This window comes from Streptomyces sp. S.PB5 (assembly GCF_030403745.1).
Lineage (GTDB): Bacteria > Actinomycetota > Actinomycetes > Streptomycetales > Streptomycetaceae > Streptomyces.
Window position 1 is genome coordinate 1 of record NZ_JAQMWP010000033.1, and the last position, 56654, is coordinate 56654.

52 protein-coding genes and 4 pseudogenes are annotated in these 56654 nt (G+C 72.7%); 23 read left to right on the plus strand and 33 right to left on the minus strand.

Going from position 1 to position 56654, the window contains the following annotated elements; genetic code table 11:
• Positions 1-105 precede the first annotated feature (105 nt).
• Positions 106-459, minus strand: coding sequence for a zinc ribbon domain-containing protein YjdM (locus PH203_RS46320; protein WP_289928655.1), 354 nt, complete (start codon positions 457-459; stop codon positions 106-108).
• Between the two features lie 121 nt (positions 460-580).
• Here PH203_RS46320 and PH203_RS46325 point away from each other — a divergent pair.
• Positions 581-754: pseudogene (locus tag PH203_RS46325) on the plus strand (transcriptional regulator); the annotation flags it as partial.
• A gap of 328 nt (positions 755-1082) precedes the next feature.
• On the plus strand, positions 1083-1433 hold the full coding sequence (locus PH203_RS46330; RefSeq protein WP_289928656.1) for a metalloregulator ArsR/SmtB family transcription factor: 351 nt from the start codon (positions 1083-1085) through the stop codon (positions 1431-1433).
• 67 nt (positions 1434-1500) lie between these two features.
• Here the strand turns inward: PH203_RS46330 and PH203_RS46335 are convergent, their stop codons facing one another.
• Entirely contained in the window at positions 1501-2676 is a 1176-nt protein-coding gene (locus PH203_RS46335) for an MFS transporter (protein ID WP_289928754.1), read from the minus strand.
• Positions 2677-2933: 257 nt separating this feature from the next.
• On the opposite strand from PH203_RS46335, the gene PH203_RS46340 reads away from it, so the two are divergent.
• Genes PH203_RS46340 through narI form a run of 4 tightly spaced genes read left to right on the plus strand, consistent with a single transcriptional unit; the run spans position 2934 to position 9613 of the window.
• Positions 2934-6620 carry a nitrate reductase subunit alpha gene (locus PH203_RS46340; RefSeq protein ID WP_289928657.1) on the plus strand — a complete coding sequence of 1229 codons (3687 nt, stop codon included), beginning with the start codon at positions 2934-2936 and terminating at the stop codon, positions 6618-6620.
• Position 6621: 1 nt separating this feature from the next.
• Complete coding sequence (gene narH / locus PH203_RS46345; RefSeq protein WP_289928659.1) at positions 6622-8145, plus strand: nitrate reductase subunit beta; 1524 nt, start codon at positions 6622-6624, stop codon at positions 8143-8145.
• Positions 8142-8921, plus strand: coding sequence for a nitrate reductase molybdenum cofactor assembly chaperone (gene narJ, locus PH203_RS46350; protein ID WP_289928661.1), 780 nt, complete (start codon positions 8142-8144; stop codon positions 8919-8921). Before narH ends, narJ begins: the two co-directional genes overlap by 4 nt.
• Positions 8918-9613, plus strand: coding sequence for a respiratory nitrate reductase subunit gamma (gene narI, locus PH203_RS46355; RefSeq protein WP_289928663.1), 696 nt, complete (start codon positions 8918-8920; stop codon positions 9611-9613). Before narJ ends, narI begins: the two co-directional genes overlap by 4 nt.
• Here narI and PH203_RS46360 read toward each other — a convergent pair.
• Positions 9603-11558 (minus strand): PAS domain S-box protein, encoded by a 1956-nt coding sequence (locus PH203_RS46360; RefSeq protein ID WP_289928664.1) that lies wholly within the window; start codon positions 11556-11558, stop codon positions 9603-9605. The genes narI and PH203_RS46360 overlap by 11 nt on opposite strands.
• Before the next feature lie 221 nt (positions 11559-11779).
• On the opposite strand from PH203_RS46360, the gene PH203_RS46365 reads away from it, so the two are divergent.
• The 7 genes and pseudogenes from PH203_RS46365 to PH203_RS49875 form a co-directional block, all read left to right on the plus strand.
• Positions 11780-12472 carry a CBS domain-containing protein gene (locus PH203_RS46365; protein ID WP_289928666.1) on the plus strand — a complete coding sequence of 231 codons (693 nt, stop codon included), beginning with the start codon at positions 11780-11782 and terminating at the stop codon, positions 12470-12472.
• A gap of 131 nt (positions 12473-12603) precedes the next feature.
• Positions 12604-14025, plus strand: coding sequence for an MBL fold metallo-hydrolase (locus tag PH203_RS46370; protein ID WP_289928667.1), 1422 nt, complete (start codon positions 12604-12606; stop codon positions 14023-14025).
• Positions 14026-14147: 122 nt separating this feature from the next.
• Positions 14148-14387 carry a hypothetical protein gene (locus PH203_RS46375; RefSeq protein ID WP_289928668.1) on the plus strand — a complete coding sequence of 80 codons (240 nt, stop codon included), beginning with the start codon at positions 14148-14150 and terminating at the stop codon, positions 14385-14387.
• A gap of 54 nt (positions 14388-14441) precedes the next feature.
• Positions 14442-15317 (plus strand): universal stress protein, encoded by an 876-nt coding sequence (locus tag PH203_RS46380; protein ID WP_289928671.1) that lies wholly within the window; start codon positions 14442-14444, stop codon positions 15315-15317.
• A gap of 125 nt (positions 15318-15442) precedes the next feature.
• Positions 15443-16330: a universal stress protein gene (locus tag PH203_RS46385; RefSeq protein ID WP_289928673.1), complete on the plus strand. Its 888-nt coding sequence runs from the start codon at positions 15443-15445 to the stop codon at positions 16328-16330.
• A gap of 65 nt (positions 16331-16395) precedes the next feature.
• A complete protein-coding gene (locus tag PH203_RS46390) occupies positions 16396-18189 on the plus strand; it encodes a GAF domain-containing sensor histidine kinase (RefSeq protein ID WP_289928675.1) in 1794 nt (597 codons plus the stop codon).
• Between the two features lie 644 nt (positions 18190-18833).
• Positions 18834-19100: pseudogene (locus PH203_RS49875) on the plus strand (acetate--CoA ligase); the annotation flags it as partial.
• 202 nt (positions 19101-19302) lie between these two features.
• Here PH203_RS49875 and PH203_RS46400 read toward each other — a convergent pair.
• The 18 genes and pseudogenes from PH203_RS46400 to PH203_RS46485 all read right to left on the minus strand — a co-directional run bounded on the left by PH203_RS46400 (position 19303) and on the right by PH203_RS46485 (position 35112).
• Positions 19303-19569 (minus strand): DUF1876 domain-containing protein, encoded by a 267-nt coding sequence (locus PH203_RS46400; RefSeq protein WP_289928679.1) that lies wholly within the window; start codon positions 19567-19569, stop codon positions 19303-19305.
• Between the two features lie 245 nt (positions 19570-19814).
• Positions 19815-20000: pseudogene (locus tag PH203_RS46405) on the minus strand (DUF1918 domain-containing protein); the annotation flags it as partial.
• 1094 nt (positions 20001-21094) lie between these two features.
• The gene (locus PH203_RS46410; RefSeq protein WP_289928684.1) at positions 21095-22174 is read right to left on the minus strand and encodes a hypothetical protein; all 1080 of its coding nucleotides are present in this window, start codon (positions 22172-22174) and stop codon (positions 21095-21097) included.
• Between the two features lie 55 nt (positions 22175-22229).
• Positions 22230-22721: an OsmC family protein gene (locus PH203_RS46415; RefSeq protein ID WP_289928685.1), complete on the minus strand. Its 492-nt coding sequence runs from the start codon at positions 22719-22721 to the stop codon at positions 22230-22232.
• Between the two features lie 242 nt (positions 22722-22963).
• Positions 22964-23710 carry a phosphoribosyltransferase family protein gene (locus PH203_RS46420; RefSeq protein WP_289928687.1) on the minus strand — a complete coding sequence of 249 codons (747 nt, stop codon included), beginning with the start codon at positions 23708-23710 and terminating at the stop codon, positions 22964-22966.
• An 11-nt stretch (positions 23711-23721) separates the two neighbouring features.
• Positions 23722-24231: a flavodoxin domain-containing protein gene (locus PH203_RS46425; RefSeq protein WP_289928689.1), complete on the minus strand. Its 510-nt coding sequence runs from the start codon at positions 24229-24231 to the stop codon at positions 23722-23724.
• Between the two features lie 34 nt (positions 24232-24265).
• Positions 24266-24775 (minus strand): universal stress protein, encoded by a 510-nt coding sequence (locus PH203_RS46430; RefSeq protein ID WP_289928695.1) that lies wholly within the window; start codon positions 24773-24775, stop codon positions 24266-24268.
• A 190-nt stretch (positions 24776-24965) separates the two neighbouring features.
• Positions 24966-26558 carry an ABC transporter permease gene (locus PH203_RS46435; protein WP_289928696.1) on the minus strand — a complete coding sequence of 531 codons (1593 nt, stop codon included), beginning with the start codon at positions 26556-26558 and terminating at the stop codon, positions 24966-24968.
• On the minus strand, positions 26555-27517 hold the full coding sequence (locus tag PH203_RS46440; protein WP_289928697.1) for an ABC transporter ATP-binding protein: 963 nt from the start codon (positions 27515-27517) through the stop codon (positions 26555-26557). Before PH203_RS46440 ends, PH203_RS46435 begins: the two co-directional genes overlap by 4 nt.
• 137 nt (positions 27518-27654) lie before the next feature.
• Positions 27655-28140, minus strand: coding sequence for a CoA-binding protein (locus PH203_RS46445; RefSeq protein ID WP_289928698.1), 486 nt, complete (start codon positions 28138-28140; stop codon positions 27655-27657).
• An 828-nt stretch (positions 28141-28968) separates the two neighbouring features.
• Complete coding sequence (locus PH203_RS46450) at positions 28969-29433, minus strand: pyridoxamine 5'-phosphate oxidase family protein (RefSeq protein ID WP_289928700.1); 465 nt, start codon at positions 29431-29433, stop codon at positions 28969-28971.
• Positions 29434-29593: 160 nt separating this feature from the next.
• The gene (locus tag PH203_RS46455) at positions 29594-29995 is read right to left on the minus strand and encodes an avidin/streptavidin family protein (RefSeq protein WP_289928701.1); all 402 of its coding nucleotides are present in this window, start codon (positions 29993-29995) and stop codon (positions 29594-29596) included.
• A 35-nt stretch (positions 29996-30030) separates the two neighbouring features.
• Positions 30031-30672: a DsrE family protein gene (locus tag PH203_RS46460; protein WP_289928703.1), complete on the minus strand. Its 642-nt coding sequence runs from the start codon at positions 30670-30672 to the stop codon at positions 30031-30033.
• A gap of 71 nt (positions 30673-30743) precedes the next feature.
• Positions 30744-31412, minus strand: coding sequence for a DUF4389 domain-containing protein (locus PH203_RS46465; protein WP_289928705.1), 669 nt, complete (start codon positions 31410-31412; stop codon positions 30744-30746).
• Positions 31413-31680: 268 nt separating this feature from the next.
• Positions 31681-32781 (minus strand): annotated as a pseudogene (gene ugpC, locus PH203_RS46470) (sn-glycerol-3-phosphate ABC transporter ATP-binding protein UgpC); the annotation flags it as partial.
• 492 nt (positions 32782-33273) lie between these two features.
• Complete coding sequence (locus PH203_RS46475; protein ID WP_289928709.1) at positions 33274-33564, minus strand: hypothetical protein; 291 nt, start codon at positions 33562-33564, stop codon at positions 33274-33276.
• A gap of 139 nt (positions 33565-33703) precedes the next feature.
• Positions 33704-34201: a hypothetical protein gene (locus PH203_RS46480; protein ID WP_289928711.1), complete on the minus strand. Its 498-nt coding sequence runs from the start codon at positions 34199-34201 to the stop codon at positions 33704-33706.
• Positions 34202-34227: 26 nt separating this feature from the next.
• On the minus strand, positions 34228-35112 hold the full coding sequence (locus tag PH203_RS46485) for a universal stress protein (protein ID WP_289928713.1): 885 nt from the start codon (positions 35110-35112) through the stop codon (positions 34228-34230).
• Positions 35113-35386: 274 nt separating this feature from the next.
• Between PH203_RS46485 and PH203_RS46490 the strand changes: the two genes are divergently transcribed.
• Positions 35387-36184: a universal stress protein gene (locus tag PH203_RS46490; protein ID WP_289928715.1), complete on the plus strand. Its 798-nt coding sequence runs from the start codon at positions 35387-35389 to the stop codon at positions 36182-36184.
• Positions 36181-38892: a cation-translocating P-type ATPase gene (locus PH203_RS46495; protein WP_289928716.1), complete on the plus strand. Its 2712-nt coding sequence runs from the start codon at positions 36181-36183 to the stop codon at positions 38890-38892. Before PH203_RS46490 ends, PH203_RS46495 begins: the two co-directional genes overlap by 4 nt.
• 28 nt (positions 38893-38920) lie before the next feature.
• On the opposite strand, the gene PH203_RS46500 is transcribed toward PH203_RS46495, so the two are convergent.
• Positions 38921-39622, minus strand: a complete 702-nt coding sequence (locus PH203_RS46500; protein ID WP_289928718.1) for a response regulator transcription factor — start codon at positions 39620-39622, stop codon at positions 38921-38923.
• A gap of 383 nt (positions 39623-40005) precedes the next feature.
• Positions 40006-40974, minus strand: coding sequence for a GerMN domain-containing protein (locus tag PH203_RS46505; protein ID WP_289928720.1), 969 nt, complete (start codon positions 40972-40974; stop codon positions 40006-40008).
• A gap of 317 nt (positions 40975-41291) precedes the next feature.
• Between PH203_RS46505 and PH203_RS46510 the strand changes: the two genes are divergently transcribed.
• The 3 genes from PH203_RS46510 (at position 41292) to PH203_RS46520 (ending at position 42706) form a co-directional block, all read left to right on the plus strand.
• Positions 41292-41525 (plus strand): hypothetical protein, encoded by a 234-nt coding sequence (locus PH203_RS46510; protein WP_289928723.1) that lies wholly within the window; start codon positions 41292-41294, stop codon positions 41523-41525.
• 237 nt (positions 41526-41762) lie between these two features.
• Positions 41763-42137, plus strand: a complete 375-nt coding sequence (locus tag PH203_RS46515; protein ID WP_289928725.1) for a hypothetical protein — start codon at positions 41763-41765, stop codon at positions 42135-42137.
• 209 nt (positions 42138-42346) lie between these two features.
• Positions 42347-42706 (plus strand): metalloregulator ArsR/SmtB family transcription factor, encoded by a 360-nt coding sequence (locus tag PH203_RS46520; protein WP_289928726.1) that lies wholly within the window; start codon positions 42347-42349, stop codon positions 42704-42706.
• A 47-nt stretch (positions 42707-42753) separates the two neighbouring features.
• On the opposite strand, the gene PH203_RS46525 is transcribed toward PH203_RS46520, so the two are convergent.
• Complete coding sequence (locus PH203_RS46525) at positions 42754-42981, minus strand: hypothetical protein (protein ID WP_289928727.1); 228 nt, start codon at positions 42979-42981, stop codon at positions 42754-42756.
• A gap of 272 nt (positions 42982-43253) precedes the next feature.
• Here PH203_RS46525 and PH203_RS46530 point away from each other — a divergent pair, with 272 nt between their 5' ends.
• The 5 genes from PH203_RS46530 (at position 43254) to PH203_RS46550 (ending at position 48987) form a co-directional block, all read left to right on the plus strand.
• Positions 43254-44120, plus strand: a complete 867-nt coding sequence (locus PH203_RS46530; protein ID WP_289928755.1) for a universal stress protein — start codon at positions 43254-43256, stop codon at positions 44118-44120.
• Positions 44121-44123: 3 nt separating this feature from the next.
• A complete protein-coding gene (locus PH203_RS46535; RefSeq protein WP_289928728.1) occupies positions 44124-44897 on the plus strand; it encodes an HAD-IA family hydrolase in 774 nt (257 codons plus the stop codon).
• A complete protein-coding gene (locus tag PH203_RS46540; RefSeq protein WP_289928730.1) occupies positions 44894-47263 on the plus strand; it encodes a glycosyl hydrolase family 65 protein in 2370 nt (789 codons plus the stop codon). The genes PH203_RS46535 and PH203_RS46540 overlap by 4 nt, the downstream gene beginning before the upstream one ends.
• 125 nt (positions 47264-47388) lie before the next feature.
• Positions 47389-47661, plus strand: a complete 273-nt coding sequence (locus tag PH203_RS46545; RefSeq protein ID WP_289928732.1) for an SHOCT domain-containing protein — start codon at positions 47389-47391, stop codon at positions 47659-47661.
• Positions 47662-47970: 309 nt separating this feature from the next.
• Complete coding sequence (locus PH203_RS46550; protein WP_289928734.1) at positions 47971-48987, plus strand: nitroreductase family protein; 1017 nt, start codon at positions 47971-47973, stop codon at positions 48985-48987.
• A 34-nt stretch (positions 48988-49021) separates the two neighbouring features.
• Here the strand turns inward: PH203_RS46550 and PH203_RS46555 are convergent, their stop codons facing one another.
• The 9 genes from PH203_RS46555 to PH203_RS46595 form a co-directional block, all read right to left on the minus strand.
• On the minus strand, positions 49022-49279 hold the full coding sequence (locus PH203_RS46555) for a hypothetical protein (RefSeq protein WP_289928735.1): 258 nt from the start codon (positions 49277-49279) through the stop codon (positions 49022-49024).
• A 28-nt stretch (positions 49280-49307) separates the two neighbouring features.
• Entirely contained in the window at positions 49308-50879 is a 1572-nt protein-coding gene (locus tag PH203_RS46560) for an oleate hydratase (protein WP_289928736.1), read from the minus strand.
• A gap of 130 nt (positions 50880-51009) precedes the next feature.
• Entirely contained in the window at positions 51010-51384 is a 375-nt protein-coding gene (locus tag PH203_RS46565) for a hypothetical protein (protein ID WP_289928739.1), read from the minus strand.
• 330 nt (positions 51385-51714) lie between these two features.
• Positions 51715-52911 carry a PAS domain-containing sensor histidine kinase gene (locus tag PH203_RS46570; protein WP_289928740.1) on the minus strand — a complete coding sequence of 399 codons (1197 nt, stop codon included), beginning with the start codon at positions 52909-52911 and terminating at the stop codon, positions 51715-51717.
• A 38-nt stretch (positions 52912-52949) separates the two neighbouring features.
• Positions 52950-53975 (minus strand): SpoIIE family protein phosphatase, encoded by a 1026-nt coding sequence (locus PH203_RS46575; protein ID WP_289928741.1) that lies wholly within the window; start codon positions 53973-53975, stop codon positions 52950-52952.
• Position 53976: 1 nt separating this feature from the next.
• Complete coding sequence (locus tag PH203_RS46580) at positions 53977-54405, minus strand: ATP-binding protein (protein WP_289928742.1); 429 nt, start codon at positions 54403-54405, stop codon at positions 53977-53979.
• Positions 54402-54788 carry an STAS domain-containing protein gene (locus PH203_RS46585; RefSeq protein WP_289928744.1) on the minus strand — a complete coding sequence of 129 codons (387 nt, stop codon included), beginning with the start codon at positions 54786-54788 and terminating at the stop codon, positions 54402-54404. The genes PH203_RS46580 and PH203_RS46585 overlap by 4 nt, the downstream gene beginning before the upstream one ends.
• Positions 54781-56004, minus strand: coding sequence for a PAS domain S-box protein (locus PH203_RS46590; RefSeq protein WP_289928745.1), 1224 nt, complete (start codon positions 56002-56004; stop codon positions 54781-54783). The genes PH203_RS46585 and PH203_RS46590 overlap by 8 nt, the downstream gene beginning before the upstream one ends.
• A 147-nt stretch (positions 56005-56151) precedes the next feature.
• Positions 56152-56532, minus strand: a complete 381-nt coding sequence (locus PH203_RS46595) for a hypothetical protein (protein WP_289928746.1) — start codon at positions 56530-56532, stop codon at positions 56152-56154.
• Positions 56533-56654: the final 122 nt, after the last annotated feature.

A 56654-nucleotide genomic window follows, 5' to 3' on the forward strand; every position in this document is an offset into this window, starting at 1 on the left:
ATCGCGGAGACCCGGCGTCTGGAGCAGGTCAACGACTCCTTCGACGAGGTCCTCGGCGGCCGGGCCGAAGCCCGGCTCGTCTTCGAGTTCTGAACGTCGTGCCGGTCAGGCCTTCTTGACCACGCTGGACTTGAGCTGCATGGCGCCGAACCCGTCGACCTTGCAGTCGATGTCGTGGCCGTCGACACCGTCCACGAGCCGGATGCCCCGCACCTTGGTGCCGGCCTTGATCCCGGTCGGGCTGCCTTTGACCTTCAGGGTCTTGACCACCGTGACGGTGTCGCCGTCGGAGAGGACGTTTCCGACGGCGTCCCTGATCACCTTCTGCGCTGCGGGGCCTTCGGGCGCGAGGGTGGCGGGGGACCACTCATGCCCGCACTCCGGGCAGACCAGGAGCGCGCCCATCTCGTAGGTGTAGGCGCTGGAACAGGTGGGGCACGGCGGCAGGATCTCGGTCACGGGGCGAGTGTAAGCAGTGGGATGCCGAGTTGCGTAATTTCGCAAATGGTCAGGTGCTGTGCCGGCTGTGCTCGCGGGTAGCCGCGGGCGCAGCCTTTCGCGTCTGCCCCCCCGGGGCGGGGCGGCCATCGAGGCTGAACCGTCGGGCCTGTCGCAGCAGCCGACGGTCCTGTGTCGCTCGGGGATCGTGACGGTGACGCGGGCGAGGGCGACGGTGGTCCACGAACTGGCCGGCGGGGCCACTGCCGACCTGGTGAAGGCGGCGCGCCGGATCCTGACGGAGCCGCCGGCCGGTCTGACCGCCGCCGTCCCTCGCTTCTGTGGCGCGGTCGGCTGGGCGCCGGCTCGCGGCACCGGCCCGGAGCCTCGAGCTCGCCGCGATCCCCGCCGACGGGCCCCTCGTACCGGAGTCCCTGGAAGGGCGGCACGAGGGGCGGACCACCGGCCGGCCTGCGGGAGACACACAGGGCGCGTGACCCGATGACTCTCGTTACCCGTGCGGTTTCTGCCCGGCCGCTGTCGCAGGCGAGGATGGGCGGCATGGTGTTGACGAGTGGGTGGATGCGACGGGGCGAGGCTCGGCGGACGGGGCTGCGCCGGTGTGCGGGGTCGGGGGTGGCACGGTGAGTATGCCGCTGTACCAGCTGAAGGCCGAGTTCTTCAAAACCCTCGGTCATCCCGCGCGTATCCGGGTGTTGGAGCTGTTGAGCGAGCGTGAGCATGCGGTCGCGGAGATGCTGCCCGAGGTGGGTATCGAAGCCGCGCACCTGTCCCAGCAGCTGGCCGTGCTGCGACGCGCGAACCTGGTCGTGACCCGCAAGGAGGGCTCGAACGTGTACTACTCGCTGACCAGCCCGCATGTGGCCGAGCTGTTGCGGGTGGCCCGCACGATCCTGTCCGGAGTCCTGGCCGGACAGGCCGAACTCCTCGCCGGCCTCCAGGCCGCGCAGAGGGAGGGGGACCGGCCCTCGTAGGTCCGCCGGGCGCCTCACCTGCGCGGGACGACGGTCGGCAGACCGGCGTGCCGCCCCTGTGCACCGCTCAGTGCGGCTTCGCCACGGGCACGGGACCGAGCGCCGCCCGCCTCACGCCCGTACCGGTGTAGACGAGGGCGGCGGTCGCCACCGCGGCGAGCAGCAGCAGGCCCACCGCGTAGGAGCCGTACGTGCCGTAGAGCGAGCCCATCACCAGGGGCGGTACGAAGCCGCCCAGTCCGCCCGCGGCGCCGACGACACCCGTGACCGAGCCGGTGCGCTCCGGCGGCGCCAACAGCGCCACGAAGGCGAACGTCGCCCCGCTCGCCGCGCCGAGTGCCGCAGCCATGCCCAGGAACGCGAGCGTGCCCAGCGGCGCGAGAGACGGGGTGGCGGACTGCACCAGGGCGCCCGAGGCAACCGCGGCCAGCGCCCCGGACAGCACCCGCACCGGTCCGACCCGGTCCGACAACCAGCCGCCGACGGGCCGCATCGCCACCGCGAGAAGGACGAACCCCGCCATGCGGTTCGCCGCGTCGGCCTGGGTGAGGCCGTATCCGGTCTTGAGGTAGGTGGGGAGGTAGACCGAGAAGGCGACATAGCCGCCGAAGGCGACCGCGTACAGGGCGGAGGCCTGCCAGGTGATGCCCAGCCGCAAGGTCTGGGCCAGACGTCGCGCCAGCGGCTCCGTGGGGGCCGCGCGTCCAGGGGCGTCCCGCAGCAAGGCCGCCGCCACCAGGGCGTAGACGATCAGGACTCCGGCCGTGACCAGGAACGGGTTGGCGGTGCCGTACGCGTCCACCAGCTTCACCGTGGTCAGCGCGCTGATCGCCGTACCGCCCATGCCCATGCCGAAGACTCCGATGGCCAGCCCGCGCCGCTCGGGCGGGAACCAGGCACTGACGAACGGCACCCCCACGGCGAACGCGGTCCCACCGACCCCGAGGAAGAACCCGCCCACCAGCAGCGCCGGCAGCGAGTCGTGTCCGGCGAGGCCGAGGTAGAGCACGGGGATGACGGTAGCGGCCGTCACCAGCGGGAACATCACACGCCCGCCGTACCGGTCGGTGAGTGCCCCGACCGGGATCCGGCCCAGCGACCCGACCACGACCGGCACGGCCACCAGCAGCGACTGCTGGAACGACGACAGCTCCAGGGTGTCCTTGAAGCGCGGGCCGAGAGGGCTGAGCAGCGCCCACGCCCAGAAGTTGAGGGCGAACCCAAGGGTGGCGAGGACCAGCATCAGCAAGGCGCGCGCCGGCACCTGGGGACTCGGGGGAGTGCTCGGAGGGCTCGACGGCTGCAGCATCACAAGGCCCCTTCCATGGGCGTTCGCGGCCGGTTGTGCGATCAGACTCGTCGCTCACGGCGCATCCGGGACGGGGCCGAAGGGCCTCGCCGAGCCTGCGAGGGGCGGCCGCGCTCCGGGGCCGGACGGGGTGGGACCAGGGCCGTTCGGCCCAAGGAGGCTCGGTGCACAGCCGCTTAGCGTTCTCGCCCATGGGGAACGACAACAACGCGAGTCCGGCGCACGGGACCTGGCCGCTCGCCGCCCGCCGGCTGCTGACCCGCCGTGAGGTGTCGGCCGACGGACGCGCCGTCTTCGGTGTCGACGACGGCAAGTGGGAGGGCTTCTACCGGGACCGGTGGGCGCACGACAAGGTGGTGCGCTCCACGCACGGGGTGAACTGCACCGGTTCCTGCTCGTGGATGGTGTACGTCAAGGACGGCATCATCACCTGGGAGCACCAGGCCACCGACTACCCGTCGATCGGGGCGGACTGCCCCGAGTACGAGCCGCGCGGCTGTCCGCGCGGGGCGTCGTTCTCCTGGTACACCTACTCGCCCAGTCGAGTGCGCTACCCGTATGTGCGTGGCGCGCTGCTGAAGCTGTGGCGCGAGGCGCGCAAGCGGCTCGGTGACCCGGTGGCGGCCTGGGCGGAGATCACCTCCGATCCGGCGAAGGCCCGCGCGTACAAGCGGGCGCGTGGCAAGGGCGGCCTGGTGCGCGCCGACTGGGACGAGGTGGCCGAGTTGGTCGCCGCCGCTCAGGTGCACACCGTCAAGGAGTACGGTCCCGACCGCGTCGCGGGCTTCTCGCCGATCCCGGCGATGTCGATGGCGTCCTTCGCGGCCGGCGCGCGGTTCCACTCCCTCATCGGCGGCACGCTGCTGTCGTTCTACGACTGGTACGCGGACCTGCCGATCGCCTCACCGCAGGTCTTCGGCGACCAGACCGACGTCCCCGAGGCGGCGGACTGGTGGAACGCGGGATACCTGATCATGTGGGGCTCCAACATCCCCGTCACCCGCACCCCGGACGCGCACTTCCTGACCGAGACCCGCTACAACGGCACCAAGGTCGTCGCCGTCAGCCCCGACTACGCGGACAACGTCAAGCACGCCGACGAATGGCTCGCCCCGCACCCCGGCACGGACGGGGCGCTGGCGATGGCCATGGGGCACGTGATCCTGCGTGAGTTCCTCGTCGACCGTGAGGTGCCGTACTTCCAGGACTACCTGCGGAAGTTCACCGACGCGCCGTTCCTGGTGACGCTGCGCGAGCACGACCACGGTCTTGTCCCGGACGGGTTCCTCACCGCGGCCGACCTCGGCCGTGACGAGGAGAACGCCGAGTTCAAGACCGTTCTCCTGGACCGGGCCACCGGCGATCCGGTGGTCCCCGGCGGCTCGCTCGGCTTCCGGTGGGGGGAAGCCGGGCGAGGCCGTTGGAATCTCGATCTGGGCGACGTCGTCCCTGAGCTGAGCCTCATCGACCGCGCCGAGGACTCCGTCGAGATCGCTCTGCCCCGCTTCGACGAGGGCGGCACGGAGGGCGGTTCGGTCATGGTGCGCGGGGTGCCCGCGCGCCGGATCGGTGGACGGCTCGTCACCACGGTGTTCGATCTGATGCTGGCGCAGTACGGGGTGCGGCGCCCCGGTCTGCCGGGCAACTGGCCGGCGTCGTACGAGGACGCGTCGCAGCCGTACACGCCGGCCTGGCAGGAGACCGTCACCTCGGTGCCGGCGGAGCAGGCGGCCCGGATCGCCCGGGAGTTCGCCCGCAACGCGGAACGCACCAACGGCCGGTCCATGATCGCGCTCGGTGCCGGCACCAACCACTGGTTCCACTCCGACACCATCTACCGCGCCTTCCTGGCGCTGGTGACGATGACCGGCTGCCAGGGCGTCAACGGGGGCGGTTGGGCGCACTATGTGGGCCAGGAGAAGATCCGCCCGATCACCGGGCTGCAGCATCTCGCGTTCGCCTTCGACTGGCAGCGGCCCACCCGGCACATGGCGGGCACCTCGTACTGGTACCTCAACACCGACCAGTGGCGCTACGAGGCCTTCGGGCCGGACGAGTTGGCGTCACCGCTGGGACAGGGCCGGTTCGCGGGACGGTCCACCGCCGACTGTCTGGCACAGGCGGTCCGCCTCGGCTGGACGCCCGGGCATCCCGGCTTCAACCGCAACCCGCTCGACCTGACGGACGAGGCGGCCGCCGCGGGCAAGCCGGTGGCCCAGCACATCGTGGACGAACTCAAGGCACGACGGCTGAAGTTCGCCGCCGAGGACCCCGACGACCCGGCCAACTTCCCGCGGGTGCTGACGGTATGGCGGGCCAACCTGCTCGGGTCCTCCGGCAAGGGCAACGAGTACTTCCTGCGCCACCTGCTGGGCACGGACGGGGCGGTCCGCTCCGAACAGACCCCGCCCGAGGGACGGCCGAAGGACGTGGTGTGGCGGGAGGAGGCCCCCGAGGGCAAGCTCGACCTGCTCGTCACGATGGACTTCCGGATGACCTCCACCGGCCTGCTCGCCGACGTGGTCCTGCCGGCCGCGACCTGGTACGAGAAGGACGACCTGTCCAGCACGGACATGCACCCCTTCGTGCACGCCTTCACCCCGGCCATCGCCCCGCCCTGGCAGGCCCGCACCGACTACGACACCTTCCTCGCCATCGCCGACCGGTTCAGCGAGCTCGCCGCCGACCACCTCGGCACCCGCACCGACGTCCTGGCCGTGCCCCTGCTGCACGACACCCCCGACGAACTCGCCCAGCCCGGCGGAGTGGTGCGGGACTGGAGGACGGGGGAGTGCGAGCCGGTGCCCGGGCGGACCATGCCGAAGCTGGTCGTCATCGAACGGGACTACCCGGCCGTGGCGCAGAAGATCCGCGCGGTCGGTCCGCTCCTCGACACCCTCGGCACCACCACCAAGGGCGTCACCGTCCACCCGGACCGCGAGATCGACGAACTGCGCCGACGCAACGGCACCGTACGCGACGGCATCGCCGCCGGCCGCCCCTCGCTGGCCACCGCCACCGACATGTGCGAGGCGATCCTCGCCCTGTCCGGCACCACCAACGGACGTCTGGCCACCGAGGGGTTCCGGGAGCTGGAGCGGCGGACCGGCAGCGAGGGACTCGTCGAACTCGCCGCCGAACGCGCGGCGGAGCGGATCACCTTCGCCGACACCCGCACCCAGCCGCGCGCCGTGCTGACCTCGTACGAGTGGTCGGGCAGCGAGACCGGCGGCCGTCGCTACGCGCCGTTCGTCATCAACACCGAGCACAAGAAGCCCTGGCACACCCTCACCGGCCGCCAGCACTTCTTCGTCCAGCACGACTGGATCGCCGAACTCGGCGAGCAACTGCCCGTCTACCGGCCCCCGTTGAACACCCGGCGTCACTACGGTGACGAGCAGCTGCACGACGAGGGCCGGGCCGAGGTCACCGTGCGCTATCTGACTCCGCACTCCAAGTGGTCCATCCACTCCGAGTACCAGGACAACGCCCACATGCTCGCCCTGTCCCGCGGCGGCCCGGTGATCTGGATGTCCACCGCCGACGCCGAGAGGATCGGCGTGAAGGACAACGAGTGGATCGAGGCGTACAACCGCAACGGCATCGTCGCCGCCCGGGCCGTGGTCACCCACCGCATGCCCGAGGGGACGGTGTACATGTACCACGCCAAGGACCGCACGGTGAACGTCCCGAAGACCGAGGTCGGCGGCCGTCGCGGCGGCATCCACAACTCCCTGACGCGGCTCCTGGTCAAACCCACCCATCTCGCGGGCGGCTACGCGCAGTTCACGTACGCCTTCAACTACTACGGGCCGACCGGCAACCAGCGCGACGAGGTCACCGTGATCCGCCGCCGCAGCCAGGAGGTCGAGTACTGACATGCGAGTGATGGCTCAGATCGCCATGGTGATGAACCTCGACAAGTGCATCGGCTGCCACACCTGCTCCGTCACCTGCAAGCAGACGTGGACCAACCGCACCGGAGTCGAGTACGCCTGGTTCAACAACGTCGAGACCAAGCCCGGCGTCGGCTACCCGCGCCGCTACGAGGACCAGGAACAGTGGAAGGGCGGCTGGATGCTCGACAAGCGCGGCCGGCTGGTGCTGCGCTCCGGCGGCCGGGTCAAACGGCTGCTGTCGCTGTTCTCCAACCCCGACCTGCCCTCCATCGAGGACTACTACGAGCCGGTGACGTACGACTACGACACGCTCGTCAGCGCCCCCGCCGGGCAGGACATCCCCGTCGCCCGCCCCCGCTCGGTCCTGACCGGCCGGCCCACTGCCGTCACCTGGGGCGCCAACTGGGAGGACGGCCTCGGCGGCGCCCCCGAACACGCCGCCGGCGACCCCAACTTGAGCGGGGAATGGGCGCAGAAAGTGAAGTTCGAGTTCGAGCAGACCTTCCTCTTCCATCTGCCGCGGCTGTGCGAGCACTGCCTCAACCCGGCCTGCGTCGCCGCCTGTCCGTCCGGCGCGCTGTACAAACGGGTCGAGGACGGCATCGTCCTCGTCGACCAGGACCGCTGCCGGGGCTGGCGGATGTGCGTGACGGCGTGCCCGTACAAGAAGGTGTACGTCAACCACGCCACCGGCAAGGCGGAGAAGTGCACGTTCTGCTTCCCCCGCATCGAGGCGGGGCAGCCCACGATCTGCTCCGAGACCTGTGTCGGACGGCTGCGCTACCTCGGCCTGCTGCTGTACGACGCCGACCGCGTCGGCGAGGCCGCGGCCACCCCGGACGAGCAGGACCTCCTGGACGCCCAGCGCGGCGTGTTCCTGGACCCGCGCGATCCCGAAGTGCTCGACGCGGCAAGGAAGTCGGGGATCCCGCAGGACTGGCTGGATGCGGCCCGTCGCTCCCCGGTGTACGACCTGGTCGGCCGCTACAAGGTGGCGCTGCCGCTGCACCCGGAGTACCGCACCCTGCCCATGGTCTGGTACGTGCCCCCGCTCTCACCCGTCCTGGACGCCGTCGACACGGCCGGCGGGAACCAGGACGACCCCGATCATGTGTTCGCCGCCGTCACCCGCCTGCGGATCCCGCTGGACTACCTGGCCGAACTGTTCACCGCGGGGGACACGGACGTGGTGGCGGGCGTGCTGATGAAGCTCACCGCACTGCGCTCGTACATGCGCGGGCGCAGCCTCGGTGAGACCGGTGACGAGGCCGTGCTCGCCGCCGTGGGCCTGACCTCGCGCGAGGCGGAGGACCTGCACCGGCTGCTGGCCGTCGCCAAGTACCAGGACCGGTACGTCGTCCCCGCCGCGCACAAGGAGGACGCGGCCGCGCTCAGTGCCGTGGAGGACCGCTGCCCGGTCGGGACCACCGGCCCCGCCGAACCCCGCCGGGTCATGCTCGGCATCCCCACCCTGCGCCGTACGTCCACGGGAGACCGCCCATGAGCCCGCTGCCCGGCACCGTCCCGGCGATCGTCCGCACCCGCATCCGCGCGGCCGCGGCCCGCCGGCGCCCGTCCACGACGCCCGAGGAAGCCGAGCGCCGGGCCCTGCTGCTGCGGCTGCTGTCCCTGCTGCTGCAGTACCCGGACGCGGAACTGACCGACAGCCGACCGCAGTTGGCGGCCGCCGTGGACGTCCTCCCGCCGTCGCCGGCCGCCGCCGAACTGACCGCGTTCATCGACTGGTTCACCGCCCGGGAACCCCAGGCGCTGGAACGGCACTACGTCGAGATGTTCGACCTGCGCCGCAAGAGCAGCCTCTACCTCACCTACTACCTGCACGGCGACACCCGCCGCCGGGGTATGGCCCTCCTCGCGCTCGCCCAGCGCTACCGGGCCGCCGGCTGGGACACCGACGGCGGTGAACTGCCCGACCACCTCCCGGTCGTCCTGGAGTTCGCCGCCCTCGCCGGGCCGGGCCGGGGCGAGGCACCGCTGCGACAGCACCGGCGGGGCCTGGAACTCATCCACCGGGCCCTCACCGACGCCGACTCGCCCTACCGACACGTCCTCGCCGCGCTGCTCACGCTGCTGCCGCCGCCCACCGGGGCCGACCTGCGGGCCGTGGCCGAACTGGCCGCGCAGGGGCCGCCCACCGAGGACGTCGGCCTCGACCCCTACGGCGCGGGGGAGTTCGCGCCGCCGGACGCCTTCGTTCCGCCCGAGCCGGCCCCGCCCACCGTGATGCCGCCCCTGTCGACCCCGGAAGGTCTGCGATGAGCGCCGTCGAACTGGCTCTCTGGGTCGCCCTGCCGTACGTCTGCCTCGCCGTGTTCGCCGTGGGGCACGTCTGGCGCTATCGCCAGGACCAGTTCGGCTGGACCTCGCACACCAGCCAGCTCCTGGAACACCGCCGGCTGCGGTGGGGCAGCCCGCTGTTCCACGCAGGCGCGTTCATGGTGATCGCCGGACACGTGGTGGGCCTGGCCGTCCCGGCGTCCTGGACCGAGGCCGTGGGCATCAGTGAGCACGCCTACCACACGACGGCCGTCTGGGCGGGCTCGGTGGCCGGCGTCGCCATGGCGGCCGGGCTGGGCATGCTGTGCGCCCGACGGCTGCTGACCCGTCGGATCCGGCTGGGCACCGACCGCAGCGACAAACTCCTGTTCCCCCTGCTGTCCGCCACCGTCGTCCTGGGCATCGCCGCCACCGCCGCCCACAACGTCTTCGGCGCGGGGTACGACTACCGCTCCACCGTCTCCGTGTGGTTCCGCGGCCTGCTCACGCTCCAGCCGCAGCCGGAGGCGATCGCCGACGCCCCGCTGCTGTTCCAGCTGCACGCCCTGACGGCCTGTCTCCTCTTCGCCGCCTGGCCGTTCACCCGGCTCGTCCATGTGTGGAGCGCACCGGTGGGATACCTCGCCCGCCCGTACCTCGTCTACCGCCGCCGGGGGAGCCGGATCACAGTTTGAGCGTGAACCAGGTCGTCTTGCCGTCGTCGGTCGGGCGCACACCCCAGCTGTCGGCCAGCGCGCGGACGAGCAGCAGGCCCCGGCCGGACTCCTCGTCCTCGGCCGCGAGGCGGGGTTCGGGAAGGTGCGGGCTGCGGTCGGTGACCTCCACGGTCAGGTCGGTGGCACTGCACCGCAGATGCACGGTGACCGGGCCCTCGGCGTGCTGGACGGCATTGGTCAGGGTCTCCGACAGCAGCAGCAGAGCCTCGTCGGCGGGCGCGGTGCAGTCCCAGTCGATGAGCGCCTTGTGGAGGAAGGCGCGCCCCTCGGGCACGGAGGACGGCACGGCGGGCAGGTCGGCGGCCACGGTCGCGAGGGGAGCCGCCGGGAGCTGGGCGAGGAGCAGGGTGACGTCGTCGTCGTGGCTCTCGGCATCCGGCAGCATGCCGGCCAGTACGTGCTCGGCGGCCGCCTCCAGACTGGGGCTGTCCGTGAAGAACCTGTCGAGCACGGCGGTCAGTTCACCCACCCGCTCCTCGATGTCGCTGCCCGGCGTCTCGATCAGACCGTCGGTGTACAGGACGAGCGTGGCGCCGGGAGGGAGCTCGGTGCTGGACTGCTCGTGCAGGATGCCGCCCACACCCAGCGGTGCGTTCACGGGGGCGGGCAGTCTGTGCATGCCCTCACCGGGAGTGGCGACGAGGACCGGCAGATGCCCCGCGGAGCAGACGGTGACGGTACCGGTGTCCGGGGCGATGACCAGATAGCAGCAGGTGACGAGCTGGTCGGGCACGTCCAGATCCGTGACGCAGGTGTCGAGGGCCTGCATCAGCTGGCGGGGCTGCATACCGGTCTTGGCCAGGGCGTGCGCGGCCGAACGCAACTGGCCCATGACGGCGGCGGCGTCCAGACCCCGGCCCATGACATCACCGATCAGCACACCGACCCGGCCGGCGCCCAGCGGAATGAGGTCGAACCAGTCGCCGCCCACACCGGCGCCCTGGGTGGCGGGCCGGTAGCGGCTGGCGGTGGTGAGCCCGGGGACGGGAGGCGGGGTGCCCATGAGGGAGCGCTGCAGTGTCAGGGCGACGTGGCGCTGCTGCTCGTAGAGCCTCTTGAGCTCCGCCTCCGCGCGCTTGCGGTCGCTGATGTCCCGGACGATGGCGCACGCGCCCACGACGGTGCCGTCGGTGCCCCGGGTGGGCCACAGGGTGACGTCGACGTCGAGCATCTGGCCCGCCTTGGTCAGGCGCAGCGTCTCGAAGTGCTCGACCTTCTCTCCGTCGCGCAGCCGCTCGAGCAGCGCGTCGATCTCCCCACGCCGTTCCGGCGGGGCGAGGTACGACATGTGCCGGCCGATGATCTCGTCCGCCGTGTAGCCGTACAGCGACTGTGCGGCCGCGTTCCAGTAGGTCACATACCCGTCGAGGGTCTTGGCGAGGATCGCGTCCTGGGAGGACTCCACCAGGGCCGCGAGTTCGTTGATGCGGGCCTCGGCGGCCTTGCGGTCGCTGACGTCGCGTACCGCGGCGGACACCAGCAGGCCGTCCGAGGTCTCCATGGGGCTGAGGCTGATCTCCACGGGGAACTCGGTGCCGTCCTTGCGCAGCCCGTGCAGTTCCAGCCCCGCTCCCATCGGCCGCACCTGACGGTTGGCGGCGTAACCGCTGCGGTGCTCGGTGTGGTGGCCGCGGAACCGGTGCGGGATCAGCACCTCCACGGGGCGGCCGAGCAGTTCCCTGCGCGGATAGCCGAAGAGGGCCTCGGTCTGGGCGTTGACGAGCTTGATGGTTCCGGTGTCGTCGACGATGACCATGGCGTCCGGTGCCGCCTCCAGCAGCCCCCGGAACCGCTCCTCGGCGGCCCCCGGCCCGCCCCGGCGCGTTTCCGCACCGCACGTGCAGGGCTCCGGACCCAGCGACGGCACCGACTGCATCGGCTGCGGCGCTGTGAAATCGCGCATGAGCACCTCCTGCTGGACCGGTCACGGCGACACAGGCCATCCCAACGCACCCGAACCGGCCGTGTTTGCATATGTCGCTAACTGGTCGTGCAGTGCCCGAACCTGTCGGTCACCGATGTCCGGCCCGACCGGAACCCCGGTGAGGGCCGGTCGGCCCATGTCCCGGAGCGGTCATCGGCCGACGCTGAAGGTGTCGGGGTTCCGGGCCGAGGGAGGACGCCATGCACGACACCGCGCACCTCGTGAGCGATGTGATGACCCGTACCGTCGTCGCCCTCGGCCGCGGGACGACGTACAAGGACATCGTCAGGGCGATGCACCGGTGGAAGGTCAGCGCCCTGCCGGTCCTGGAGAGCGGCGACCGCGTCGTCGGGGTCGTCTCCGAGGCCGATCTGCTGGCCAAGGAGGAGTACGGCATCACGGACGTGGCCGGTCCCGCCAAGGCCGGCGCGGTGACCGCCGAGCAACTGATGACGGCGCCCGCGATCACCGTCCCCGAGCACGCCTCGATCCGGCAGGCGGCGCGGATCATGGCGCTGCATCAGGTCAAGCGGCTGCCCGTGGTCGACGACCGCGGTGCGCTCAAGGGCATCGTCAGCCGGTCCGACCTGCTCAGGGTCTTCCTGCGGGTCGACGAGGACATCGCCGAGGAGGTCCGCCGCGAGGTCGTCGACGTGCTGTTCCCCGCACCCGCCGAACCGGTCCGGGTGGAGGTGCGCGACGGAGTCGTGCAGCTCACCGGGCGGATCAGGGACACCACGCTCGTGCCCGTCACCGCCCGGCTGGTGCGTGCCGTCGAAGGCGTCGTGGACGTGCGGTGCCTGCTGGCGGGTCCGCCACGCCGCCCCGACCTGGATCCGGACCTGCCGGACGCGGAGAGGGGAAGGGCCCTACCCGCTTCTCGCGGATCCTGATCGCGCGGTGCACGGCTGCCGGCCGCTTCTCCGCGTCCTTCCGGGACCCTTCCCGACACCTCCAGCACAGCACGGCGACAGCCGGTCCACCAGGGCCGAACGGCCCCCGTCCGGATGAGGAGCGAACGGTCATGACCGTCAACGAAACGCAACGCGCACCGTCCCGGCCCGCGCTGCTCACCTTCCTCGGCGGAGTGGGCACGGTCACCGGCAGCAAGTTCCTGGTCGAGAGCGACCACGCCCGTGTGCTCGTCGACTGCGGGCTCTTCCAGGGCCTGGCCGACCTGCGCCGGCGCAACTGGCGCAAACTGCCCTGCGACGGAGGTGACATCGAGGCGGTCGTGGTCACCCACGCCCACCTGGACCACTGCGGCTATCTGCCCCGGCTGGTGCGGCACGGCTTCCGGGGGCGCATCGTGACCACCGAGTTCAGCGCCCGGCTCATGGAGATCGTGCTCAGGGACAGCGCCAAACTGCAGATGGAGGCCGCCCGTCACGCCAACGCGCACGGCTGGTCCAAACACCACCCCGCCCAGCCCCTCTACGACGACTCGGACGTCGACCGCACCCTCAAACTCCTCGACCCCGTACCGACCGGCGCGACGGCCGACATCGCCACCGGAACCACCGTCACGCTGCACTCCGCGGGGCACATCCTCGGCTCGGCCTGGGCCCGGCTCACCCTGGAGGACGGCCACACCCTCGCCGTCAGCGGCGACCTCGGCCGCCCCGGCCACCCCCTGCTGCGTCCGCCGGAGCCGTTCTCCGGGGCGGACGTGCTGCTGATGGAGTCGACCTACGGCAACCGGCGCCACGAGGAGGACGCGGGACGCGCCCACTTCGCGAGCGTGCTGACCCGCACCCTGGCCCGCGGCGGCACCGTCGTCATCCCCGCGTTCGCCCTCGACCGTACCGAGGTCGTCCTGCACGAACTGGCCGAGCTGCGCCGCACGGGACGCCTCCCGGCGGGGGTTCCGGTGTACGTCGACAGCCCGATGGCGCTGGCCGCCCTCGACGTGTACCGGGACGCCGTCCTGACCCGGGCACCCGAACTGCGCGACGAGGTCACGGCAGCCGGCACCGCGGCGCTGAGCCCCGAGCCGTTCCTCGCGGCCCGCTCCGTCCAGGAGTCCATCGACATCGGCGAGGCCGGCGGACCGGCCGTCATCGTCTCGGCGTCCGGCATGGCCACCGGCGGCCGCGTCCTGCACCATCTGCGGCGCCTGCTGCCCGACCCGCGCAACGCCGTGGTCGTGGTGGGCTTCGCGGCCCAGGGCACCCGGGCCCGCGACCTCGTCGACGGTGCCCGGGCGCTGAAGATGTTCGGCGAGTACGTCCCGGTGCGCGCCCAGGTGGCCGACGTACCGCACTTCTCCGCCCACGCGGACGCCGGACAGATCATCGACTGGCTGCGCGGCGCAGCGCCCCCGCACCTGACGTACCTGGTGCACGGCGAACCCGACGCCGCCGCCGCGCTGCGCGACCGCATCGACCACTCCCTGGGCTGGACCGCGATCGTCCCGCGCTCCGGGGAGCATGTCCTGGTGCGCTGACCGGGTCCCGCGCAAGGGCCGTATGCGGCCCCTGTCCGGGCCGGTCGGCTCATGCGCCGCCCCCTGCACCGGAGTTGACTGGTCGTGAGGGGAAATACCCCGGCCCGAAGGGGGCGAGGACAGTGGGCACGAGCCTGACACCGGAGTTCTGGGAGCGATTCACGATCCTGCTCGTCGTGGCCGTGGCGGTGACCGTCGTCCTCACCGCGGCGCTCGACGCGCTCGCCGAACGGCTGCCGCACCACCCTGGTCCCGGCCGCCGGCCGCGGACCGGTGGACGTCCGTCGACAGCCGAGGGCCGGGTGTCCCGCACCAGGGCCGAACCGCCCCTGCTGCTGCACGGCCCGGACGTGCGACGGTGACCTGAGCCCCCTGCCGTGCGCGGCGCGGCAACCCGACGGAAGGCGGTGGGGACGATGGAACTGCCCCTGGTCGTGGGCGTCGACGGATCGGAGCCGAGCCTCGTGGCGGTCGACTGGGCGGTGGACGAGGCCGCCCGGCGCGGCCTGCCGCTGCGGCTGGTCTTCGCCACCCTGTGGGAACGGTACGAGGGCCCCGCGCTGCCGGGCGTCCTGGAGCGCCCCTCCGGGCGGGTGCTCGCGGAGAACATCCTCGGAGCCGCGGTGGAACGCGCCCGGCGCCGCAACCCGGAGGTGAAGGCGTCCGGTGAGGCGGTGGGCGAGGAAGCGGTGGAGGCGCTGCTGGGCGAGGGCCGCAACGCCTCGGCGCTGGTGACCGGATCCCGGGGCCGCGGCGAGGTGGCCGGTCTGCTGCTCGGCTCGGTGAGCCTGGCCGTGGCGGCCCGGGCGCACTGTCCGGTGATCGTGGTCCGGGGGGACAAGGCCGGCCTTGCCGGCTCGCACGAACGGATCGTGCTGGGCGCGGGCGACCACGCCGCCGGCGGCGAGGCGATGCGGTTCGCCTTCCGTGCGGCCGAGGACCGCGGGTGCGCCCTGGACGTCGTACGCACCTGGCGCTGCCCGGCACACGAGAGCGCCGATCATCCCCTGCTCGCGGGAGACCCGGCGCATCAGCACGAGGCGGAGGCGTCCGCCGCGCTGGACGCCCTGCTCGGCGACGCTGTGGACCAGCACCCGGACGTCCGGGTCCACCGTGTCACGGCCGAAGGACCGGCCCGCAAGGTGCTCCTGAAGCGCTCCGCCGCGGCCGACCTCGTGATCATCGGAGCCCGACGCCGGCACGGCCACTACGGACTCCAACTGGGGCCCGTGGGACACACCTTGCTGCATCACGCGCAGTGCCCGGTGGCGGTCGTCCCCGAACGAGGCTGACGAGCGCCGGTGAGTCCGGCGAGGCGCTTCGCCGGGCCCATCGGCGGCCCCAGGAGGACCTGAGGGCCCTCCTGCCCCGGGCGTCCGGAGACGAGAGTGGGAGCACTTCACCAAGGAGGCCCCCCATGTCCCGTCCCGTCACCGTCGGTCTCGACGGTTCGCCCGAGAGCATCGCCGCCGCACACTGGGCCGCCCGGGAGGCGTCGCTGCTGGCGGCTCCGCTGCATCTGGTGCACGCCGGGGACCAACCCCCGCACGCCTATGTGCCGTTCGCCGGGGAGGCCGTGCCGCCGCCCGGCGCGGACCGGTCCGCCCATCTGCTGCGCGAAGTGGAGACCGCCCTCGGCCGGGACCACCCCCGGCTGCGCATCACCTCGCAACGGCTCGCCGGACGGCCCGCCACGGCGCTGGTCGCGGCCGCCCGGGAGTCGGAGCTGCTGGTGCTCGGCTCGCGCGGGCTGGGCCGCGCCGCCGGATACCTGCTCGGCTCCGTGGCCTCCGCGGTGGTGGCGCGCACCCCCCGCCCGGTGGTCCTCGTCCGCGCCGGAACCGAAACCGCCGACGGCCACCGGCCCGACAGTCCCGGCACCCCCTTCGGAGCCGCGGCCCTCAGGGACGTCGTCCTCGGCCTCGAACTGCACGACCTGCCCGCCCACACCCTGCTGGCGTTCGCCTTCGAGGCCGCCGCACGCCACTCGGTCCCCCTGCGGGTGGTGCACGGCTGGAAGCCCGAGCCGCGTGCCGGGGCCGGCGGCGAACCGGAGGTGCGGACCGAGGAGACGGTGGCCGCGATGCTGCGCCCGTGGCGGGACAAGTTCCCCGGCGTCGAAGTGACGGACGAAGCGGCGATCGGCTCGGCGGGCGCACACCTGGTGGACTCCTCCCGCGACGCCTCACTGGTCGTCGTCGGCCGCAGGAACCGGCCGGGCCCGCTCGGACCCCACATCGGCCCCGTGACACAGCAGGTGCTCCAGGGTTCCGAAGCACCGGTGGTGGTCGTGCCCCTCTCCTGAGGCCGGGTCGCCGTCGCCAGGCCACCGTGCGGGTCTCCTGCCGCACACGGTGCAACCTTCTCCGCATGACCGGTACCGTGGCACTGGGTGTGACGGTACGGCGGGTACGGGTCTGGTGGACCTGGAGGAAGACGGTGGCAAGCTCGCAGGAGTCCCACGGGACCCGGGTGCAGTTGCCGCAGCTGCGGCTCGACGAGCTGCTGGCGGAGCTGCAGGCCCGTCTGGACGCGGCGCGCGGCACCCGCGACCGGGTGCACAGCCTCCTGGAAGCGGTGCTCTCGGTAGGCCGGGAGCTGGATCTGGAACAGGCGCTGCGCAGCATCGTGGAGGCGGCCGCCGCTCTCGTCGACGCCGAGTACGCCGCCTTGGGCGTCATCGGACCCGACGGCAGGCGGCTGTCGGAGTTCCTCACCGTCGGCATCAGCGAGGAGCAGATCGCGCGGATCGGCCACTATCCCGAGGGCCACGGCATCCTGGGCGAGCTGATCCGCCGCCCCGAACCGCTGCGGCTGAGGAAGATCTCCCAGCACTCCGCCTCGTACGGCTTCCCGGCCCACCACCCGCCGATGCACACCTTCCTCGGTGTCCCCATCCGGGTGCGCGACCAGGTCTTCGGGAATCTGTACCTCACCGAGAAACGCGGGGGGCTCCAGTTCGACGAGGAGGACGAGGCGGTCCTGTCGACGCTGGCCGTGGCGGCCGGCGTCGCGATCGACAACGCGCGCCTGTACGAGGAGTCCCGGCTGCGGGAACGCTGGTTGCAGGCGAACGCGGAGATCACCCACCGCCTGATGTCCGGCAGCGGTCAGCCCGACGTGCTCCGGCTGATCGCGGACCGGGCCGCGGAGATCACCGGCGCGGTCCTGGCCATGGTGGCGCTGCCGATGGAGGACACCGACTCGCTGACCGTGGAACTCGCCGTGGGTCCGGACGCGGAGGCGTACCAGGGCCTGGTCCTGCCGGTGACCGGCAGTCTGGTCGGCGAGGCGTTCTCCTCCGCCTCACCGGTCACCAGCCTGGACGCCTCCCACGACGAACGGGTCGCGGCGAGCCCCCGGCGACCGGCGGGTCTGGGGGCCGCGGTCGCCGTCCCGATCGGGACGGGGGAAGGTATCCGCGGCGTCGTCCTGTTGGTGCGCCGGGAGGGCTCCACCGTCTTCTCGGACAAGGACATCGCACCTCTGCGGGGCTTTGCGGCCCAGGCCGCGGTCGCGATGGAACTCGCCGAGCGCCGTCTGGACGCCGAGCAGATCGCCATGCTTCAGGACCGCGACCGGATCGCCCGGGACCTGCATGATCTGGCCATCCAGAGGCTGTTCGCCACCGGCATGACATTGCAGAGCGTGGGCCGTCTGATCGAGCATCGAGAGGCGGCCGAGCGCGTGGTGCGGGCGGTGGACGACCTGGACGAGACGATCAAGATCATCAGGTCGACCATCTTCGGCCTGCGCTCACGTGAGGACGGGCGCGGCTCCGGGCTGCGGTCCCGCGTCGTGCGGGTGGCAGGCGAGTCGGCCCCGGTGCTGGGCTTCGCCCCCAGCGTCCGGATGGAGGGCCTGGTCGACACCGACGTCCCGCGGGAGATCGCCGACGACGTGGTGGCCGTCCTGTCCGAGGCACTGTCCAACGTCGCTCGGCACGCCCGGGCCACCCGTGCCGACGTCGCGCTGGAGGCCGACGGTCGCGAGGTCCGGCTGACCGTGTCCGACGACGGCGTCGGCATCACGTCCGACGGGCGCCGCAGCGGTCTGCTGAACATGGCAGAACGGGCCGAAGAGCTGGGCGGGGCAGTGGAGGTGACGTCGCCTCCCGGTGGCGGTACCACGCTGGCGTGGCGGGTGCCGACGGGGGAACGGTGAGAGCGCGCCTGGGCTGACGCTCGTACTTTCGCTTTCCGTCGCCGCGCGCGAGGCGAGGAGCAGTTCGTCGCCGTTGCGCAGCCGGAGATCCGGTACCTGGGCGTTGCCTGGCGGGGCTGTGCGCTGATCGAAGGGGGACTCCCGCCCCGCGCGGCCGCCGCCTTCTCGGCGGCCGCGTCCAGACCGGTGGTGTCGCCGCGCATCCGCCGGCCCTCCGTCCCGGATGCGGTGACCTCGGCCCGTACACGGCTCAGTAGGGCATCGGGCGTCCCGACGGAGTCCGCAGGTCGGGAGGCGCGGGCCGGCGGGAGTCCTGGGGACGCCTGGGCATCTGGATCCTCTTCATGATCACCACACCTCCTGGGCCTCCGGGCCGCGCTTTCCGCGAGCCGCGGGGCGCTGTGTGCACAACAGCCTCGTCCGTCCGTCCACGCCCTGCCATGGGGCGACCGGCTCTGACGGCAGGGCCTGATCGGCCCTCCCGCAGGGCGCGCCGTGCCCTGCGGACCCGGGCCATCCGCCGTGGCCCCGGGAACGCCGCGGATCCGCCCGGCCCGGTCCGGGGGCCGTTCGGCCCAGCGCCCCCATCCCCCATCACGGCCTGGGCGCATGGTCGAGACAGACAACGCAGGGCAGGAGCCGCCATGCCCCGGGAGACGATCCACAAGGACGCCCCACCGGTCCCGCCCGACTTGGACGACTACGCCAAGGCCTGCGAGGAGTTCTCCTGGTCCGGCGCGCGCACCAGGCTCCACGGTCTGCCCGGCGGCCGGGGGCTGAACATCGCCCATGAGCCCGTCGACCGGCACGCGGCATCCGACCACGGCTCGGCGGTCGCCCTGCGTTGCGTGGGCCGCGACGACCGGGTGACCACCGTGACGTACGCCGAACTGGCCCACTCCACAGCCCGGTTCGCGAACGTGCTGCGCACGCTCGGCATCGGCCGGGGCGACCGGGTCGTGACCCTGGGTCACGGACGGTCGGGACGGGTTCCCGGAGCTGGGGGCATCACCGAGATCGTTCCGGACGCCGACTTCACCCGGGTCCGGCCCGACGACAAGTTCCGCGACATGCTGGAACTTCCTCGTGGCACGGACCGGGTGACGGCCACGGTCACCGCTCGGCGGGGCCCGTCAACTGGACGATGTCGTCCGAAGCTACGTCGTGGAGCCGGATGGCGAGGTCCTCCAACGCGCGGCTGGCGGCGAGTTCGTCGCCGATCTCCGGGACGGAGCGGTCGATCGGGTTGCGGCGGGCCAGGCCCCGGCCGGTGACCGTCGACGTCTCCCGGGTGGTCAGGACGGCACGCGCGCGGGTGTCGTCACCTTCCTCGGTGATGTAGATCTGTACGGTCCACTGCTTGGCTTCCATCGTGATCACTCCCGGACGGAGGGTACGAGGGCTGTTCGTCCGCACTCCTCAGCCTGCGCCTGAGCCGGTGCACGGCCGGCATCGATCCCGACCGTTCGTCCTCGGCGTCCTCGACGAGCCCGCGGCGCAGACTTCCGGCCCCGTCGTGGGCGCGCCCGGGCACGCTGCTGTCGCCGGCATGCTGCCCGGTGGCGCGCCTCGCCGTCTCATCCGTGACCGGCTGGGGAGGGCCCGTGGGGGTTTTCGGTCCCGTGCTCGATGTGGCGGACATGCGCGTCGGGGCCGGGGAACACGAGGGTGACACCGTCCGTGTCCGACCAGCGCACGTCGTAGGGCGGCGTTCCGTCTTCGTGGTGCAGTCCGACGATCTCGCCGTCGCGCCTGGTGGTGCCGGTGGTCGGGCTTTCCACGATGAGCCGGTCGCCTAGTCGAGCTCGCATGATCGTCACTCTCCCTTCCGAGGAGTGCTGCTGCACCCAGCGTGACACGCGCGGTCTGAAGCGGCGCAGGTTCGAGCAGCCCCGGCACGGGGGCCGAACAGCCCGGTTCTCCGGGCCCAGTGGCCCCGAACAGGTCCGGACGGCTCACCCGTGGGCGACCGGCTCCTGACACGCTGGACATGTGACCGCCATCGGATGTCCCCGGTGGCCAGGCCGCCATGAGCCACCGGACGGCCGCGGACCCGATGCGGCAGGGGAAGCGCGACGTGCACTGCTCCGACTGCGCGACGGAGAGCACGGTGACGCCCGCGGTCGCGGTGTGCGACCGCTGCGGGTGCGGGGTGTGCGGGCGGCACGCCCACGTCCTGGGACGTCCGGTCGACGGACCGGTCGGTGCGGGGTGCCCCGAGTGCAGGCTCACGCAGCGTGTGACGTGCGGGGTGTGCCATGCGGCGGAGGCGTTCGAGCATGTGCGGTGCGCCGGCTGAGGGGCAGAGGCGCCCGTCCGCTGCGGTGCCGGGCACGCGCGGTGCGTTCGTGTGGTCCGCGTCGTCCGCCTCGTCCGCCTCGTCCGCGTCGTCGTGCGGAGGAGGGCCCTCTGGCCTGGCATCCGGGCCGTCCGGCCTCCGGGCGCGGCACGGGACGAGCACGAGGATGGGCTTGGGACCACGTCCTGCTGTTCACCGAGGCGGCGGGGTGCCCACGGCGGCGATTCCCTGTGCGGACGCCGTGGTGGAACCCTGCCGGGGAGGTCGCGACGGAGTCGGTGCCGTCGCGGCCGAGGCCGAGCCGTGAGCGGGAGCACAGTCGGCCGGGTGTCCGTGTGATCCGAGACTCGCACGGACACTTCCCGCTCCGTCGAGTACGCAGGACACGCGTCACCATGGCCGTGGTCTTCGGCGGCCGCCGCCGCATCGCCGGTGCCGACGGCGGCCGCCTGCGCGACGAGCCGCGGCTCCCCTCCGCCGGCCCTCGCGCGGGTCGTCCCCGGGCCGGGGTGTGCGGGAGAGCACCCCATTCAGTGTGCCGCGGGGACGAAGGCGTCCGGACGGCCGGAGCGGGGCGTGGACCCTGCGGTTGCGGCCGTCCGTTCTTCAGTAATTCTCTTGCCGAACCCGCGAACCGGCATGGGCCATCGGTCCTCGACCGGTGGCCCCATGGACCCGGACGCCCGGCACCGCCGAGCGGGACAGGACGTCGTCGACGGCCCGCCTGGGCGTGGCACGGGCCCCGCCGCCTGCGTGCCCCAGCCGGAGGATCACCTGCGGCCAGCCTGCGGTGACGGTGCTCCGGCGGACCTCCTGCCGCAGTTCGGGCAGTTCGAGGGGCTGGGTGTGGAAGGCCACGCGGACCCGGTGGGCGGCGGCGTACAGCAGGACGAACTGGAGACCCTGCCCGGCCCGCAGCCAGTCGGCGGGCCGGTCGTGACAGGTGTCCAACAGCGTGACCAGTCCCAGGGTCGGGCGTACGCAGCGGGCCGGGATCCCGTCGGCGTAGCCCATACGTGCGTGGCCCGCGTAGTCGCGTCCGGCGAAAGCCGTGGTGTCGGGGATACGCGGGTAGGCGTGGCCCGGGATGCCGTCGAACCGGCCGCTGCGGCTCGGCGGCGTCCAGTTCGCGAGCTCCGAGGAGAAGGCAGGGTGAGCGCGCCGGGCGGTCTCCGCCGCGCGGATGAGCACCGAGAGCTCCCGCAGGGTCCTGGAGTCGCTCACCGTGTGCAGCTCGGCGCCCTCTTGCGGGGCCAGGTGGCGCAGTTCGCGGACGAAGCCCAGCGAGAGCGGGTCCGGCTGGAACGGGCCGCGGTGGGTGTGCCGGTGCGCGCGGCAGGCGAAGAGGCTCTCCTCGGCGGCGCTGGGCGGGACGTAGGGCCCCCAGCGGACGGTTGCCAGATGCCAGGGGCGGGCGGCGTCGGGGAAGACCTGTACCCGGGGCAGGAAGCCCAGGTGCCGCACCGCCAGACGCAGGTTGAACAGGGCGGCGCCGCAGCTGATGACCATCTCGCGGCCGTCCGGATCCGCGACGGCGAGGCGCCGTGCCGGATCGGCGTGCAACTGCAGCTCGTCGCCGCTGCCGACGAAACGCCAGGGCTGGGTGTTGTAGGGGGAGGGAGCGGTGATGGCCGCGCGGACGAGGTAGCGGACCGCGTGATCGGCGGACACAGGGAAGGGAGACATGGCCGGCACCCCCGCTTCTGTTCTCGAGCCGTCTTCGTCTCTTCATGAGAGAACGTCATGAGGCGTCGGCGGTAGGGCCGTTGGGGACAGCCCCGCAGGGCGAAAGGCGGATGTCGATCTCGGGCGGTGTGCGCAGCGAGTTGTGGATCGTGCAGTGCGAGGCGACGGCGAGCAGCGCGGCATGGCGCTGTGCGGACAGCGCGGGCGGCGGGATGATCACCAGGCGTACGGTGGCCACCCGGGCGGGGCGTTCCGAGGCCATGGTGAACTCCGTACGGACCCGCAGGCCACGGCGCGGCAGTCCGTGGCGGCGGAGATGGCGGCCCGCGTAGAAGGCGACGCAGGTGGCCAGCGAGGCGGCGAACAACTCGACCGGCGTCGGCGCGGTGTCCGTCCCGCCCGCGTCCAGGGGCTGGTCGACCAGGATCCGGTGTCCCCTGATGTCCACCTCGTACGCGTCACCGTTGATGTGGGCGACGTCCAACCGGTGCGGTTCGGGCTCCGTCGGCCTTCCCGCAGTGACCGTCTGTGCCGTTGTATCCGTCATGGCCGGCTCCCTCCGAGACCTGCTGCTCTCTCCAGTGGAGCGCGGGCGGCGCGGCGGATGAAGGGCCCACGGGGCCGTGCGCAGGTCCGAACGGCCTCCGTTCGGACCATGGCAGACGGGTCGGGCGTATACCCCTATGGGTAACTCGTGCCGGCACCGCCACGATCGAGACGGTATCGATCACCGTCTCCGCGGGGTGCCTGGAAGGGATCCACTCGGCCCTGCGGCCACGCTCGCGCCGGTCAACTGCTCCCGCTCGCCGTCGGGTGGGGTCCGCGATCGCGTGAACACCACCCCGGCACGCGCCGGGCCCGGTGCCGGCCACGGCCCCGTCGGCCCCGGCGCGCGGGCGGACCGCCGGTGGCCCGAGCCAGCAGCGCGATCACCTCCGCGTCGGCGACCTGCGCGAAGTCGTCGTACCAGGAGCCGACCGAACCGAGCCGGTGCACGGGCTGCGGACAGACCACCTGATCGGCCACCGCGCGGAGACGATCGATGGTCTGCGTCGGCCCGACCGGGACGGCGAGGACGATCCTGGCCGCCCCCAGCCCGCGCACCACCCGGCACGCGGCCTCGGCGGTGGCACCGGTCGCGAGCCCGTCGTCCACGACCACCACCGTGCGTCCGACGACCGGCAGTCGATCACGGCCCTGGCGGTAGCGGCGTACGCGCCGGTCCAGCTCGGCCCGTTCGTTCTCCACCACGCGCTCTCGGCGGTCAGGGTCCAGCGGAAGCTCCTCGAGCACGGCGTCGTTGAGGACGAGCATGCCGTTCTCGCCCACCGCACCGAAGGCAAGCTCCGGCTGCCAGGGCACCCCGAGCTTGCGCACCACCAGCACGTCCAGGGGCACGCCGAGCGCGACGGCGACCTCGTGGGCCACGGGCACCCCGCCCCGCGGCAGTCCCAGCACCACCACGTCCTGGCCGCGCAGCTGCTCCAGGCTCCGGGCGAGCCGGCGCCCCGCCTCCGGACGGTCCGTGTAGCGCATCGGGCACCGCCTCAGCCGTCGGCCAGCCGCAGGACGATCTCGTCGGTCCAGGCGTCGATGGCCGCCCAGTCGCGGTGGTCGCCGGACCGGCCGCCCATCAGACGGAACAACAGGCGTCCGGCGAAGGGCAGGTGGGCAGGGGCCACGACGCCGGAGAACAAGCGGTGATCGCGGTAGGACAGGGTGCCGGGCAGGCTCCTGACGATCACCGGGATCTCCTTGGCCCCGAGACGTTTCCACGGCCCGCGCAGCGCGCCGGGCATTCCGACGCTGAAGATCCACACCGGGCGGTCGCCCAGCACGTCGGGGTTGTCGCGGAGGAAGGCCTTCGCCGGCTCGAGCCAGGTCTGCTCGTGCACGGCACTGCCGAGGACGAACGCCCGGTACGCGTCCGCGTCGTCCACGGTCTCCACCGCCCGTGCCTCGGCCTTGAGGCCCGCTTCGTTCAGCCGGGCCGCCATGTGCACGGCGATCTCGCGGGTGGAGCCGTGCGCGCTCGCGTATCCGACCAGGATGTCCATGACGTCACCTCGCTGTTCCTCGGTCGCACCCGGTCTATGCGGCACCACTGCCGACGCGCTCGTGCGCGGCGACGGCCCGGAGCGGCGGCGCGGACCGTCCGGCGGCGGGCACGGTCACCACGGGAACCGTCGCGTGCCGCAGGCACTCGCGGCCCACCGTGCCGATGGCGGGCGCCTCCCACTGCCCGTGGGCCTTGCGCCCCAGAGCGAGCAGCAGCGCGTCACGGGCGTGCCGCAGGAGTACTCCGGCGGGCGGGCCCTCCGCCACCACGGCACGCACGGCGGAGCCGCTGCGCGCCCCGAAGGCCTTCCGGACCGTGGCGGCCAGGAGTTCGGCGGCCTGCTCGCGCTGCTCCTCGGCGGTCGGCCGGCCGACCGCCGGCGCGTAGGGCGCGAACCGGGCCGCGGCCGGTTCCCAGGCGTGTACGGCGACGACCTGCGCCTCCAGGGCGCGTGCCTGCCGCTCCGCCCAGCGCAGCGCGGCCAGGGACGCCTCGGATCCGTCGACACCCACCACGATGGTGTCGTCGGCGTGTTGGGTCATGGCTGCCTCCCCGCAGGACTGCTTGTGCTTTCCACGGTGGCCCGCACCGCCAGGACGGGGCGTGGGCCGAGAGGCACCGACAACGTGCCGAACGGCCCTTTCGGGCCTGGTGGATTCCGCTGCCCTGCCGCGCCCCGTCAAGGGCACGGGGCTGATGCCGGCACAGCGTCACCGTTCTTTGGGCGGGCGCTCAGCCCACGTCCCGCCGGCGGAAAGCCGCCACGCCGGTCGCCGTGAGGGCTGCCGCGATCGCGAGGATCAGGACCGGTGCCGCGGCGGACGCTTCGGTGGCGGGCAGGTGCGGGATGTGCTCGAACGGGGAGACGTCCCTGGCCCAGCCCGGCAGATCGAGGGCCTGACCGAGCAGGCCGATGACGAAGCAGGCGCTGAGCGCGGCCCAGGCGGCGGCCGTGCCGTGCGGGACGATTCCGAACAGCGCGATCGCGATGCCCGCGAGCAGCCAGAGCGCCGGTGCGTAGAGGAGGGCGGCGCCGATCAGGCGGGGCACCTGGCCCGGGTCGCCGCTGGCGAGACCGTACGCCAGGCCCGTACCGAGCCCGGCGGCGGCGAGCACGACGAGGCTGCCGGCCAGTGCGACCGTGAGATGACCGGCCACCCAACGGTTGCGGGAGACGGGGGTGGCGAGCACCGGTTCGGCGCGCAGCCCGCTCTCCTCGGCGCGCAGCCGCAGGACGGACTGCACGGTGTACCCGGCGCCGAGCAGGGCCACGACGAGCAGCGACTGGGACAGGTAGGAGTCGGTCAGGCCGGCTCCGCCGTATCCGGTGAGCAGCTCCTCCATGGCCTCGTTGTCGGCGACGAAGTCCTCGACGTCCTCGGCGACCCAGCCGTAGGCGAGGCCCGTCAGGAACACACCGCAGGTCCAGCCGATCAGGCTGCCGCGTTGCAGGCGCAGGGCCAGCCCCAGCGGCCGCCCGAGCCCCCGTGCGGCCCGCGGCGGACCCGGCCGGGGCGGCACGAGGCCGGCACCGAGGTCCCGCCGGTCGGACAGCGCGTGGGCCACGACGACGCAGCCGACGGCGAACAGGGCCGGGACGATCAGGGGCCACCAGCGCTCACCGGCGAAGGGCCGGGTCTTCTGGACCCAGCCGATGGGGGAGAGCCACGAGACCGTGCCGTCCCCGATGTCCCCGACGGCCCGCAGCACGAACGCCACGCCCAGCAGGGCACCCGTGCTGCCGTGCACGACCCGGGTGTTCTCCGAGATCTGGGCCGCGACGAGGGTGAGGCCGGCGAAGACGAGTCCGAGCGCGAAGAAGCAGACGCCGAGGACGAGCGACCCGGTGACGGGTAGGTCCATGCCGATGAGGCCGAGCGCCACCAGGGTCCCGACGGCCGCGTTCATGCCGGTCACGACCAGCAGGGTGGCGCCGGCGTTCGCGTGCCCGCCGACCGGGAGGGAACCGATGAGCTCGGCGCGGCCCGCCTCCTCCTCGGCGCGGGTCTGACGTCCGGTCATGAACGTGCTCATCAGGGCCACCAGGACCAGGCCGAAGGTGCCCACCTGGAAGGCGACCTCGCCGCCCAGGGTGTCGAGCCCCTGGGCGGGGCCGTTGAACGCGATGGCCGCGGCGTTGTCCTCACTCGCCTCGGCCGCCACGTCGAGGTCGTGCTGCGTGGGGTAGAGCCCCTTGACGCTGGCCGCCGTGAGCAGCACCAGCAGTGGAACGGCGAGGGTCCAGATCAGGATGCGGACGCGTTCGCGGCGCAGGATCAGCCGGGAGAGGACGGCGGTTCCGGTCTGTCCGGACGACACGGTCATCGCCGGTCCCCGTCCTCGGAGCCGCTCGTCTCGTCGCCGTAGTGGCGCAGGAACAGCTCCTCCAGCGTGGGCGGTTGACTGGTGAGGGTGCGGATGCCGAAGCCGCTGAGATGGCGTACGGCCTCGTCGAGCCGGTCGGTGTCCACGTCGAAGCGGACCCGGTGGTCCTCGGCGCGCGGGTCGTGCACGCCGGGCAGGGCGCCGAGACCGGTAGGGGTCCGCACCGTCACGACGTCGATCGACGTGCGGGTCAGGTGCCGCAGCTCGGCCAGTGTGCCGCTCTCCACGGTGCGGCCGGCCCGGATGATGCTCACCCGGTCGCACAGGGCCTCCACCTCGGCCAGGATGTGGCTGGACAGCAGCACCGTGCGGCCCTCGGCCGTCATCTCGCGGATGCACTCCTGGAAGACGCTCTCCATCAGCGGGTCCAGGCCCGAGGTCGGCTCGTCCAGGAGCAGCAGCTCGGCGCGGGACGCCAAGGCGGCCACCAGGCCCACCTTCTGCCGGTTGCCCTTGGAGTAGGTGCGCGCCTTCTTCGTCGGATCCAGCTCGAACCGCTCCAGCAGCGTGTCGCGCCGAGTGGGATCGAGGTCGCCGCGCAACCGCCCGAAGACGTCGATGATCTCGCCGCCCGTCAGCTTCGGCCACAGGCTCACGTCGCCCGGCACGTACGCCAGCCGCCGGTGCAGCCGGACCGCGTCGTGCCACGGGTCGCCGCCCAGCAGCCGCACCTCGCCCGCGTCGGCCCGCAGAAGGCCGAGCAGGACCCGGATGGTGGTCGTCTTGCCCGCGCCGTTCGGCCCGAGGAAGCCGTGCACCTCCCCGGTGGCCACGGTCAGGTCGAGCCCCTCCAGCGCACGGGTCGGCCCGAACGTCTTGACCAGGCCCGACACGGAGACGGCCGCGGTGCCGTCACGGTCGGGCGTCGAGTGGCCTTGTGCGGCAGAGACGGCGGACATGAATGCCTCCCGGGCCGGTTCTCCTTACGTCTTCGTCCTCTCCTGTGACGCTCGCGCACCAAGGCGCGTGCCCGGCAGGGGCCGAAGGTCCCGGGCGCCCGTACGGTCGGGCCCGTGCCCGGCGGAAGCTCCGGCCGTCAGGGCGCTTCCACCTGCTTGGGCAGCCGGCGCGCCGGGGTGAGCGCCAGGCGCATGACCCGGTGTCCGACGTCGGCGGTCGGGCCGAACATCAGCGGGCAGCCGCCTTCGATGACGGTGATCCCGTGCTCGCGGCCGTACGCCGCGGCCTTCTCGCAGACGCTGCCGTCGCCGTACAGACGGTGCATCCACACGTGCCGGATGCCGAGGGCGGCGCACTCGCGCACGGTGTCCTCGGCGGCCTCCGGGCGGGTGCCGATCACCACGGCCTCGACCCCGCCGGGAATCGACTTCAGGTCCGGGTGGCAGCGGTCGCCCTCGGCCTCCGCGGCGTTGGGGTTGACGGCGAACACCTCGTAGCCGCGGTCCCGGAGCCGCCGGTAGACCGCGTTGGCGGCGTGCGTCTGGGGCGCGCGGGACACTCCGGTCACCGCGATGCGCCTCTTGGCCAGGAACTCGGCCGCGGCCTGCTTGATCGTGATCACGGTTGCCTCCCCACGGGAAAGAGTTCTCCACCGTTCCCGAGCCAACTCCCCGCGCCCGTCCGCTGCCAGGGGCCGAAGGACCCTCCCGGGTACGGGCGGGCCCCTTGCTGCCGCCGGGCTCGGTGCCGACCTGATGGGCCGTTCGCCGGCGGGGCCGTTCGGCCCTGCCGACGGGGCCGTTCGGTCCCTGCTCCGGCGTCGCCCGTGGTGTGAGGGTGTCAGGCGAACCCGCGTGACCGGCGGCGACGAGGTTCCTCTTGGGGGAGGGCCCAGTCGCCGCATTCTCTGCCTCGGACCGTTCAGGGGGACGGTCCGGTGCGGCGGACGGGTCGTGCGGGCGGCGTCGGCGTGGGGGCCGGCGCGGGCCGCCACGGCGGCTCCTCGGGAAAGGAGGGCGGGCCGGGTCGTCCCGCCCCCGGTGCCGGGCCCGCGTGAGGCCGACGGGCGGCGACACGATCGTCGCAGGTGATCCGCCGTGCGGCCCGCGTGCCCGGCACTTCGCCCCCTCGCCCCGCAGCACCGCCGCTCCAACCGCACCGAGACCCTGGCTCGGGACCGTCGCTCCGGCCGCGGCCCGGGGAACCGCGTCTCGGCCGCCTGCCGCACGGCGCCCTCCGCCCCGACGGCAGGGCGGTACCGGGCGACCTGCGGCGTACCACCGTTCGGGCGCCGGCGATATCGGCGCGCAGCGACCGGCTCGCGTACCGACGGAGCGACACCGGCCGGCCTCCGGCCGTGTGGGCGATCTCCTGAGACCTGGGTGCTTCCCCTGCGCCGCGATGCGCGGCGGTCCGGCACCCCTGCCGCCGACCGACACGTCGACGTCGGTCACTCGCTCGACGGAAGCCGCGGGCAGGCCTCGGCGACCAGCCGGATGCCGGTGATCAGGTCGGGGCGGATCCGGACGACATGGTCCATCTCCTGGTCCGACCACGGATGCAGCGTCTCCTGATAGCGCGTCACCTGCTCGGAATCAGTGACGAGATGGCAGTAGCCGATGACGACCACGCTCCAGCCCAGGCGGGTCGCGGGGTCGATGTCATCGGCCTCGTAGGCGACCACGACGCCGTCGCCGGCGTCCTGTCGCGCGTGCGAGACCAGTGCGGCACCGTCGTGGGTGCGGATGATGATGTCGCCGCCGTCCAGGAGGTGGTTGACGGGGCGTACGGCGGGCAGCGCCTTGCGCGAGAACACGACGCGGCCCAGCGGGACACTGCCGAGCAGCCGCAGGGCTTCGGCGGGATCCAGCGCCACGGTGCGGCGCGGTCCGCCTCGACCTGACTGGTCAGTCATCTACCGGGGGCCTTTCGCGCACGGCGGTGCCTGTCCGCCGCACGGGGCCAGGGGCCGGGGCCGCTCGCAGGTCTGACGCCCCCCATCAAAGACGTGCCGGACGTGTCGCACCAGGGCTGTTCGGCCCTACTTCCCACCGGAGTCTCACCGAGGGCACGCCTCACCGGCCGGCCCCACCCGGATGCCGTCGCGGTGCGGGCGGCACATGGGTGAAGACGTCCTGTCCGACGGCCGTCGCCTCCCAGACCTCGGCCGTGGTGGCCGACGCGGTCAGCAGCCAGGTGGCACGGATCCGCTCCGGGCCGGTGTCCCCGTTCTGGTACTGGCCGTTCCAACTGGTCACCGACCCCGCATCGGAACGGGCGTTGCGCCATGCCACCGTCCACCCGAGGGGCGTCCCGTGGTCGGGGTGTGCTGCCGTGTCGTAACGTCCGACCAGCGGGTACGGACCCGTCGCGTGGCCCTGGGCCGAGATGTAGGTGCCCTTGATGCCACCGGTGGGGTCGGCCGTGATCCGCATGTGCGAGCCGTTCTCGCTGTACCAGTCTCCGTCGAGGCTCATGACGCCCTCCCGTCTTCGGCGGTTGATCCGCCCGGCTACGCGTACAGATGGATGTCGGATCGCCGCAGCACGTCCATGAACGTCAGATACTCGGCGATCACGATGTCGTCGTGGAGCAGGTCCTCCTTGCCCACTCCGAAATGCCGCATCGACGGGCCGCACGCGTACAGCCGGGCACCGCGCCGACGCAGCTCGGCGATCTTCTCCTGGGGCGGGACGTGCCCGGCCCTGGCCAGGCCGCGTCGCGCGAAGGGGGAGAAGGGCCGGCGCGGGCCGTGGAGCCGCGGCCGGAAGCGCCGGGTCAGGGCCCGGACGGCCGGCCCCTGGAAGTACAGCGACACCTGGGCTCCCTCCAGGGCGGCGGCGAGGGCGAACGCCAGCGGCGAGAGCAGCTCCTCCAGGCCGTCGTGGGATACGACGAGGGCGAGGCCGGAACCGGCAGGGGGTGTTCCGTGCCGCCTGAGCCGGTAGCGGACGGCGCCCTCGGTGCAGGTGGAGGAGAGGATCTCGGTGCCGTTCGAGCGGCACCACACGCGCAGGTCGTGGTCGATGAACTCGGCGTCGTCCGTGAACAGTTCGAGGACATCGCCGTCGGCCATGTGGTCCAGGACGTCCGCGGCACGACCCGCGACGTAGGTGGTGATGGTCTTGCCCCTCAGATCCAGGATCTCGGACATCGGGCACCTCCACGGATCGGTGAGGACTCCGCTCCTGCCTGACTGCGGCGTCGGCTTCGCCCCCGGGACCGCTACGGCCGGTCCTCCGGTGCGTCGCTCGGTTCCGTGCCGCCCATGTCGAGGCGGAACGGAGGGTAGGTGTCGGTCATGAGGGCGGCGTAGGCCGCGACCCGGAGCACCCACCGGTTGAGGCCGAGGATCAGGTCGAACAGGCTCTTGGGGTACTTCTCGGTGAAGGCCAGGATCACGGCGGCGATCAGAGCCAGGACGGCGACGAGTCCGCCGTCCCACCAGCCGAGGTGCCAGCCGCCGAGGAAGAAGCCGACGACGATGTAGTGCGGGATGGCCAGCAGCCACCACTTCACCAGTACCAGGCCCCGGGAGAGATGTTCGGGGTAGGCGATGTCCAGCCGGGCCGGATAGTCGGGCTCCGCGCCCAGGCTGAACGGCGGATAGCGGTCGGTGCCCAGCGCGCCGTACGAGTAGTAGGCGACCCGCCAGCTCCAGCGCAGCACACCCAGGTTGAAATCGAACAGGGCGCGGGGATAGCGCTCGGTGAAAAGGATCGCGAAGAACGCGATCACACTCACCACGATGAAGGCGGTCCAGAGGAAGAACAGCACCACGTAGTGCGGGATCACCAGGATCCACTTCACCAGCCACAGCCACCGCGACAGCGGCGCGTCCAGCACCGCGTTGACCCGGACCGGACGGTCCGGCAGGCCCGCCAGGGTCGTCATGGCGATCAACTCCTTCGGGGCGGAAGGCTCCCCGCGGGACAGGACGCCGCACGCGGGGGCATGACCCGTGACCAGCCTGACGGCCGGCCCGCGGCCGGCACGAGGGCCGACCGGGGCCGCATCACCGGCCAACGGTCCCCGAGCGGTGAGCCCTTCAGGGTCGCTCCGCCGGCGCCGCGTCCCGCAGATCGGTGCCCGACAGCCCCGGTACCGCGTCCTCGGGCCCGGCCCCCGGCGGCTGCGCCGACGCGTCGAGGGGATCCGTGGTGTCGGGCAGCCTCAGCCCTGTCACGGCAGAGAAGCAGTGCACGGCGTCCGCGCGGACCCCGACGCGCAGCCGGGCCCCCTTGCCGTGTTCGGGTCGGCCGGGAAGGCGGACCACCACCGGAACGCGCTCCCGGCCCAGGTCCGCGGTCGCGTGGAGATAGGCGACGGAGCCCGTGTCCTCGACCGCGTCGACCACGAGGTCCAGGCCGGGGCCGTCCAGGTGCTCGGGCGAGAGGAGTTCGAACTGTTCGGGCCGCACGCCGAGCGTGACCTCCGTGGCGCCCTCGGTGCCGGCGGCCAGCAGCGTGTCACGGGGCAGCGGAACGGTCAGCGCGCCGAGCCGGACCCCGCCGTCGTCGAGCGGCAGCCGCAACAGGTTCATCGCCGGCGAGCCGATGAAGCCGGCGACGAAGGTGTTGGCCGGGTGCGCGAACACCTCCTTCGGCGTGCCCACCTGTTGCAGCAGGCCGTCCTTCATGACGGCCAGCCGGTCGCCCATCGTCATGGCCTCGACCTGGTCGTGGGTGACGTAGACGGTGGTGGTGCCGAGGCGGCGCTGGAGCACGGCGATCTGGGTGCGGGTCTGGACGCGCAGCTTGGCGTCCAGGTTGGACAGCGGCTCGTCCATGAGGAAAACCTGCGGCTCGCGCACGATCGCCCGTCCCATCGCGACGCGTTGGCGCTGACCGCCGGAGAGGGACTTGGGCTTGCGGTCCAGGTAGTCCGCGAGGTCGAGGACGGTCGCGGCCTCCTGGACCCGCTCCCGCACCTGATGCTTGGGCATACGCGCGATCTTCAGGGCGAAGCCCATGTTCGCGGCCGTCGTCATGTGCGGATAGAGCGCGTAGTTCTGGAACACCATCGCGATGTCCCGGTCCTTGGGCGGCAGATGGGTGACATCCCGGTCGCCGATGTGGACGCTCCCGGAGTCGACCTCCTCGAGCCCGGCGAGCATGCGCAGGCTGGTCGACTTGCCGCAGCCGGAGGGCCCCACCAGCACCATGAACTCGCCGTCCGCGATCTGCAGATCGAGGTCGCACACGGCCGGGTGTTCCATACCCGGGAAGCACCGGGTGGCCTTGTCGAAACTGACGGACGCCATGATGTTCCCCTCCCTGACACGTTTCCCGCCCCCAGGCTGGAACCGTCGGCCACTCCCGCGGCAGGGCCCGGAAGGCCTGCCCCGCATGCCGGTCGGCCCCTGGGCGCCGCTGTCCTCCCTCGCGAGGCTGGATGCAGCGGGGAAGGGGGCATGCTGCGGCATCGAGCGAGGCTTCCCGGACCCAGGGCCCCCGAACACCGGCACGCTGCGGCCGGTTTGGGCCGGTGCCGCGCATCCGGCGGCACAGGAGGACGGTTCGGATTCCGTCTCCGTCGACTCCACCGACGCCGGGCCCGCCGCGGGCGCGCTGCGCGGCGGGTACACCGCGGTGCTCGCGCCGAGGCGGGCGGCTGGTTCGCCCTGACCCACCGCATCGAAGGCAGGTCGGAGGACCGGGCGGCCGAACGCCCGGTCCGGCTGTGGCCGCGACCGGTTCGCCGGCGGACCTGCCCTCCGCTTCCGGACAGGTCCCCGCTGCTCCACCGGCGCAGGTCAGTCGGGTGCGTCCAGGCACTGCTCTGCCAGCTCCAGCATCCGCTGCTCCTTGGCCCGCAGGCGGCGGCCCTCCGCGTGCCAGCGGTGCCGTGCCCGCGGCCTGCGGCGCGGCGGCTCGCGGTCCTGCCAGTCCCGCAGGGCGATGAGGGTGCAGGTGTCCTCGACCACCAGCACCATCACCGTGGGCAGCCGGAGTGCGGCCTCCACACCCACCGTGCGCCGCGCACACGGCAGATGCAGGACCGTGGAGGGACGCCTGGAGGACCGACGTGAGGGAACCGTGCTCATCGTGACCATCTCCGAAGTGCTCCCGGGCCCCGCGGCCTCACGGCAGGGCATGAGGCCAGCGTGCACGCCGGAGCCCGGCGCGGACATGGGCCGACCGGACCTCCGTACGGCCGACAGGGCCCGGGCCGGGTCCGACCGGTCAGTCGGCGGACCGGATGCCGGAGATGAGCAGGGTCGCCAGGTCGGACTGGATCATCAGACGCGTGCGGTGGGTCCGGTCGGCCGAGTCCTGCCAGGTGAGCGTGGCACGGGTCCAGCAGTGGCCCATGCCGCTGTCGTTGTGGACGACCTTCCAGGCGACGGGTACGCCCTTGGCGCGCAGGACGCCGTCCCTGTGGTGCTCGGCCTCCCAGCGGGCCAGGTCCTGGCGCAGCCCGGCGGTGAGGTAGTGGGTGCGCAGGGCGTCCGCGAGCCGGCTGCGGCCGCAGTCGTACAGCACGTCGATGCAGGCGCCGTAGAAGTCGGCGACCCGGTCGACGGCGGACGTCGGACGGCCGGCGCGGCCGGGTGCCGTGGGCGCGGTCGCCGTGGACACCGCGTCCGCCCGGACGGCGGCTGTGGTCGTCGCCGGCACCGCTCCGAGCGCCACCAGCGCGCCGCCCGGCGCGATACGGCGAAGTGTGCGTGACGTTGCCATGGCGGCACTCCTGTCATGCCGTCCGCTCAGTCGTGCGGGACGACCGCGACGGGGCACGGCACATGGTGCAGGACCCCGTGGGCGACGGGGCCGAGCTTCCAGGCCAGAGGAGAGGGGTGGTGCCGACGGCCCACGACGGTGAGGCGGCTGTGGGCGGAGGCGGCCAGCAGCACGTGTGCGGCAGGCCCCATGGCGACGTGGGCCACGACGGGGACGTCGGGGAACTTCTCCCGCCACGGCGCCAGCGCGGCGGCGAGCCGCGCACGCTCGTCCGTCTCGTATCCGCCGTCGGCCTCGTCGCCGAACCGCGGATGCGTCAGCAGGGACGACAGCGGCAGGGCACGTACGGCCCGGATGCGGGACCCGTGGGCGTGCGCGGTGGTGAAGGCGAACTCCAGCAGTCGGTCGGTGGCCGCTCCCGCCTCCCGGACACCCACCACGACCTCGTCCCGGTCGGCCGCCGCGGGGTGCTCCGAGCCGGCCTCGACAGCCGGGTCGCCCGCCCGGACCGTGACGGCGGGACACCGTGCGAGGCCCAGGACGTGCAGGCTGATCGAACCCAGCAGGAAGCTCGCGACCGTGCCGTGGCCGCGCGAGCCCAGCACCAGCAGCTCCGCACCCGCGCCGAGTTCCAGCAGTGCCTCGGCGGCGGGGGCCGAGACCAGTTCCGTGGCCACGCTCAGCTCGCCGTGGCGGTGCAGCAACTCGGCCTCGGCCCGCTGCAGCACGCTTCCGCCGTACCGCTGCTTGCTCAACGCCTCCTGCGCGACGGGCACGTCCAGCGGCTGGGACGTCCAGGAGTGGAGCAGCAGCAGGGGCAGCCGCCGCCGCACCGCCTCCTGGGCCCCCCACCACGCGGCCGTCATGCTCGCCGGTGAGCCGTCGATTCCGACGACGACAGGTCCGGTCATGGCACACCTCCCGTTCCGGCACGGGGCCCGGCCCCGTGCCGCGCACAGCGAACCCCACCTTCAGGGTCCCCGCGGCACAGGCCCCGGGGGAGGGCCGGACGGTGTGCCCTTGAGGTCCGGACGGCCCAGTGCGGGCCTGGGTGCCCTCGCCGGAGGCTGGACACGTGGAGGCGCGGCGGGGCCCGTCGGCCGGTGACGGCGGACGGGCCGGTCCCGCGGTGCCCGCTGTCGTCCCGTCCTCGCGGACGGGGCCGCCCGGAGAGGGGAGAGGACCATGACCGGTCCGGTCGTCGTGGGAGTGGACGGATCGCCGTCGAGCCTGGCCGCCGTGGAGATCGCGGCCCGGGAGGCCGCCCGGCGTGGTGTGGGACTGAGGCTGGCGCACGCCTTCGGCCCGCGGCCAGGGCAGGTGGCGCCGGGGGTACCGCCCTGGGATCCCGACGGCGGCGACCAGCGCGATCTCGTCAACGGGGCCCTCAGCGACGCCGAATGGCGGGCCCGCCGGGTCGCCCCGCGGCTGGAGATCACCCGTGACGTGCTCGTCGGTGCCCCTTCGAGGGTCCTGGAGCTCGAGGTGGGCTCCGCGTCCCTCGCCGTGCTGGGCAGTCACCCCCGTAGTGGGCTGCGCGGTCTGCTGCACGGGTCCGTCGCCGGGTCGCTGAGCGCCCAGGGCGGCTGTCCCGTGCTCGTGGTGTGCGGCAGGCCGGCCCGGAGCGGCTCGGTCGTGCTGGCCGACGACGCCTCCCCGGCGTTCCGGGAAGCGGCCGAGTTCGCCTTCGCCGAGGCCTCCGAACGCGGCACGGACCTGGTGGTCCTCAACACGCGCGGCACCCGCACCGCCCGGGCGCTGTCCGCCCTGCGCGAGAAGTACCCGGACGTCGTCGTGCACACCCGCCGGACACACCGCCGGGTCGGCCGCGGTCTCGCCGAGGCGAGCGTCGGAGCGCAGCTCGTCGTGGTCGGCGTACGACGGCGCGGGCACGGCGCGCGCGTGCGGCCGCGCTCGGCAGGCCGGACGGCACTGCGCTACGCGCACTGCCCCGTCGCCGTGGTGCCCGGAGGGAAGGCATGACCATGGACGGACCGACGACGGCCGCGACTGCGCCGCCGCCCCGCCCCGCCGGGGACCCCGAGACGGACGCGTACCGGCTCACCGCCGCGCAGGTGGCGGCCGGCCTGGGCGTGGACCCGGCGACCGGCCTGAGTGAACGTGCGGCGGCGGAACGCGCCGCGGTCCACGGCCCCAACCGACTGGCCGAGCCGGCCCGGCGGCCGGAGTGGCTGAAGTTCCTCGACCAGTTCCGGAACTGGCTCATCGGCATCCTGCTGATCGCGGCCGTCGTCGCCGGAGCCATCGGCGACATCAAGGACGCCGTGGTCATCACCGTCGTCCTGCAGATCAACGCCGTGCTCGGCTATCTCCAGGAGCGACGGGCCGAACGCAGCCTGGAGGCGCTGCGCCGGATGCTGGTGCCGACCACCCGGGTCCGCCGCGACGGCGAGGAACGGGTGGTCGAGGCCCACACCCTGGTCCCCGGGGACGTGGTCCTGCTGGAGGCGGGCGACCGGGTGCCCGCCGACGGACGGCTCGTCGTCGCGGAGTCGGTGGAGGTCGCCGAGGCGGCCCTGACCGGCGAGTCCCAGCCTGTCGCCAAGACCACCGAGGCCCCGGACGGCACTGCCCCTCTGCCGCTCGCCGAGCGCACCGGCATGCTGTTCATGAACACGGCCGTGACCCGGGGCCGCGCCGAGATCGTCGTCACGGCCACCGGCATGCGCACCGAACTGGGCGCGATCGCCGAGGAACTGCGTACCGGGACCGAGCCGCCCAGTCCGCTCCAGGTGCAGCTGGACAGCCTCGGCCGGCGGCTCGCCCTGCTGAGCGGTGTCGCGGTCGCCGCCTACGCGCTCGTCGCGCTCGTCCGCGGCGAAGGCCTGACGGACCTCGCCCTGCGGGCCGTGGCGCTCGCCGTCGCGGCGATCCCCGAAGGGCTGCCCGCCGTCCTGGCCCTGACCCTCGCGCTCGGTGTGTACCGCATGGCCCGCCGCGGGGCCATCGTCAAGCGCCTGGCCTCCGTGGAGTCCCTCGGCTCGGCGACCGTCGTGTGCAGCGACAAGACCGGCACCCTGACCCTCAACGAGATGACCGTACGGGCCCTGTGGACCGGCGGACGGCTCCACGACGTCACGGGCGAGGGCTACGGAACCCAGGGCACCGTGTCCGGTGCCGAAGGGCGCTCCGGTCAACTCCTCGACGCGGTACTGCCGTTCGCCGCCTGCAACGACGCGCACCTCACCGGCGACGGCTTCGTCGGCGACCCGACGGAGGCCGCGCTGGTGGTGCTCGCCGCGAAGGTCGGCATCGACGCCGACCTGCTGCGCAGCGAGACACCCCGGACGGCCGAGGTGCCCTTCGATGCCGCAGCCAAGTACATGGCCACCTTCCACGCCGAGCCCGACGGCGGCACCCGGGTCCACGTCAAGGGCGCGGTGGACGTGCTCCTGGACCTGTGCACCGAGGTCACGGCCGAGGACGGTGTGCGCGCCCTCGACGACCGGCGCCGGGCCGAGATCCTCGACATCACCTCGCGCCTGGGCAGCTCGGGACTGCGGGTCCTGGGCGCGGCCACCGCACGGCTGGACGGCCCGCCCGACCCGGCCGCGCTGCCCGGACTGACCCTGGTGTCCGTCGCCGGGATCGCCGACCCGCCCCGCCCGCAGGCCCGCGACGCGATGGCGCTGTGCCGCTCCGCCGGGGTCGCCGTCAAGATGATCACCGGCGACCACGCCGCCACCGCGGCGGCCATCGCCCGCGAACTGGACATCGACGGCGAGGTGGTGACCGGCGCCGAACTGGACCGCATGACGGAGGACGAACTCTCCGCCCGCATCGACGGCATCGGAGTGTTCGCCCGGGTCGCCCCGGAGCACAAGGTCGTCATCGTGCGGGCGCTGTCCGGCCGGGGCCACATCGTCGCCATGACCGGTGACGGCGTCAACGACGCGCCGGCACTGCGGGCCGCACACATCGGGGTGGCGATGGGCCGCACGGGGACGGATGTCGCCAAGGAAGCCGCCGACATGGTGCTCACCGACGACGACTTCTCCACCATCGTGCGGGCGGTGCGCGAGGGCCGGGCCATCTACGACAACATCGTCAAGTTCGTCCGCTTCCAGCTGGCCACCAACATCGGCGCCATCCTCACCCTGCTGGGCGCCTCCCTGGCCGGTCTGCCCGCCCCGCTGACGGCGGCCCAGCTCCTGTGGATCAACATCATCATGGACGGCCCGCCCGCCATGGCCCTGGCCGTCGACCCCGCCCGCGACGACGTGATGCGCCATCCGCCGCGCGACCCGGGCGAACGCATCCTGGACACCCGCCGCCTGCTGGCCATCGGCCGGGCCGGCGCGGTCATGGCCCTGGGCACGCTGACGGTGCTGGCCCTGGCCCGGGATCGGGTGGGCACGGACACCGCGCTGACCATGGCGTTCACCACGTTCGTCCTGTTCCAGCTGTTCAACTCGCTCAACGCCCGTGCGGACGACGGCCCGCTGCTGGGCCGCCACCAGCTCCGCAACCGGACGCTGTGGCTGTGCCTGGCGGCCGTCCTCGCGGTGCAGGCCCTGGCCGTGCACCTGCCGTGGGCGCGCACCGTCTTCGGGACGCAGCCCCTGGACGCCGTCCAGTGGGCGCTGTGCCTGGGGACGGCATCCACGGTGCTGCTGGTCGAACTGGTGGCGCGTGCAGTGCGGCGGCACACGACCCGGAGCCGCCGGTGACCTGCGGTCCTGCGGCCTGCGTGGTGCCTCACCGCACGGGACGGCCCTCGGCCACGGGCTGCTGGAGATGCGTGGCGAGCACCGCGGCCTGTACCCGGCGCTGTACGCCGAGCTTGGCCAGCAGCCGCGAGATGTGGTTCTTGACGGTCTTCTCCGACAGATACAGCCGGCCGCCGATCTCGCGGTTGGTCAGGCCGTCGCCGACCAGCGCGAGGATCTCCCGCTCCCGCGGGGACAGGTTCGCCGGCTCGGGCGGGACCTGGGCGGGCTGAGCGGGCTCGGCGCGCAGGGAGTGCATCAGCCGGGCCGTGGCGGCCGGGTCGAGCAGGGACTTTCCGGAGGCGACCGTGCGGACCGCCGAGACCAGGTCGGATCCCCTGATCTGCTTGAGCACATAGCCCGAGGCCCCGGCCATGATGGCGTCCAGCAGCGCGTCCTCGTCGTCGAACGAGGTCAGCATCAGCACGGCGAGTCCCGGCATCCGGCTGCGCAGTTCGCGGCAGACGGTGATGCCGTCGCCGTCCGGCAGCCGAACGTCCAGGACGGCCACGTGCGGGCGCACCGTCGGTGCCCGCAGGAGCGCGTGCTCGGCGTTCTCGGCGTCGCCCACCACGCTGATGTCCGCCTCGGCGTCCAGCAGGTCGGCCACCCCGCGGCGTACGACCTCGTGGTCGTCGAGCAGGAAGACGCGGATCGGATCCTGCGCCGTGAATGCGGGTTCCTCGGTCATCTCGACCCCTCGATCCCCGGTCGGTGGCGGACTGCGGGCCGCCCCTGACGCCGATCGTCACGCGCCCGGGCCGGACGCACCAGGGCCGGCCGGCCCCACCTGATCCACCGGGACCGCCGTGCCGACCCCGTTCTCATTGTGCCTCGCCGCTTCTCGACGGTGGGGCCCGAGACAGTGCCGGCGCCGGACGGGAACGTAGGGCTGCCCCTGGTGCCGCCGGTGGTCCCGGCCATCGTCGTCCTGGTCCTTCCGCCCTGCGGCCGGGCCGTGACCGGCGCCGCCCCGGCAAGGGCTGATGGCGGGACCCGAGGTCCGAAGGGCCGGGGCGTGGGCGATCCCCGGCGCGGTGTGCGCGCCGGGGTTCTTCGTGCCGCCGGCCGGTGTCAGCGGTTCACGGTCAGCGGCACGGTGTCGACGGTCACGGGCCGGCCGTCCTCGGGCGAGATGAAGTACGCCGTGAGGAGGCCCGCCCCGCCACGGGCGGCCTTGTAGGGGAAGGTCACGTCGAAGGTGCCGCGTGTGCCGGTGCCGGACGTCGCCCTCACCTGGACGTCCGCGGCGGTGCGTCCGGTGACGTCGGTGACCTTCAGACGGAACTCGGCCTCGAAGGTGTCGGCGCTGCCCCACACCCGCAGCGGGGTGCGGACGGTGTCCCCGGTCATCGGGGACTCGACCAGGACGGCGGGGGAGAGATCCTCGAAGTCCGCCCGGCCGACGGGAGCGTTCAGCACGACGCCTTCTCCGCCGAAGTGCTTCACCGGCTCGCCCTCGATCTCGAAGGCGACCTTGTCCACCGTCGGGAAGCGGGTCACGGTGAACACGACCTGGGCCAGCCGTGCCCGCATCGACAGACTGCCGCCCCCGTCGTCGTAGCGGCCGGACAGGTCGACGGTGGCCACACGGTCCCGGATCACGACGGAGCGCAGCTCGGTGCCGGCCGGGACGGCCGTGGTGCGGGCGTGGCGGCTTTCGGCGCGGCTGGGACCGGCCAGCAGGGCGCGCACCGCCGCGGTCGCGGTCGCGGGCGCCGTGACCGTGCGAGGGGCGGCAGAGATCTTCTCGCCGTGCAGGAAGTACACGGCCGTACGGACTTTCGGCGCCGCCGAGCCGTCGGAGCCGCCGGTCGGGGCAGGCGGTGCGGTCGTCGCCGGGGGCGTGGACGCGGGCGGCGCGGGAGTGCCCGAAGTGCCGCCCGACGTGGCTGAGTCGCGCGGCGGGGACGAGGGTTGCGTCGTGCCGTCCGAGGCTCCCGGCCCGGTGCCGCACGCGGCGATCGCGAGCAGCGGGAGCGCCAGCGCAGTGGTGAGCACGGCGGGGTGAGGTCGGCGGGCGGGCGGTGTTTCGCTGGACATGGCTACCTCCTCCGGCACTTCCAGCGAACCGCTCCTCGCAGCCGTCCTGCAGTGTCTGGACGGCTCCGGACCGTGGGCCGAACGGCCGTTCCGTCAAGGGCCGTTCGGACGCCGGGTGACCGGGGCCTCGGGCGGGCCCGGCTCATGATCGCCGGCTCCGATGTCCTGGGTGGCGTGGGCCGACCGGCCCTGTGGGGGCGGGCCGTTGAGGGACCGTCGCGGTGCCGTGTCCGGTCCTGTCGGCTCATGCCTGGCGTCTTGGCGCGGGGTTGGATGGAAGGGAGGGGGAGGATTCAGGTCTGAGGAGAGTGAGGACCGTGGTCACGCGTCCGGCACGGGAGCTCTGGGAGCGGTTCGCGGCGCTGCTGGTGGCGGCGATGGGCGTGGCGTTCGCCCGTTCGGCCGTCCGGGACGTCCTGGAGCTGCGAGCGGCGCGCCGGTGTGTCCGAAGGCCCGCGGCGCAGATGCCGTCCGTGCCACCGGCCGGTCCTTCGCCCTCGGACCTGCCCGCGCGGCGTCCGTCCAGGCCCGCCGGGACGGCGGCCGCCTGACCGCGGAGGCGGAACCGCGTTCGCGGGCGCGACGGACGCGGGTTGCGGTCGCTGTGTCAACTCCTTGGCCACGCATGGCACTTCCGCCCATCGAACGGTCCACTCGTGCCGTTGTTCGGTCGTCAGAGGTCAGTCCCAAAGACTCTCTCCTGAGCCGCCGGAGGCGTGCGTAGGGTCCGGGCACCGAGACGGGCCGGCAGCACCGGCCCGCAACAACGGCACGCAAAGGGAGGCGCTGTGGCGAATGTGGAAGTGTCGCTGAAGGAGATGATGGCCGGAGTCGAGGGGGCGATGGGGGCCGCCGTCGTCGACTACACCAGCGGAATGGCGCTGGGCACGCTCGGCGGCAACAAGGACCTGGACCTGACCGTCGCCGCGGCCGGCAACACCGATGTCATCCGGGCCAAGGTGCGCACCATGGAGCAACTCGGCCTCAAGGGCCGGATCGAGGACATCCTGATCACGCTGGACAAGCAGTACCACCTGATCCGCCTGGTCACCGGCCGTACCGGCAACGGACTGTTCCTCTACCTCGTCCTGGACAAAGCCCGCTCGAACCTGGCCATGGCCCGTCACCAGCTCAAGCGCGTCGAGGAGGCGATCGAGATCTAGCCCGGGCGGGATCCGCGGAGCCACGCACGCCCATGATGTGAAGACTTCTTCAAGTCACCACATCAGCATGGTTCCAATGTGCGGTCGCGGCGGGGCCGCGGCGTGAAGGATCGGCATCCGAGGGCGGCCGCTGTGGTGCGGCGGCCTCCCCGGACGCCGCCGCACCACAGCGGCCGCATTCCCACCCACCCGACCAGGAGCGAGCAGACATGCAGGCCCCCCTCTACCAGGTCAAGGCGGAGTTCTTCCGCATGCTCGGACACCCTGTGCGCATCCGGGTGCTGGAACTCCTCCAGCACGGTCCGGTGTCCGTACGGGACCTGCTGGCCGACATCGAGATCGAGCCGTCGAACCTGTCGCAACAGCTGGCCGTGCTGCGGCGCTCCGGCATCGTCGTCTCCATGAGGGAGGGCTCCACCGTCCGCTACGCGCTCGCCGGGGGCGATGTCGCCGAACTCCTGCGCGCCGCCCGCCGCATCCTCACCGAACTCCTCACCGGCCAGAACGAACTCCTCGCCGAACTCCAGCAGGCCGACGCACCTCCCCAGCCCCTGCACACCAACACGTGAGGGGACATGACCCACACGGCCTTGAGCATCGGCCCGCGCTGCGGATCTCAGGTCCGGTGGCGGTGATCTTCGCGGGGAGTGTCACCGATGTAGTGCCGTTCCTCGATGACCGTCCCCCGTTCACCGGGGCGCTGGACCATGCCGGTCGTGGACATGAACGCGATGAGACCGATCACGCCGGCGACCATGAGCACGAAGCCGACGACCAACGAGCTGTAACCGAACACCATGCACGCACCCACCACGACCGCGCCGATGAGTATGAGCGGAACCATGACCGACCTCCCCCGAAAGCTGCCTGCCACGCCGGAGCCGCCAGTCGCCGTGGCCCGGCCGGACACAGGGTGCCGAGTGGCCGGATGAGATGAGCACCGTCCGCTGCGGGCCCCGGTTCAAGCGTCCGTCGCCGCGGCCGTGCGGCCCAGGGGCCGAACGGGCCCGGACGGGGGACCAACCGTCTCTGCACTCGGAGGGGCGGTGATGAGACCGTGGAGAGGGAGCCCCCGTGCCGTACAGCCGTGCGGTCCGACGAAAGGCGGTGGGGACGATGGAGCTGCCCCTGGTCGTGGGTGTCGACGGATCCGACGAGAGCCTCGTGGCCGTCGACTGGGCGGCGGACGAAGCGGCCCGCCGCGGACTGCCCCTGCGGCTCGTGCACGCATCGCTGTGGGAGCGCTACGAGGGAGCCGTGCCGCCCGAGGACGGCGACCCGCCGTACGAACAGGTCAGGGCCGAGAACCTCCTCGACATCGCGGCAGCACGTGCCCGGCGGCGCGCACCCGACCTCAAGGTCGCCACGGAGGTCGCTGCCGAGGAGGCGGTCGACGCACTGCTGCACGAGGGGCACCATGCCTTCTCCCTGGTGACCGGAGCGCGGGACCGTGGAGGACTGACCGAACTGCTGCTCGGCTCGGTCTCGCCGGCCGTGGCCGGACGGGCGCGCTGCCCCGTGATCGTGGTCCGGGGTGACACCACGGGCGACCACGGGCGGATTCTGTTGGGCGTGGGGGAGTCCGCGCGCGGTGGCGAGGCGGTGCGGTTCGCGTTCCAGGAGGCCGAGACCCGCGGGTGCATGCTGGACGCCGTACGTGCCTGGCGCCGCTCCGCCCGTGAGCCGATGCAGCATCCCCTCCTCGCCGGGAACCCGGCGCATCAGCACGAGCGCCAGGCGTCGGAGCAGCTGGACAGCGCGCTGTACGAGGCGGCCGCGGACCATCCCGCGGTCCGGGTGCGCCGCACCACCGCCGAAGGCCCCGCACCCAAGGTGCTGCTCGCCAGGTCGGGCGGCGCCGACCTGCTGGTCGTCGGAGCCCGGCGCCGCCACGGTCACCACGGCTTCCAGCTCGGCCGCGTGGCCCACACGCTGCTGCATCACGCGGACTGCCCCGTCGCCGTCGTCCCCGAAGAGGTGTGACCCATGCGCCGGCCCCCCGCCCCCGAGACACCCCGCCCGCCGCTCGCGGCGATCCTGCGGGACGTGCGTGCCGTCGTGTTCGACACCGACGGAGTGATCACCGACTCGGCACAGGTGCACGCCGCCGCGTGGAAGACGGCGTTCGACGCTCACCTGCGCATCCACCCGCCCGCGGACCCGGAGATGCGCCGCCCGTTCGACGTACGGGACGACTATCTGCGCCACGTGGACGGCAGGTCCCGCCTCGACGGCGCCGCCGCCTTCCTCACCGCACGCGGCCTCGATCCCTCGCCCGGTACGGTGCGCGCCGTCGCCGAGGAGAAGGAGCGCCTGTTCACCGAGCGGCTGCGCAAGCACGGCGTCGACGCGTACCCGGGCACGGTGCGGCTGGTGCTGGCCCTGCGCCGCGCGGGCGTGCCCTGCGCGGCGGCCTCCGCCTCCCGGCACGCCGGTGAATTGCTGAGTCTGGCCGGGGTACTCAACCTCTTCGACCTCCTCGTCGACGGCGGCGAGGCGGCGCGCCTCGGCCTCGCGGGCAAGCCGGAGCCCGACCTGTTCCTGGAGGCGGTCCGGCGGCTCCATGTCCCCGCCCGCCGGGCCGCCGTCGCCGAGGACGCGCTCGCGGGCGTCGAGGCCGGCCGCCGCGGCGGGTTCGGCCTGGTGATCGGGGTGGACCGGGCCGCGGGTGACGACACCGCGGAACGGCTGCTACGGCACGGCGCCGACATCGTCGTACGCGATCTCGGGGAACTGGTCGCGGGAGGAGAGGCGAAGTGACCGGATGGACCTGGGAGTACGAGGGCTACGTGCCCGCCGACGAACGGCTGCGGGAGTCGCTGTGCACCCTGGGCAACGGGTGCTTCGCCACGCGAGGGGCGCTGCCGGAGTGCGGCGCCGACGAAGTGCACTACCCCGGTACCTATGTAGCGGGCTGCTACAACCGGCTCACCTCCGAGGTGGCCGGACGGCAGGTCGAGAACGAGGACATGGTCAACGTTCCCGACTGGTTGCCCCTGCGTTTCCGGCGGCCCGGCGGGCCATGGCTCACCCCCGACACCGCGACCGTCCTGGACCACCGGCAGACGCTGCATCTGTCCGCGGGGATGCTGGAGCGCCGCACCCGCTACGACCTCGGTGAGGGACGCGCACTGACCGTGCGTCAGCAGCGGCTCGTGCACCTGGCCGATCCTCATCTGGCGGCCCTGCGCACCGAGTTCACCGCTGAGGGGTTCTCCGGGCCGCTGGAGGTCGAGGCGGCCCTCGACGGCGGCGTCACCAACTCCGGCGTCGCACGCTACCGGGACCTGGACGGCCGGCACCTGACCCATGTGCACACCGGCACCGCCGCCCCGGACACGGTGTGGCTGCGCTGCCGCACCCGCACCTCGGACATCCGCATCGGCATGGCGGCCCGGCTCACCGCCGACGCGCCGCTCACCGTGCGGCACGAACTCCCGCGCGCCGTCCAGCAGATGACCCTCGACCTGATGCCGGGCAGCACTTCCACCGTCGACAAGACCGTCGCCCTGCACACCTCCCGCGACCCGGCGATCAGCGACCCGCTGAACGCCGCCGTCGACCGGGTCGGCCGGGCCCCCGGCTTCGACGAACTGCTGGAGACCCACCTCACCGCCTGGGACCAGCTCTGGCGCCGGGCCGACCTCGACGTCCCCGGGGAGGCTGGCCGCATCCTGCGCCTGCACCTCTTCCACGTCCTGCAGACCCTCTCCCCGCACACCGCCGACCTCGACGTCGGCGTACCCGCCCGGGGACTGCACGGCGAGGCCTACCGCGGCCATGTCTTCTGGGACGAACTGTTCGTCCTGCCCTATCTGAACCTGCACTTCCCCGAGGTCTCCCGCGCCCTGCTCCGCTACCGCCACCGGCGCCTGGAGCAGGCCTGCACCGCAGCCCGGTCGGCCGGCCGCCGGGGTGCCATGTACCCCTGGCAGAGCGGCAGCGACGGCCGAGAGGAAACCCAGCAGCTCCATCTCAACCCGCGCTCGGGACGCTGGCTGCCCGACCACTCCCACCTGCAGCACCACGTCGGCTCGGCGATCGCCTACAACGTGTGGCAGTACTGCGAGGCCAGCGGGGACACGGAGTTCCTGCACACCAAGGGCGCCGAGATGCTCCTGCAGATCGCCCGCTTCTGGGCGGACTCGGCCGTCTACGACGAGACTCTGGGCCGGCACCGCATCAGGGGCGTGGTCGGCCCCGACGAGTACCACGAGGCCTACCCCGACGCGAAGGAGCCGGGCCTCGACGACAACGCCTACACCAATGTGACGGCCGCCTGGGTGCTCGCCCGCACCCTGGAGCTGCTGCGCTCCCTGCCGGAGCCGCGCCACCGCGAACTCGTCGAGCGCACCGGGCTGGACGGCGGCGAGCTCGAACTGTGGGAGGACGTCTCCCGCACCCTCCACATTCCGTTCCACACCGACGTCATCAGCCAGTTCGACGGCTACGGCGAGCTCGCCGAGCTCGACTGGGCGGGCTACCGCGCCCGGTACGGCGACATCCGGCGCCTGGACCGGATCCTGGAGGCGGAGGGCGACAGCGTCAACCGCTACCAGGCGTCCAAGCAGGCCGATGTCCTGATGCTCGGCTATCTGTTCTCACCCGCCGAACTCCGGTCGCTGTTCCGCCGGTTGGGGTACCGCCTCGACGAGGACACCTGGCGGCGCACCGTCGACCACTATCTGCACCGCACCAGCCACGGCTCCACCCTCAGTGGCCTCGTCCACGGCTGGGTGCTGGCCCGGGCCCGGCGGGCGGAGGCTTGGAAGTTCTGCCAGGAGGCCCTGCGAGGGGACATCGCCGACATCCAGGGCGGCACCACCGGCGAGGGCATCCACCTCGGCGCGATGGCCGGCACCCTCGATCTCGTGCAGCGCGGACTGACCGGACTGGAGACCCGGGGCGGCGCCCTCCGGCTCGACCCGGTGCCGCTGCCGGAGCTCTCCTCGTACGGCTTCGCCCTGCGCTACCAGGGGCACTGGGGGGTACGGCTGCGCCTGGAGTACGAGCGGCTGGAGATCGCCGTACCGGTCTCGGACGCCTCGCCGATCGACCTGCGGCTGCCCGACCGGACGGTGAGCCTGCCGCCGGGGGAGACGGTGCGGCTGCTGCTCCCGGACTGACCGGCGAACCGGGGCCGAACGGACCCTGTCGGGGACCCGACGGCCCCTTCTCGCCGGCCGTGCACGGGGATGAGGCTGATGCTGAGAAAGCCCCGAAGGCGGCTCTCGGCGCGAAGGAGCCTGCGATGTACTGGAACGATCACGACATGAACGGCTGGGACTGGTTCGCGATGTCGATCGGCACGGTCCTGCTCTGGGCGCTGCTGATCACCGTCGCCGTGCTTCTCTTCCGCACCTTCAACCGCACGCCAGAGCCCCCGCACCGGGAGACCCCGCACCGCGAGTCCCCCGAGCGGCTGCTCGCCGAACGTTTCGCCCGCGGGGAGATCGACGAGGAGGAGTACCGGCGCCGGCTGGCTGTGCTGCGCGCGGACGGCATCGGGCTCATCGAACACTGACCGCGATGCTCGGGTGCTCGGGTGCTCCGGTGGGCGTGCGTCGCCGAGCGGGGGACGTGCCCGCGCCTGCGAACGGCACGGACACACGGTCGACGACCCACGCACGACCGCGGCCCGGCGAGGGCCGTCCCCCTGGCGCGGACGCCGTTCCGGTGGGGACGGGGGAGCCCCTCACGGTGCCGATACCGACGTCCGCGCCTGATCCAAGGATCGCTCCGTGGCAGAGGGGACGAGAGAGACGACCGGCCCTGTTCGGGGGACGGTGAGGGTCTTGCGGAACGGTTGTCGGCTGTGGGCGAGGAGGACACGATGAGCGCACGACGGCTCGACGAGAACACGGTGACGAAGCTGGTCGCCGAGGCCGTGGCGGCTCCTTCGATGCACAACGCACAGCCCTGGCGTTTCCGCTTCGACATCGGCGAGGGTCTGCTGCGGATGTACGCCGATCTGACGCGAGCCATGCCCAGGTCCGACCCCGGCAACCGCGCGCTGCACCTGGGCTGCGGGGCGGCGCTCTTCAACCTCCGCGTGGCCGCTGCCCACGCCGGCCTCGTCCCGGAGATCCGACTGCTGCCGGAGCCGCAGGACCCGCTCCTCCTGGCCGCCGTTCACCTGGACAGCCCCACCGCACGCTCCCCGCAGCACGAGCAGGACGACCTGGAGCGGCTGCACCCGGCGATCCGTGACCGGCACACCAGCCGCCACCCCTTCGCGGACAAGGACATCCCCGAGGACGTCCGGGTCGCCCTGCGGGACGCGGCGTCACAGGAGGGCGCCGCGCTGCACTTCCCGGGCCCCTGGCACATCGAGACGCTCCTCGAACTGGTCCAGGACGCGGAGGACCGCGACGCCCTCGACCCCGTCGCCCGCGAGGACCTGGATCGCTGGACCCGCCTCGGACCGGAGGCCGACATCGCCGTGGACGGTGTTCCCGAGTACGCCTTCGGGCCGCGCCGACGCGACGGCAAGGCTCCGGTACGAGACTTCGCCGGCCGGCGACCGGTGGCAGACCGGGGCACCACCGCCTTCGAGCACACCCCGCAGCTGGCCGTGCTGAGCACCCCCGGCGACGGGCCGGCTGACTGGCTGCGCGCCGGGCAGGCGCTGGAACACGTGCTTCTGGAAGCCACCCTGGCGGACCTGGCCACCTCCCTGACCTCCCACGCACTGGAGGAGCCCGATCTGCGCACGCTGACCCGTGACCCGGTGTCGGGAACGGGCCATGTGCAGATGGTGCTGCGCCTGGGATACGGGCCGAGGGGTCCGGCCACGCCCCGCCGCCCGGTGGCGGACGTGCTCGACTTCGTGCGCCCCGGTGCCGGCTGAGTTCTGGCCGGTGTGGTGATCCCGGCCGGTCCGGTCATCCGTGTCGTCTCGTGCTCGGCCTGTGCTCGCCCTCGGCGAGGGCGCGCATCCGCTTCCGGTAGGTGACCGCGTCGATCCGTCCGCGCAACCGCTGCCTCACCAGCCGGCGCTCGGCGTCCTCGAGCACGGCGCCATGCCGCCGGCGTCGGGGCCGCAGCGCGTGACGGCTCCCCGTCGACGTCGGCAGACGGGCCGTGTCGTACAAGGCTCCGGCCAGGATGAGCAGGAGAAGCACGAGTGCTACGGCAACCATGACGACGGCTCCCATGAACGAGGTTCCGTCACCGGCGGTGCATGGTCTCCAGCGCTGCCGCCAGGACGTGCGGATCGTGGTGGCCCTTGTGGACGGGCGGCGGCTGCTTGTCGAGGCCGAGGAGCCCGGCCACTGCGGTCCAGGCGGTGCGTACGGAGTACTCGACGGTGAAGACGACGTCGTCGGGCACCTCCGCGAACTGGCCGATGAAGGCGAGGTTGACCGACCCCTCGGGCACGACCCTGGGCCGGTCATGGCGGCGGCGGGCGAGGAACTGGCTGGTGATGTAGGGCATCACACAGGGCACGACGGTGGAGGTCGCGAGGACACGGGCCGCCGTCGGCTCGTCGAAGCGCAGATGGTGCAGGACCTCTTCGAGGATCTCCCGGCCGGAGCACATGGTCATCGGCTTGGGCGTGTGGTTGCCCGCGCGGCCGGGGAACAGCCCGTAGCCCCACCAGACCGAGACCCCTTCGGGCTGGTCGCGGAAGACGGGCTGGCGCGGGGCGACGAGGGTGAGCAGCCAGTTGGACCCGGTGAAGGTCATCAGCCCGCCCCGGCCGGTCTCCCGGCCGCTGAACTTCTCCAGCGCGTCCAGGAAGACCGGGTCCTCGGCGGTGACCGTGAACGACTCCCAGCGCGACTCCTTGACGTGCTTGTCGAAGACGGACGGGTCGCCGAAGTTCTCGCGGCCCCGGGCCAGCCGGTGCCACAGCAGCCAGGCGTCCGAACGCTGCGGCGCGGGCGGCGGCGCGGCGGTGTGCGAGCCGAGGCTGGAGGCGTCGGTCATGGAGCCGTTGGTGACCAGGACCAGGTCCGCCGGGGTGACCGTGATCTTCTCCTCGCGTCCGCCTCGGATCAGATGAAGGGACTGCACCGTGCCGCTGCGCACTCCCGGCGCGAACCCCAGGTCGGTGACATGACAGCCGGTGTGGACGGTGACACCGCGCTCCCGCAGCCAGGCCGTCAGCGGCCGCACGATCGAGTCGTACTGGTTGTAGCGGGTCCGGTGGACGCCCGACATGTCGGCGAACCCGGGCAAGAGGTGCAGGAAACGCCTCAGGTAGCGCCGGAACTCGATGGCGCTGTGCCAGGGCTGGAAGGCGAACGTGGTGCACCACAAGAACCAGAAGTTCGTGGTGAAGAAGTGCTCGCCGAAGCAGTCCGTGATCCGCTTGCCGTCCAGGTTCCCCTCCGGGGTCGCCAGGCAGCGCACCAGCTCCAGCCGGTCGCGCTCGGAGAACCCCATCGAGCGGGTGTCGACGATCTTCCCGTCGCCGTCGACCAGCCGGGCGACGTCGTCCCAGGCGAACTCCTCCTGCCCGGCCAGGATCTCCTGGGTCACGGTCACCGAAGGGTCGTCCAGGGTGGGAATCCCGGACAACAGGTCGTACGTGCAGCGGAACTCGGCCTCGAACATCCGCATGCCGCGCATGCTGTAGCCGGCCTCCGCCGAACCGTCCGCGTCCAGGCTGCCTCCGATGGTCCGCTGCTCCTCGAAGAGGTGGATGTCCGCTCCGTCGAAGCCGCCGTCGCGGATCAGGAACGCGGCCGCGGCGAGCGCCGCGATCCCGCTGCCCACCAGGTACGCCTGTGCCATCACACAACTCCTTGTTCTCGCCCGTCGACCGGGAACCACATGAACCACGGTTCCTGGTCAGGCCGGTGCGGTCAGTGGGCCATTGGTCACCCGCCAGGTCCGGACGGCCCGGTGGAGCCGTCGCCGAGTGTCACCCGGCCGGCCTGCCACCACGCCACGGCGGGGCGACCGACCGGTGGCCGTCGTCCCAGGCGTGGGCGGCCTTGTCGGTCTGCCGACGGATCCGGTCCTGGAGCCGGTCGACGAGCTCCGGGCCCGTGGCCCCCTCGGCGAGGGCCACGACCTGCTGACGGCCCATCCGCAGCTCGGCCGTGGCCGACCAGGCGATTCCGGCGTGGTGGGCGTCGGCCCGCACGATGCGCACTTCGCCGGTGACCGTCGGCAGCCCCGGCCGGCCGACGACGGCGTCGATCTTCGTACGTGCGTAGGCAAGGGTGTCCTCGTCCACGGTTCCCTCGCTGCGCAGGCGGACCGTGGGGGGCTGCTGTGTCCGGTCACTGGTCATACGGATCGCTCCTCAGGAGAGAACGCCGAAGCGGCGCGGTCGGGGAAGGAAGCCGCATCACGGGGTGCGGCGGTCTTCTGTGTACCAGGGGACGCCCCGACTTTCGGCGCTGTGCCGCCGCATGGGACGAAGAGGGGACCAACGGCCCTGCGGATACGGGCACATGGGCCCAACGGCCATGCCGGCGACAGGGCCCGACGGCCGCCGGGCCCCTCGGACCTCGTGGGGGACCTGTGGCCGCTCACGGGGTCCGTTCCGACGCGCAAGGATCGTTGACGGATCAGCCGTTCCCCGCGATCGCGGGGAGCACCGCGATGTCCGGCACCCGGGTCAGCGGCGTGCAGCCCCCGGGGACGCGGTCGGGTCCTCGGCGGCGAGAGGGATGCACCAGCACAGACGGGTGCCGCCTTCGCGACCGCCGGTCAGTTCGAGTGTGCCGCCGAGCTTCTCCGCACGGCGGCGCAGGTTGGTCAGGCCGCTGCTGCGCGTGACGGACGGGTCGACGCCGCAGCCGTCGTCGACGACCTCCAGGAGCAGTTCGTCGCCGGCGCGGACGGCGACGCGGACGGTGGAGGCGCGGGCGTGCCGCGCGACGTTGGACAGGGCTTCGCGCAGCGCGGCGAGCAGGTGGGCGGCCGTCTCGTCGGGCAGGGCCGCGTCGACAGGGCCGTGGAACTCGACCGCGGGAGCGAAACCGAGCCGGTCCTGTGCGGCGGTGGTCTCGTCGAGCACCTGGGCGCGCAGGCTGGCCGCCCTCTGGGCCGGCTGGTTGAGGTTGAAGATGGTGCCGCGCAACTCCCGGATGGTGGCGTCCAGTTCATCGATGACCGTGTGGATGCGGGAGGGGGTGTCGGGGCGGGTGAGGCGGGCGGTGATGCTCTGCAGGGCGAGGCCCGCGCCGAAGACCCGCTGGATGACCATGTCGTGCAGGTCCCGGGCGATGCGCTCGCGCTCGGCCATCACCTCACGGTCGGCGCGGGCGGCGACCAACTCGGCCTGTGCCGCGAGCTGGTGGGTGATGTCCCGGGCGACGGTGGCGAAGCCGATGAGCGTGCCCTCAGGGTCGCGCATCGGCGAGACCGTGACGGCGACATCGACTTCGCTGCCGTCGGCACGGCGCCAGCGGCTCTGGTAGGAGTCGGCATGCCCATGGGCCCGGATCTGCTCCGCGACCGTCCGGAAGACGTCGAAGGCGGCCTCGGGCATGAGCAGGCCGATGCCCTGGTCGAGCACATGCTCCTGGTGATGGCCGAACAGCCGCTGTGCGCCCGGGTTCCAGGTCTGGACGGCGAGGGCCGGGCTCACCGAGATCATGGCGTCGTCGGACGAGGCCACGATGGCCGCGAGCCGGGCTTCGGCGCGCCGGGCCGTCTCCAGCTCGGTGTGCAGGGCGATCAGACCGCGGTTGGTGTCGTCCAGCTCCTGGCTCAGCTCGTCCACCAGCCGTGCGCGGCGCTCGAGTTCGGCCTGCTGCTCGGTCGGGCCGGCCGTGCCTTCGGTGGTGCGGGGACTGTCCACGTCCTCCATGCCCGGCTGCCCTTCGCCCGATGACGGGAACCGGCTCATCATGCCATCCCGCGGCCGTCACGGACCACGAGGACCGTGGCGTCGTCGGTGGACCGCCCGTACTCGCGCTGCAGTACGGCGGCGATGACGGCCGGATGCCGTTCCAACAGGCGCGGAAACCCCTCCAGTTGCCATCCGGAGCGGATTCCGTCGGAGACCAGCACGAGCGTGGCTCCCGGCCCCCACGGGCAGTGCTGCAGGCGGACGGTGGGCAGGGGGAGCTGGGTGCCCAGGGTGCCGGGGCGGTCCAGCAGATGCGTGGAGCGGCCGCCGGTGAAGACCCGACCGGTGATGTTGCCCACCGCCGCATGGACGAGTTCGCCGCGGTCGGGGTCGATCAGACAGGCGCCCAGGACACCGCCGCGCGTGCCACGCATGGCCTCGTGGGCGTGCCGGACGAGCAGACCGAGGTCGGTGACGGGAACCTGCCGCCGGAAAGCGGTGATCGCGGCCCGGGCCGCCGCGGCGGCGCCCGGGCCGTGACCGAGGCCGTCGACGACCAGGGCGGCCGCCCGCCGGTCCGGCATGACGGCCCAGGAGTCACCGGATTCGCCCTCCCCGCCGAAGGGCACGTTGACGGCGCCGTAGTGCCAGCCCCCCGGCGGGGACGGCGCGACGGGGCCCAGTGAGGCGTAGACGACCGTGCCCTCCAGCGTCGAGTACCAGTCGAACTCCGCGGCGTGCCGGCGCACGACGTTCAGTCCCGCGCTCAGGCCGCTTCCGCGATACGGGGACGGAGCGATGGGGCTGGGCGGGGCGAGAGCCGCGGCGGTCATCCCCGGGCCCCGGTCGACGGAGATCAGCTCGATGCCCTCGCCGGTCCTGCGGGCCAGGACGTAGCCGCCGGGCTCGGCGTGCCGCAGCAGATTCGTGCCCAGTTCGGTGGCGACCAGCTCGGCCACTCCCGCGCGCAGCGCGTGCTGCCCGGCGGCCATCCTCGCCACCGCCCGGCGCAGGGCACCGACGTCCTCCTCGGCGGCGATCACATGGCGGCGGTGCTCGCTCCCGCCCGGTGCGATCTCCATGTCACCGCTGCCATTTCACGATCACCACGGTCGTGCCCGACCCGGCGGCGGAGGTGAGCGTGAGATCGTCCACCAGCCTTCGGGCCCCCGGCAGGCCCAGCCCCATGCTGCCGCGGGTGCTGAAGCCGTCCGTCATGGCCGCGTCGATGTCGTCGATGCCCGGGCCGTCGTCGGCGAACGTGGCCCGTACTCCTCGGCGCCCGTCCTTGTAGACCCGTTCGATGCTGATCCGGCCGCGGCCGTCGGTGGCGTAGTTGAGGATGTTGCGGGCCAGCTCACTGCCGGCCGTGATCAGCTTGGTCGCGTCCACCAGATTGAGTCCCACGGCCTCGGCCTGCGCGCGCAGCACCTTGCGTACCCGGATGAGGTCGGACTCGTGGACGATGTCGAAGACGTCCGGGTCCCGGTCCGTCGCGGCATCGGCGGTCACCGTGGGTCCGCACCGGCGTCGTGGCGCCGCAGCCGCTGCAGCAGCGCCAGCCCCTGCTCGGCGTTGAGCGCGGTGTCGAGATGGCCCATGGGAACGCCGAGTTCGACCAGGGTGATCGCCACTGCCGGCTGGATGCCCACGATCGCGGCCTGCGCCCCCAGCAGCCGGACCATCGCCACGATCCGGGCCAGCACCCGGGCGATGAAGGAGTCGACCACGCTCAACCGGCTGACGTCGATGAGCATGCCCGAGGCGCCCGAGCGTGCGATCTCCCGGGTGAGCTGTTCCTCGATCTGGATCACCGTGGTGTCGTCGAGGTCGCCCTGCAGCGCCACCAGCAGCGTGTCGCCGATCCGCATGACCGGAACCACGTCGTCACTCACCGCGTCCTCCGGCGGACAGCGCGCGGGTCGCCGAGGCCGCGGTCCCGGCCCGTTCGGCCAGGACCGCGAGCGCCAACTGCAGTGCGTCCTGGAGGGTGTTGCGGGAGCGCAGGCGTCCCATGTCGATGCCCAGATGCACCATGGACTGGGCGGTCTCCGGCCGCACCCCGCTCATGATGCTCACCGTGCCCATCAGCGCCGCCGCCTGCACCGTCTTGAGCAGATGCTGGGCGACCTGGGTGTCGATGGTGGGCACCCCGCTGATGTCCAGGATCGCCACCTCCGCCTGGGTCTGCGCGATCTTCTCCAGCAGGCCCTCGGTCAGCCGGGTCGCCCGCAGTGTGTCCAGCGTGCCGATGATCGGCAGGGCCAGCACCTTGTCCCACACCTGGATCACCGGCGTGGACAGTTCCAGGATCTCGTCCCGCTGCCGCTGCAGCCGCTGTTCGGTCTCCCGGCGTTCGGTGACGTCCCGGATCGCCGCCGCGACCAGGGTGCCCTCGGAGGTGTCCAGCGGGCTCAGACTGATCTCGATCGGGAACTCCGTGCCGTTCCGGCGCATCCCGGACAGCTGCAGCCCCACCCCCATGGGCCGCAGACGGGGATCGGCGAGGAACCCGTTGCGGTGCCCGATGTGCCGGTCGCGGAACCGAGGCGGCACCAGCACCTCGATCTCCCGGCCCACCAGATCCGCGCGCTCGAAGCCGAACAGCGTCTCCGTCTGCCGGTTGACCAGCACGATCCGCCCGTCGGAGCCCACGATCACCATGGCGTCGGGGGCCGACTCCAGCAGACCGTGGAACAGTGACTCGGCGCGCGCGCTCTCCGTCGCGTCCTTGAGGACCTCCACGAAGCCGGTCACCGTACCGTCCTCGCCGTGCACCGGTGTCAGGACGGTGTGCGCCAGGAAGCGTTCGCCTCCCTTGCGGACCCGCCAGCCCTGGAACTCCCGTCGGCCGTCGCGGCGGACCGCGTCCAGTTCCTGTTCCACCAGGCCCGCCTCGCGGTCCTCCGCGGTGCGCAGCAACGCCAGGGGCTGCCCCTCGACCTCGCTCACGGTGTAGCCCGTCATCTCCCGGGCGCTGCGGCTCCAGCGGACCACTTCCCCGCCCGGACCCAGCTTGACGACGGCATGGTCGGTGATCGCGTCCAGCATCTCCTCGACGTCACGCACGTTCCTGTGCTGATCCCGGCCGTCCTGCGGTGGCATCGTCATGCCCGACCCCGCCCCTCACCTCGTCGATCCCCAAGCCGGGCACGCTCGTTGGTGCTGCCCCCAGATCCCGGCGCGGGTGATGCTACCTGCCTCGCGCGCGGTTCACTCGGGCGGTCATGACCACGGAACCCGGGACATCCCGGTCGCTCAGTAGACGGAGGCCGGCCAGGTGGAGGACACGGCGACGATCACGCTGACGTCGAGCAGCACACCGATGCCGAGCCACGGGTCGAACCAGAGGGCCTTGAGGACGAGTCCGCTGGCGGCCGCGACGAGCGCCGCCGTGGGCCACCAGGGACTTCCCGCGAACACCCCGGCGCCGGCGACGGCGTAGACGACGGCCGTGTACCAGGCGAGCGCCAGCGCCCACGCCCTGGCGGGTGCGGCGGGGACATGGGCGGCCGTCAGGGCCCAGGAGTGTCCGGGATCGAAGGGGGACGGCTTGTCGGGCTGTTGCGGCGCCGTCCAGACGCCGGGGTGCAGCAGCCCGTGCAGGATGAGGAACACCCCCACAAGAAGGGCGGTCATGGAAGGCCTCCGGTGCTGGGGTTCGGTGACGTCCTTGTCGGGTCGGAAGGGCGGGCGGGTGATGTCCGGCCGGGCCGGCGGCCGCGCCGGGCCGTGCCCATCACCAGGGTGGCTCCCCGGCC

Coding starts and splice junctions, on each gene's coding strand:
- PH203_RS46485 (WP_289928713.1), bottom strand. CDS start 35,112: ATGACCGGACCTGTCGTCGTCGGAATCGACGGCTCACCGGCGAGCATG.
- PH203_RS46340 (WP_289928657.1), top strand. CDS start 2,934: ATGGGGAACGACAACAACGCGAGTCCGGCGCACGGGACCTGGCCGCTC.
- PH203_RS46380 (WP_289928671.1), top strand. CDS start 14,442: ATGGAACTGCCCCTGGTCGTGGGCGTCGACGGATCGGAGCCGAGCCTC.
- PH203_RS46500 (WP_289928718.1), bottom strand. CDS start 39,622: ATGACCGAGGAACCCGCATTCACGGCGCAGGATCCGATCCGCGTCTTC.
- PH203_RS46410 (WP_289928684.1), bottom strand. CDS start 22,174: ATGTCTCCCTTCCCTGTGTCCGCCGATCACGCGGTCCGCTACCTCGTC.
- PH203_RS46490 (WP_289928715.1), top strand. CDS start 35,387: ATGACCGGTCCGGTCGTCGTGGGAGTGGACGGATCGCCGTCGAGCCTG.
- PH203_RS46430 (WP_289928695.1), bottom strand. CDS start 24,775: ATGACCCAACACGCCGACGACACCATCGTGGTGGGTGTCGACGGATCC.
- PH203_RS46520 (WP_289928726.1), top strand. CDS start 42,347: ATGCAGGCCCCCCTCTACCAGGTCAAGGCGGAGTTCTTCCGCATGCTC.
- PH203_RS46360 (WP_289928664.1), bottom strand. CDS start 11,558: ATGCGCGATTTCACAGCGCCGCAGCCGATGCAGTCGGTGCCGTCGCTG.
- PH203_RS46545 (WP_289928732.1), top strand. CDS start 47,389: ATGTACTGGAACGATCACGACATGAACGGCTGGGACTGGTTCGCGATG.
- PH203_RS46480 (WP_289928711.1), bottom strand. CDS start 34,201: ATGGCAACGTCACGCACACTTCGCCGTATCGCGCCGGGCGGCGCGCTG.
- PH203_RS46560 (WP_289928736.1), bottom strand. CDS start 50,879: ATGGCACAGGCGTACCTGGTGGGCAGCGGGATCGCGGCGCTCGCCGCG.
- PH203_RS46550 (WP_289928734.1), top strand. CDS start 47,971: ATGAGCGCACGACGGCTCGACGAGAACACGGTGACGAAGCTGGTCGCC.
- PH203_RS46595 (WP_289928746.1), bottom strand. CDS start 56,532: ATGACCGCCCTTCTTGTGGGGGTGTTCCTCATCCTGCACGGGCTGCTG.
- PH203_RS46440 (WP_289928697.1), bottom strand. CDS start 27,517: ATGTCCGCCGTCTCTGCCGCACAAGGCCACTCGACGCCCGACCGTGAC.
- PH203_RS46370 (WP_289928667.1), top strand. CDS start 12,604: ATGACCGTCAACGAAACGCAACGCGCACCGTCCCGGCCCGCGCTGCTC.
- PH203_RS46495 (WP_289928716.1), top strand. CDS start 36,181: ATGACCATGGACGGACCGACGACGGCCGCGACTGCGCCGCCGCCCCGC.
- narI (WP_289928663.1), top strand. CDS start 8,918: ATGAGCGCCGTCGAACTGGCTCTCTGGGTCGCCCTGCCGTACGTCTGC.
- PH203_RS46415 (WP_289928685.1), bottom strand. CDS start 22,721: ATGACGGATACAACGGCACAGACGGTCACTGCGGGAAGGCCGACGGAG.
- PH203_RS46420 (WP_289928687.1), bottom strand. CDS start 23,710: ATGCGCTACACGGACCGTCCGGAGGCGGGGCGCCGGCTCGCCCGGAGC.
- PH203_RS46535 (WP_289928728.1), top strand. CDS start 44,124: ATGCGCCGGCCCCCCGCCCCCGAGACACCCCGCCCGCCGCTCGCGGCG.
- PH203_RS46385 (WP_289928673.1), top strand. CDS start 15,443: ATGTCCCGTCCCGTCACCGTCGGTCTCGACGGTTCGCCCGAGAGCATC.
- PH203_RS46450 (WP_289928700.1), bottom strand. CDS start 29,433: ATGACTGACCAGTCAGGTCGAGGCGGACCGCGCCGCACCGTGGCGCTG.
- PH203_RS46475 (WP_289928709.1), bottom strand. CDS start 33,564: ATGAGCACGGTTCCCTCACGTCGGTCCTCCAGGCGTCCCTCCACGGTC.
- PH203_RS46435 (WP_289928696.1), bottom strand. CDS start 26,558: ATGACCGTGTCGTCCGGACAGACCGGAACCGCCGTCCTCTCCCGGCTG.
- PH203_RS46460 (WP_289928703.1), bottom strand. CDS start 30,672: ATGTCCGAGATCCTGGATCTGAGGGGCAAGACCATCACCACCTACGTC.
- PH203_RS46455 (WP_289928701.1), bottom strand. CDS start 29,995: ATGAGCCTCGACGGAGACTGGTACAGCGAGAACGGCTCGCACATGCGG.
- PH203_RS46425 (WP_289928689.1), bottom strand. CDS start 24,231: ATGGACATCCTGGTCGGATACGCGAGCGCGCACGGCTCCACCCGCGAG.
- PH203_RS46530 (WP_289928755.1), top strand. CDS start 43,254: ATGGAGCTGCCCCTGGTCGTGGGTGTCGACGGATCCGACGAGAGCCTC.
- PH203_RS46390 (WP_289928675.1), top strand. CDS start 16,396: ATGACCGGTACCGTGGCACTGGGTGTGACGGTACGGCGGGTACGGGTC.
- PH203_RS46365 (WP_289928666.1), top strand. CDS start 11,780: ATGCACGACACCGCGCACCTCGTGAGCGATGTGATGACCCGTACCGTC.
- PH203_RS46465 (WP_289928705.1), bottom strand. CDS start 31,412: ATGACGACCCTGGCGGGCCTGCCGGACCGTCCGGTCCGGGTCAACGCG.
- PH203_RS46570 (WP_289928740.1), bottom strand. CDS start 52,911: ATGGAGGACGTGGACAGTCCCCGCACCACCGAAGGCACGGCCGGCCCG.
- PH203_RS46565 (WP_289928739.1), bottom strand. CDS start 51,384: ATGACCAGTGACCGGACACAGCAGCCCCCCACGGTCCGCCTGCGCAGC.
- narJ (WP_289928661.1), top strand. CDS start 8,142: ATGAGCCCGCTGCCCGGCACCGTCCCGGCGATCGTCCGCACCCGCATC.
- PH203_RS46575 (WP_289928741.1), bottom strand. CDS start 53,975: ATGGAGATCGCACCGGGCGGGAGCGAGCACCGCCGCCATGTGATCGCC.
- PH203_RS46505 (WP_289928720.1), bottom strand. CDS start 40,974: ATGTCCAGCGAAACACCGCCCGCCCGCCGACCTCACCCCGCCGTGCTC.
- PH203_RS46335 (WP_289928754.1), bottom strand. CDS start 2,676: ATGCTGGTCCTCGCCACCCTTGGGTTCGCCCTCAACTTCTGGGCGTGG.
- PH203_RS46590 (WP_289928745.1), bottom strand. CDS start 56,004: ATGACGATGCCACCGCAGGACGGCCGGGATCAGCACAGGAACGTGCGT.
- PH203_RS46525 (WP_289928727.1), bottom strand. CDS start 42,981: ATGGTTCCGCTCATACTCATCGGCGCGGTCGTGGTGGGTGCGTGCATG.
- PH203_RS46555 (WP_289928735.1), bottom strand. CDS start 49,279: ATGGTTGCCGTAGCACTCGTGCTTCTCCTGCTCATCCTGGCCGGAGCC.
- narH (WP_289928659.1), top strand. CDS start 6,622: ATGCGAGTGATGGCTCAGATCGCCATGGTGATGAACCTCGACAAGTGC.